Below are 51,231 nucleotides of genomic sequence, written 5' to 3'. Positions count from 1 at the left end.
CCCCCAAACCGATCACAATTCCACTCATTGGCACACGTATCGGCCACACCCTTCGGCGGCGGACCGAATCGCTGCTGGTCCTGCCGTGAATCTACGTCTTGTCACGCATGGTCAGCCATTACTCGGACAGGCTCCTAGCCCCGATATCTGCAGAAGCCAGGATCGATAGGCGACGCAACACCAACCGAATGACGCCCGAAATCACGAAGCCTGCACGCGACTCCCGGAAGGCGCAAGCGCAGACCACAGCGATCCCAATTGTTGCGTGACCTCTGGATCGATGGCCACAAAAGCCACACCGAATTCGCAATCCCTTGCCCAACAGACTGTGGCCAATTGAATGGCCAGACCTCCGCTGGTGTCGTCCGGATAGATACAGAGCTCAACCTCTGAACCAGGGGGCGGAGACGCGAAACTCCGAATGCGGCATCCACCTGGAGAGAAATTGCGGATCATGCCCTCCCCGACGACAATCCCCTGGTCCGTGGTGAAACACGTCCGAAACTGAGCGCGGAATCGTTGGTGCTGACGCAAATCCACGGGAAACATGTACCTTTCTCCAAAAGCACGTGCGAAGGGGATAGGACTACTGAATTCCAATAGCCCTATCCCCGTGAATCGCGGCTACGGTCCGAAGGAGTTGTAGCGCTGCCGTCCTTCGCTGGCCGACGCCTTCTTGCTATGCGACGCACGCACGCGCATCACACCCCTCGGCTTGGGCGAAGCAACCCTCGGCAAGATCCAGACACTCCGCTAGGACTGTCTCCCGAGAGTCACATACCCACCATGAGCACCGACGAGCCGCCACGCTTACCGCCAAAACCGCACTGCTTGATTGCAACACGACCCCCATACGTACGCTTGCACCTACCCAATCTCCCTTGACTCCGTCTGTATCTGAATCTATGATGCAGTCTCACTTGAAACTACAGAAAAGGGACCTATGAAATTCACAAATGTTCGCGAACTCAAAGCCAAGACATCCGAGATGCTCAGAACCGTTGAGCGAGGGAACACTGTGCTGGTGACCACTCACGGGCGACCGACTGCGATGCTGGTGCCGGTGACAGAAGACAATATCGAGGACGCCTTGTTGGCGTATAGTCCGACCCTTCGCAAAAAAATCGAAGAAGGCCTCAATGATGTCCGCGCTGGTCGAACGATGCGGCTATCTGAATACAAAGCGACACGCGTCAAGAAGAAAGCGCGCACGAAGTGACCTATCAGGTCTTTCTGTCAGCGAAGGCACAGCGAGATCTCGATGGACTTTCAGATAAAATCACCAATCAGGTTCTCGCCGATTGCGCTCGCCTTGCCGACGATCCCATCCCGGACGGAAAGCGCATCAAGAAGCTGCAAGGGTTTAAAGCCGCCCTGTACCGTCTGAGAGCAGGCGACTACCGAGTCGTGTTCCAGCGCTCAGGGACCCGGATTGACGTCGTGCGCGTCCTCAGCAAGCCGGACTTTCAAAAGACCTACTGATCAACCAGGAATCAGCGAGGACGTGTCGTTGTGTCTCGCCGTTCCGTGCAGGGCGGGCACTGGTCATGCGACGAGCCATGGACCATGCGGTGGCAGATCGAGTCATCAACTCCCACCTTGCTGGCTCAATTTTCTGATTCAACGTGTCAAGTCAAGCAACGACCCCGTAGGGCTGAACTGATCAACGGTGGAACTGACCTGAAGATCGACTCCTGCACATCGCAATATTTGAGAGCAAGATCAGGCTCTATATATTCACGGCACGTGCAAGCAGTCGCTGGAATCGTGGAGGAGTACTCGAGTTACGCGACTTAGGCGACGCCAATCTGTTTACGTCGCCGGCTCCCAGCCCCCAGACCAATCAAGGCCGTGAGGCCCGTGCCGAACAACAGAACGGCGGCGGGAACTGGAACGGCGGTGAGTGAAGTGAGATGGCCTGTAGCCTCAAGGTAAGTAGTGCCATTGAAGAATAGAAAGAAGGCATTTCTGGTCGCAAACGAACTCAAGCTAGGGGCATGTGTTGGCAGGGAATCGTTGTCAAAGGTTAAGGGAGAAGCGTCACGGAGATAAACGCCAAATGATCCTACACGCCAACCAGTGATTGCTCCAGCCGTATTAACGGTGGCGCCCATGGCATAGTTACTGAGCCGACCATCAAATAGTGCGTAGCGTGTGTTCAATAATCGCTTGTTTTCCCGTAGAAATGCCACTTTCTAGAAAGTTGTACGCGCACACTTTGACGGTCTCATCAGTATCAACATAAAGCCCCAAGTGGTTCTGAACGTTGTTCTGAACGGAGATACTACCATATGATGGTTGCTGCGGCATGACGACGATGTGCGTTCCAATCTTGCCACTCACATTTATGAGTGCTGTGTCGTATAAGCCTTGCTGGGGATCAGCTGCAAACACGGGATGGTCTGGAGCGGTAGACTCAAACGTATAAAAAACCTTCGAAGGTGTGGCCTGTATTGAATCCTGTGGCTGTCGTGATCGTAGGATCGACCGCAGTCAAGTGTCCTGCAAACTGAAACGTCACTGGGGCGGCTGTTGCGGGTGTGCCCAAGCCGCCCAGGGATAGCAGTCCCCACACCATCACGCTAAGTCCGACTGAAATGCCTCTGTGTCTCATCGTTGATACCACCCCTTCTCTACTCTGAAGATTGAGGATGCGTGGTCCGAACGTCTGATGCTTTTCCAAGATGCAGGACAGACCCCAGACACGTTCTTGACTCAGCCAACAAGCAAAGTAGCTGAACAAGAGAGCTGAACACCCTGTGGAGCGTTACCGTCAGCCACCTTGCAGCGATTCGCTGGAAACTTATAGCACGGCTAGGGATACGCAGTACATTGAATTTTAACCTAGGGGCAATACAGTCACGCAGAAACAGACGGATTGCCCGATCGACCTTCTTTTGCAATAGACCTCCTGCGAGACACTCGTCATTCTCGACGACATGTTTTGGTTGCCACCTGACCTCCCCGACCCTATATACGCGTTACCGATCCACGCATCTAAATCCTTTTCTTTGGCGAGATTATGATTGTGTTGGTATATCTATCAATCCACGCACGCGTACTCCCTTCTCAGGTTCATATCAGAGGTGTATCTCATAGTTCCATATTTGCACGCACCATATTCCCACGATGTGGGCTTGCCTCCCCCCCAAACGCTCAGGGGAGTCCTAGTACCTGAGGCCACTTTGCCCGTCCTTTGTGTGTACCCCTCTCGCTGACAATGATTGGGCTTCTCCTGAGAATTTGTGCAGGATAAAATTTCCACAGGAAACCCACAGTTATTCTGAAAGTCGAATGAAAAAAGGCCTGTACCTTTCTTAACTACAAGGCACCGGGAAGCGTCATTGGCAGGATTGTGTCGGTACTGCGACGCCGCATTGCTGCCCGAAGAATTTCCACCACTCTCTTGACTCGGTGAACTACCCCCGCCCATGTCAGGAGTGTTCGCCAAGGCTCCGGCCATTTGCGACAGGGACTGCAGCGCAGCTGACGGAGGTGGAACAGTCCTCGGGGTGGGGACCGACGGCCGGCTTGCCATTGAATTCTGCTGCTGAGCCGCCGCAATCTGTCCGAGCAGGCCGATGCCTTGCATCATGAGCGCCATATTGGCATCGGACTCCGCTCGTTCTTCTGCTCGCCGCTCTCGTTCTGCCTCTTTCTCCCGCCGTTCTTGTTCTCGCCGGGCCACAGCCTCCCTTTTTTGCTGCGCTTCACGTTCGCGCTTGGCAATGGCCTCTCGCTCTTCTTGTGCCTTCCGCTCTCGTTCCTGCCGAGCAAGCTCCACCTGCCGCTCTTGCTCTCGCCGCGCAAATTCAGCCTCTTTTGCTGGCCACGCTAGCATAGTGGCAACCGTCACATTCACCTGCGCTTCCACCTCGCTTCCTCCGTCCTTTGCAGTGATAGTGAGATGAAGGTCATTATTGGGATGGACGAGATCGATTGGAAGCCGCTTCAGATCTATCGCTACAAGGCCTTGTGCATTTTGAAACACACGCAGAGGCTCATGGTTCCCCGTAGTGATAGTTAGCGATCCATCCACCCAAGGAATTTCCTGCATCCCCGCACCCCCGAAAGTCTTGTCGATCCGTGATTCACCGTATCGATCCTTCACATGGAAGTATGAACCCGGCGGCGCATTGAATCCGGTGGCTGCAAGAAACGAATTCACGACTGCCATTACCCCTTCCCCAGGCGCACCATAGATCGTGTAGTTGATGAGAGCAATTGGAGAGAATGGAAGGAGAAGCCATCCCGAAAGGACATTCCCTAGCGAGGTACCCCATATCGTGTGGATTACCTCATGCTGTTGTTCCTGCACTTCAAGCGTACCCACTAAGCGCTTACTCAGCTTTACGATCACTTCAGGCTTATCCTCCGGGTACTGTGTAATGGATAAGAGGGGCACAACCGTCGATGCAGTTTTCTCGGAGATAACCTCTTTACGTGAATCCGTCACCCAGCGTGAGGTCGTACAGCCTGAAATCACGACACAACAAACAACCACCACCACAGATTGCCATCGGTTCATCTTCATCCAAGCACCTCCTGCATGTGCCGTGAATACCCAGCTTGATGAACGCTTTCCCCTACCGCCACACATACACCGCGCCGCTGTTCGGAGCGCTGAGATCATCCGGATTGAAATCGATCACGCCGGTGTGACTCGCGCTTTCGCCGGTTGATCCCACCGCCAAAGTGTCACCAGACAGCGCCACGCTCGAGCCAAACTGGTAGTTCGCCGTTGTGTTACTCGCCTTCACATACGCCTGCTGGCTCCACAGCCCATTCGACCGCATGAATACGTACACCGCGCCGCTACTCGAGGCGCTGTTACTCCCCTCCGCAGCGGACCCAGGATTGACGCCATAACCCAAACCGTCTTCAAATGCCGCACTCACGGCCAGCATATCGCCATCGAGCGCCACTCTAGACCCAAATTGATCGCCGGCTTCCGTGTTGGACGCCTTCAAATAGGCTTGCTGGCTCCACACACCACCGGCCTTCGTAAACACATAGACTGCGCCGCTGGCAGGAGCTCCGTTGTCAGCTTGATTCCCATTTACACCAACAGCCGCGCTGTCTTCCTCAGAGGCTCCAACAGCTAACGTGTCGCCGGAGAGGCCCACGCTGTAGCCAAATTGATCCCCGACATTGGTATTCGAGGCTTTGAGATAGGCTTCCTGCGCCCAAATCGCGCCCGTGCGTGTAAAGACATAGACCGCCCCGCTGGCGGAGGCACTGTTGTCCGTCTGATCGCCATTGATACCCATCGCAGCACTTCGCTCATGAATGGCGCCAACCGCCAGCATGTCACCGGACAACGCCACGCTGTAGCCAAACTGGTCGCTCAGTCCAGGATTGGAAGCTTTTACATAGGCCTGCTGACTCCACACCCCGCCCGCTCGCGTAAACACGTAGACCGCGCCACTCTCAAGCGCTGTATTATCGCTCTGGTTTCCATTGACCCCGGTCGCATTGCTGCTTTCCTTTATTGCACCAATGGCTAAGGTCTCACCCGACAGCGCCACGCTGTAGCCAAAGAAATCGCTCGCCCCGGTATTCGACGCCTTCAGATAGGCTTGCTGACTCCACTCGCTGTTCACGCGCGTAAACACATAGACGGCCCCGCTATAGAAGGCGCCGTTGTCTGCCTGGTTGCCATTGATCCCTGTCGCAGCGCTGGACTCCCCGATTGCGCCCACGGCCAAAGTGTCGCCGGACAAGACCACACTCCAGCCGAACAAATCTCCGGCACCAGTGTTCGACGCCTTGAGATACGCCTGCTGCCGCCACACCCCATTTGTTCTGGCAAACACATACACCGCACCGCTTTGGGGTAAGCTATTATCCAACTGATCGCCATCGCCCGTCCCCACCACGGCGCTCGATTCCTTTGGCGCGCCCACCACCAGGGTGTCGCCCGAGAGCGCAATGCTATATCCAAATTGATCATCGGCCCCGGTATTCGAGGCTTTGATATAGCTCTCGCGCGTGAGCTGGTGCGCGGAAAGGTTGTACGTCTTCGTCGTCTTCCCATCCTGCGCGCGCACGATAATCGTGATCGTCGAGTTCCCAAATGGAAGCGTGATCGCCGGCGAGGCTTGTCCGCTCACGACAGCTGTCCCGTTCACCGTAATGGTGGCGTGGCTCTCAGCCGCCGTCGGCGTCACGACGACACTCGACGTTCCAATAAACATCGAGGTGTAGTCGGTAGTCCCACTGGCAAAGCCAGGATTAAGCGTCCCGCTCGACAGCGTGAGACTACTTAACTCAGCCTGGTTACTAGGACCGATATTGAGCGGGGAAAGTGTCGGCGTGGCATTCGTGCAACTAACAACAAGCGCCACGAAACACAAGCGCAACAGCAACGAGGCACATGATTGAATCGTCTTTATCGAAGCGTCCATCACTACCATCTCCTAGCCTTTCTCTTTGCCCAGTCCTACATCGAATCCAGGCACTCGTACGAGGCACCCATCACACGAGATCACGAGATGATGGAATCGTTGCCGAGACCAGCCACCTCTCCTCAGTCCCGCACATTACTCAGGCACATAGAATTGAATATTGGCCGCTCCGCCAGCCCACGACCCCGTATCGTTTACATACACAAGAAAGTAGTTGTCCGGCGGCAGTTTCAACTCACACTCAATTTCCGTCGCGGGGCCGCCACTTTGCCCTCCACACGCATAGGTGTAGGCATAGGACCCGCCGTCATAGCCGTTTCTGAGATACGCGGCCGCGAACGCCTGATGCTGGCTGGCGGTCATAATGATAAATTTTCCACCAGACCCTTCGGTCTCGAGATAGGCCCGCGCGTCGCCCGAGGGAAACGAGAAGCCAACTGATTCCCACCCACCAGGATTGCGCCCGGTCGCATGGGGAATGTTGGTGGACTCTTGCCATGCCGGCAATGCCCGATCGAAGGCAACCTCATGGAACACACGATTGACATAGCCCTGAGGAAGAGACGCCTGGCCCGGCAGTGTTCCGATGTAGTACGTCCCTGGCGGCAAGGTTGGGAAAAACATACCTGTCTCAAAATTCTGCCCGCCTAACACATAGCCCTGAAAGGCTTGTCCATTGAGAAAGAGTTGCGCATTCGCCGCATCCAAGGCGTAAATCTTGGTGGAATACTGAGACGCCGTGAACGCCCAGATCTGCTGCGATTGGGTGAGCGTGAAATGATCGTTGGGGTCGAGGTGCCGCGGGCTGGCATTCGTCAAAACGAACGAGGCCTCAGACGTTTCATTACCGACAAACGACGTACCATAATTCGCAATACCTCCACCGCCATTGGGAGGCGAGGCCACACTCGTCGACTCGCTTGAGCCTCCACTCCCGCACCCATGCAGCAGAAACGCAAGCCCGGTAATTATGAGCGCACACATGAGGGATCGCGCACTTCCCACTACCCCTGCCATAAATCTCCTTTGCGATGCCCAAAAAGCTTCGCGGCACCAAACTAAGTCATGCCGGAGGTCACAGAATCCACATCGCAGAACTGGTCATCCCCCCGGCTACCTACTGCAGCACCCCGCTGACCACAATACTCCCGACACCGCTGACAGGAGGAAGGTCGACAAAGGTACCGGCTGCGGACAACGCCCCCGTCGTGCTATTGACCGCATAGGTCGAGACTGTGCTGAGGCCAGTGCCTGCCACATAGGCAAACTGTCCATTGGGGTCCACGGCGACGGAGTCAGCCACCCCATTGGCAAATGGACTGCTCGCAGTAAGAGCCCCCGTCGTGCCGTTGATCGTAAAGGTCGAGACAGAGCCTCCGCGCGAGTTGGCCACGTAGGCAAACCGCCCGGTCGGATCCACCGTAATCGTTGAAGGACTTAGTCCCCCAGTTGTAAATGGACTACCAGGTATAGCCGTCAGCCCCCCCGTCCTACTGTCGATCGTATAAGCTGAAACGGTGTCGAAGGTTGCTACGTAGACAAACCGCCCGCTAGGGTCCACCGCCACAGAGTTAGGAGACGTCCCATTGCCTGTGGCAAACGGACTGCCCACCACTGGCGTCAATGCGCCTGTTGTCTTGTCGATTGCATAAGCCAAGACGCCTTCAGGAGTAGCAACGCCACCGCCGTTGGCCACATAGGCAAACCGCCCGGTCGGATCTACCGTGACGGAGATAGGTCTTCCCTCAGCAGCAAATGGGCTTCCAGCCACCGTAGTCAGCGCCCCTGTGGTGCGATTGATCGTGTAAGCTGTGACGGTTCCGGAGCCACTATTGGCCACATAAACAAAACGCTCGCTCGGATCCACTGTGACGGAGCGTGGATTTACTCCCGCGGCAAACGGACCACCCACCACGGGGAGCAGCAACCCTGACGTGCCATTAATCGTATAGGCGGAGACCGTATTGGAGTCTCTGTTCGCCACATAGGCAAACCGCCCGCTCCGGTCCACCGTAACAGAGCGTGGATTTGTCCCCGTGGCAAACGGACCGCCGGCCACAGCGACTACTGTCCCCGTGGTGCTATTGATCGTATAGGCCGAGACGGTATTGGATGTGATGGGAGTGACCGCGTAGGCAAACTTCGCTGCGAAGACCACAGGCGCTGTGCCATGAACCATGGCTAGCGACACGGGCCCTTGTCGGACCGCGACGCTGGCACCAGTTGCGAACGCACTAAGCTCCCCTGTCGCCCTGTTGATCGTATAAAGCGAGATGGTATCGGAGCCACTGTTAGCCACATATGCAAACCGCCCGCTCAGATCCACTGTAATAGAGCGAGGTTGTGCCCCCGTGGTAAACGGGCTGCTAGCCACTGCTGTCAGCGCCCCCGTCGTGCGGTTGATTGTATAGGCCGAGACGGTGGCCAAGTCCCAGTTCGCCACGTAAGCAAACTGTCCACTCGGGTCCACTGTGACGGAACCGAGCAATGTTCCACCCACCCTATAAGGGCTGCCGGCCACTGGGGTCAGTGCTCCTGTCGTGGTATTGATCGTATATGCCGAGACGGTGGCGGAGACAGGGGCCGTAGGCATGCCTGAGCCACCGCTGGTCAAATAGGCAAATCTCCCACTCGGATCTACTGTGACGGAGAAAGGATGTGTCCCAGTGCCCGTGATAAACGGACTGCCAACCACAGAACTCAGCGCCCCCGTCGTGCTGTTGATCGTATAGGCTGAGATGGTGTTGGAACCGCTATTCGCAACATAGGCAAATTTCTCACTCGGGTCTACCGTGACGGAGGTGGGATTCGTTCCCGCGGTCACGTATCCCAGCGATCTCAGCTGGCCGCTGGCCGCGTTGACGGCATACATAGAGACCGTATCGTCACCATAGTTGGTCACATAGGCAAACCGCGGCACAGTTGAGGTTGTCGGCACAATCGCCCCGCTGCTACCGCCTCCATCCCCTCCACTGCTGCACGCAGCCAGCAACACCACCGCCCCAATAGCCAGCACCGCTTTCGCCATTGCTAATTTCATGTCGCATCCCTCTGTGTGTTAAATCGACAAACTATTTCAAGCCTTCAGTTGCATCAGTCTGAGCAGGCGGAGTTCTGACCTTCCTCAAACTCTCTAGCGCCTCACTGTTTATCTACAAACATCACAGATGCCGGATAGCTGGCGGAAGGAGCCTCACGCTCCCTCCGCCCTGTGGAGAGTCGGTCGCACAGGAGGGCACGATCGGCTCTGCTAGTGAAAGAACACCGACACACATCCTGTTTATAGACAGCGCCTTCCCCTACCGCCCGAAATGAAACGTCACGCCGAACATGGCCAAATTGGCCCGGTATTTGGCATCGAATTGATTGTCGATAAAGCTGAGTTTCGACTGGTTCTGTTTAAACTCCCCAAAGAGCGCCACCGTCTCCGTCACGAACACGCGCAGGCCCGCGAGCAGATTGAGACTGGTGGAAATCGAACCATCCTGCACTGAGAAGTTGGACGCCCCCAGAAAGCCCAGGTTCTGGCCGACGCCGATCCCGACATAGGGCTGAAACGTAGAACCGGGATACCGCACCAACACATTGGCGTTCAGATGCACCATCGTGAGGGAGGAGCGAGAGACCGACGTGACTCCGGCCAGCGCCGGGAAGGTCCCGCTAATCGCCTGCGCCTTGACGGACGGCTGCGACCCGTAGAGATCGATTTCCGCGCCAAGCCACTTGAACCAATCCGGGAGAAAGAACCCCACCTTCGCCCCGAACGCCATACTCTCGGATAGCTTGAGGTTACTGGCCGTACTGCCTTCATTGTCCTTCACACCCCGAAGGCCGCTCAGTTCCTTCGGCATGGAATAACCCGCTTGCCCACCGATATAAATCTCCGAACGTGCGTTCGTTGCGGTCAGCAATCCAAGCACAAGAGTGGCCAACAAGAACATGCTTGGCTTCATCATCCTTCCTTTCCTCACATCCGCCGCGACAGTCTCACGGATATTGTTCTCTTCGCCATTGCTCTTCTGGTGTCCGCCAAATGGCGTACATGGTTCGCATAAGAAATAGTTAGATTCGTACTTCTACCCACTGTGATTCCGAGCCATATCCAGGTACACTCGCGTCACCAATTCGGCACGAGAGCGGACACCGAGCTTTCTAAACATCCGCTCCATGTGCTTTTGAACTGTTCGGGAACTGATCTCTAACTGCGATGCAATGGCCTTGTTGGTTAACCCTTTCGCCACCCATCCGACGACCTCTGCCTCCCGCGCCGTCACACCCAGAAAAGCACGCCGAAGCGGCTCTCTCGCCAGAAGATCCGGAGCTGACCCAGCCCCTTGCACGTACGCCTCTGGAACTGCCTCCGGTCGCTGCATCGGCTTCCTCCACATCGCCCTGTGTCGCCGCTCTTCTAACAGAACACCGGCTGCCCGCGAAATACGCCACCTGGCGTACAGACTTACACCTAGGCATAGACTTCCGATTGTTTCGGGATCAATAGGCGCACCGATGGAACGACTAACCGGGAAAGATCTGCGGCGGATATCCGAGTTTTTGCGCGAGCTCTATCAGCTGCGCACGCATGAGGAGTTCACAAACCATCTGATCGTGGCGCTGCCAACGATCATGGAGGGTGAGTTTACGTCCTATAACGAGATCAACCATCGCCAGGGTACAGGCTCATTCAAGACGGACCACCCCGGTTTCCTTGAAAATCCTGCACACTATGGCCAGGCGCTCGCACGACAGGCCCACAGCCATCCGATCCTGCAGTATTTCGAAACGACCCACGACAGATCGGCCACTACCATTTCAGACTGTGTATCCCAACGGGAGTTTCGAGACACCGGGCTATACAAAGAATTCTTCGAGCCGCTGCGGATACCCTACACGATTGGCTTTGCACTCGAGATCGACTCACACCACAGCATCACCCTTGCCCAGCATAAGGGTGGACGAGAGTTCAGCGAACGTACAAGAGCCGCCCTGAATGCCATTCGCCCGCATGTGCTGCAAGGATTCCAGAACGCCCTCGCCGTGACGCAGATGCAGGAGCAGCTGACCGCGCTCGATCAAGTCATGGAAGCAGGCCACCAGGCGGTACTGTCCGTTACCACAGAGGGTCGTATCCGTTTTTCGACACCCCATGCCCAACAGCTCTTTACCCAGTACGGCCTCCGAATCAAGCGAGGTTCCGAGTGGCTGCCTTCGTCGCTTCGAGCGTGGCTACGCGGCCAGATTGCTCACCTACAATCGCCCGATGATGTGGCGCCAACTATTGCTCCGCTGACCATCGCCGGCACGACAGGCACACTCCACATCCACATAGTGCCCAAAGCCCCGTACGTTCTCTTAATGCTGCAGGAGAATAGGCCAACGTCAACGACGAACCTCGCTCATCTCGGATTGAGCGCACGAGAAACGGAGATTCTGACCTGGGTCATCCAAGGCAAGACAAATCCTGAGATTGGCATGATCCTCAGTATTAGTTCACGAACCGTCCAGAAGCATTTAGAGAGAGTCTACTCACGTCTTGGGGTCGAGAACCGCCATGCTGCTATCAGTCACGTGCTCAACGTCAACCAATCTGGCCAATAGCGCAGCGGTCATGGAACAATTATCGACTCACGACATTCGCCGGATGCTGGGTTTCCTTCAGGCGTTGTACGTGCTTAGACCGCAACAGGAGTTCAGCGGGTATCTCGTCGCCGCGATTCCAACAATCATCTCGACGGATGCCAGCAGTTATAACGAAATCAACTCCCGGATGGGCACCGCCTCCTATCAGGGATGGCCGCCTGATCATCCAGACATCCCTGACTCACGAGAAATCCTGGGACGCTACGCTCATCAAAGCCCACTTATCATCCATGCGGAACGATCTCCGTCAGCCACTGCTGCCAAAATGAGCGACTTTGTGTCGCATCGAACATTCAAGACCAGCACTTTATTTAACGAGTTTTACCGGCCACTCCGGCTCCACTTTAACATGGGAGCCAGACTGACCCATGAGCCAGGTCCCTTGGTTGCTGTCGGTCTCCTTCGCGCGAGGCGAGACTTCACCTCCCACGACGTGATGCTGCTCAATGTGATGAGTCCGCATCTTATTCAGGCCTACCACAATGCCGCGGCCATCACACGGATGCAGGAGCAGGTAACGGCCAGCTCCGAGACTCTTGAAGAGAGGCACCAAGGTCTCATCTCCGTCACGGAAGATGGAAGCATCCGCTTCTCAACTCCTCTCGCAGATCAGCTGATGCTGCGCTACGACAGAACGGCCAAACGCAATCCTGGCTGCCTTCCACCGTAGCTCCGCAGCTGGCTGCGGCATGAGTATGCCCGTCAATGCTCCGAGAGCCTCCTACATACTCCAAGTCGCCCATTGCGTATCGACGGGGCACGAGGCACCCTCACGGCGCGGCTGCTCCGCCAAGACCAACATGCGCTGCTTCTCCTGGAAGAAGCCCCGCTGCACAATAGACCTCTCAAGCTTAGTCACTTTGGGCTCAGCCGTCGTGAAACAGAGATTCTCGGGTGGGTTGTCCAGGGCAAGACGAATCCAGAAGTCGCCATGATTCTGGGGATCAGCGCTCGCACGGTGCAAAAGCACCTCGAACATATCTACGGTCGGCTGGGAGTGGAAAATCGCCATGCGGCCATCAGCCTGGCGCTCACCGCGAGTCGAATGGCGAGAACGTCGGAAGGGCTAGACTAATCCACATGGAACATCTCGCCACCCACGATATTCGTCGGCTATTCGAGTTTCTCCGAGATCTCTATCTACTGCGGGATCACAATGTGTTTAAGCAGGCGCTGGTCAAAGGCATCGCAGACCTCGTCTCTGCCGATCTCTACGCCTACAACGAAATCAGCACGACCAAGAAGATCGTCACCGGTTATGCATTCTGGCCGGAAAGTTTTCCGCTGGGAGACGGACCGGCCATCATCGGCCAATACCAGCACCAACACCCCGCCGTGGTCCACTTTCTGTCCACCGGCAAGGGAGACGTGACGAAGATCTCTGATTTCATGACCTATCGACAATTTCGTCGCACAGACCTCTACAATGAATATTATCGACCCAAAGGCATTCCGTATGGCATCGCATTCGGCATTTCGCTCGCCCAAGACGGCTTGATCGGGATTGGGCTCCACCGAAGCGGTAGGGACTACAGCGAACGAGATCGGCGGGTTCTGTCGGAACTACATCCACATATCGTACAGGCTTTCGAGAATGCTCAGGCCGTGACCCGGATGCAGCATGGAACCACGGCAATTCACGGTGTGCTGGATGCGCTCGATTCCGCCGTTGTCTGCCTATCGCCGAATTCGACCATCCGATGGGCAACGCCTCGCGCAGAACGAATACTGTTGGAATACCAACTGGTCGGGCATCGAACCCGCGACCGTCTGCCTCGCCGAATCACCGACTGGCTCCAGGCCCAAGAGTCAGAGCTCTCATGCCCAAGCGGGCTACCCAATGCGCTCAGCCCGCTTGTTGTTTCAGGCCCAGGGGGAACTGTCACAATCCGGCTTATGCGACAAGGCCAGACCCGTCTGCTGATGTTGGAGGAAGCGAGACCGCTTGTATCTCAAACGGCCCTTGGCCACCTCGGCTTAAGTCCGCGCGAAACCGTCATTCTCGGCTGGGTCGCTCAAGGCAAGACCAATCCGGAGATCGGCATAATTCTGGGGATCAGCCCGCGCACGGTGCAAAAGCACCTAGAGCATATCTACAGTCATCTGGGAATTGAAAACCGCCACGCCGCGATGAGGATGGCGCTGGATGCTATAAGACAAAGACAACCCACGAATGGCGGGCTATGACCGGAACTGACCGGCAAGTTCGCCCGGCTTGAACACGCCGCGTTCGGTGATGATGCCGGTGATTAATTCAGCCGGGGTGACATCACGGGCAGGAATCAGATTGGAGAAACGCTATGGCGTCGCCATTCGACGCCGGAATTGATCCCACTCTTCCGACAAACCTGCCTGCTTCGCCAACGTCTCAACAGACGCCAGCGCCCTGGTATCTGGCGCCTGCGCCGCGCAAATCTGTTTGGCATCGAGCAGATCGCGCGGCCCTCCGGCATAGAGTTTGAGCAACACCAATGGCTCCCATGCCACAACCGGAACCACGCACCCCAACACGTTCACATCGTGCATCCGTTCAAACACCACAGCGGATAGCGGCCGGGGCAGAAAGATCAACTGAACGGGGATCGTCCGTTCATCCATGCCGCTAGAAGCCGTAATCACTCCGCGCAGCGGATCACCCGGATCTCCCGCTCGATAGGTCCCATGAAGAAAATCCGCCAGCGATTGCGGCGATCCGGCCTGCAGCGCGACGGCAAAGTCGAGGTCCCGCGTCGCCCGCGGCTCTGCCCACAGCGATACGGCTAATCCGCCGATCAAGGCAAAGTGTTCCAGCAAGCCCCTCGTTCGGGCCGCGGCCAATCGTGACACTATGTCCTGAAGGGCTTCTTGGAACATGCTTCACGCAGCAGCCAGCAGGTATCGGACAGCTCGATGGCCAAGGCGAGGCGTTCTCCAGACGACAGCTTGAGAACAGCCGCTTGCCGCTCCGACTCCAGCTGCTCGCCTAGGGAACTGTTCCGCCTGGCTTGTTCCAGGACTTCATAGGATGGAGTCTGCTTCATGATGGGATTATTCTACACGGACTGGCGGCAGAGGCCAACCCTGCTCTCGTTTATCGGAACTGCTTACTGATCTCTGCCGGCTTAAACACGCCGCGTTCGGTGATGATGCTCCTCATAGGCCAGAAAACGCTTAATTCTTCATTCGACGTGTCAACTCCGCCTGCGCCTCGCGGATGATGCGAAGATAGGCAGGAAGATGGGAATAAATCGTCTCGGCCGTCACTTCGTTATAGGTATGACTGGTGAGATTCCGATCTTCTAGCATCTGGAGCCACGGCCTGTCTTCAGAAAGAAGGCCCAACTGAAACGCCGTGCGAAACGTGTCTCTGGGTGAGTAGGCTTCGACTCCTGACTCTTCGGCATACGCCTTCAAACTTTTCCACAACAACTCGAAGGTAAATTCGAACCGTTGTATGGCAGAGTCTCGGACGAATTCGTTGACAGGCTGGTTCAAGGCATTTTCCAGCCGCGCACATGCGGCATCGAGCAATCGCACTAGATTACGCAGCTTGTCGCTCATAGAGCCCCTTCGTGTGCTGAAGAGCGATGGCCTTAAATCGTTCGTCGACTGCAGAAAAATCAACGACGTCGACTTTCTGCAGAATCGGCAACTCGTCAAAGGCGTCACGCAAAGCAGACAGTGCCTCAGGAGCGATGACATGCCCGAGATCGACTCCGATATCGATATCTGACCGCGATCCGGCCCGTCCACTGGCCCTAGAACCGAACACAAACACATTGACCTGAGACTCGGATCCCAAGAGCGTTCGTGCCAATTCTTCTACTTTTGAACGCACCAGCGACAGGAGGTCGTCGTTATTCATGCCACGCTGCCTTCAAGCTCAGATTATCGATGCACGATTAGGCTACATAGCTATATAAATAAAGACGAAAATGCAAGATAGCCAGCCCCAGTCGAGAACACCGCTAGACCCGGAACTGCTTCGACAGCTCACCCGGCTTAAACACACCGCGTTCGGTGATGATGCCGGTGATTAATTCAGCCGGCGTCACGTCAAAAGCAGGATTGTAGACGGCCACGCCGGCGGGCGCGATCGGGTGGCTGCCGTGGATGGTGGTGACTTCTAACGGGTTCCGTTGCTCGATGGGGATGTCCGCGCCAGTCTTCGTCTTCAAATCGATCGTCGAGTACGGCGCTGCGACATAGAACGGAATGCCGTGAGCTTTGGCTAGCACCGCCACGGAATAGGTGCCGATCTTATTCGCCACATCGCCGTTGGCCGCGATCCGATCGGCGCCGACGACGCAGAGCTGAATCTTCCCTTGACGCATGAGCGATCCGGCCATGTTGTCGGTGATGAGCGTCACCGGGATCTTGTCCTGCATCAGCTCCCAGGCCGTGAGCCGGGCGCCTTGCAAGACCGGGCGCGTTTCATCCGCAATGACTTGGATTTTCTTTCCCTGCTCCCAGGCTGCGCGAATCACACCGAGCGCCGTGCCATAACCCGCCGTCGCCAAAGCCCCGGCATTGCAATGCGTCAGGACGGTCTGCCCGCTTGAGATCAGCTCCGCGCCGTGCTTCCCCATGGCTTTGCAGAGCGCAATATCCTCATCAAGAATGGCTTGTGCCTCGGCCAGCAGCGCGGCTTTCACGGCAGGCACCGATTGCGCGCTCAAGGACGCGAGTTTCTTTTTCATGCGATCGATCGCCCAGAACAGATTGACGGCCGTCGGCCTGGTAGCCGCGAGATGCTCGCAGATCGGCACAAGCGCCTGGGCAAATGCAGGGAACTCCGTCGCGGAGACCGCCTGCGCACCCAATGCCACACCCAACGCGGCCGTCACACCGATCGCAGGAGCCCCGCGGACTTTTAATTCACGAATCGCATCGGCCACCGCCCGATAATCCCGGCAGTCGAGAAACTCGACATGCTCGGGCAACCGACTCTGATCGAGCAGTCGCACGAAACCATTTTTCCATTCGACGGTGGGAACCATGGAGGGATCTTCTAGCGGGAATGGAGAGAGAGTGCAAGCCCTAGCGACGGCGGCCGCTCAATTCCAGGATGGTCACCATGCCGACAATAAGGCCGGCTTGCACGAGCAACAGCACGGCCTCCTGAAGACCGGCGTGGCGGAGCGCCATGGCGGAAAGACCGAGGCAAACCGTGAGCAGGAAAATCATGGCGACGCTGGCCTGCCGGGATCCCAATGCCCGCTCTAATCGATGATGCAGATGGTCCTTGCCCACATAGTCCAGCCACTCTTTCACGGAATGCACTTTCCCGGTGACCACACGCTCCACGGTAATATGGATCATGTCGTAGATCAGCACGCCGAAAATCAACAGCGGATTGCTGAACGACACGATCGGACTATGGTTGGCCCAATTCCCTTTGACCGCCAGACAGGCCAGCGTAAACCCGAGGAACGTCGACCCGCCGTCGCCAAGAAATATTTTCGCCTGCTGAGCACCCCGAAAATTGTACGGAAAGAATCCGGCACAGGCGCCGATGACGGCCATCGCCAACCATCCTACGCCGGGCTGGTCGGTTTCAAACGCCACTACCCCCATGAAGCCCGCCATAAGAATGGCGAGACCGCTGGCCAAACCGTCCATGCCGTCAAAGAAGTTAAAGGCATTCGTAATCCCGACGATCCAGAGCAGGGTTAACAGCACATTCGCTACTTCACCGATCCCCCCTGCCGGAAAAAGGGTGAGCACCTTGCCCGACGCGATCACGATCCCGGCCGCCACGAACTGCGCCACGAGTTTCGATGAGGCGGGCAACTCCCGGATATCGTCGATCACTCCGACGATCAACAGCAGCGATCCGGCCAACACAATCGCCGTCATCCAGTCCGGCAGGATTGAATTCATCAGCACGGATCCGACAAAACCCGCATAGACGGCGACGCCACCGAGCCGGGGCGTCGGCTGCACATGAATCTTCCGTTCCGTCGGAATGTCGACGAGATTCCAGTGGTGACTGATCTGAACCATCACCGGCGTGAGGGCGACGCTTCCCAGAAACGCAAATAAGAGCACATAGAGCCAACGCAGCCCCTCCAGCTGAAACAGGTCGCGAACAGCGGGCAACGCCAGCGCAAGCACCCCAATCAACGCCACTGCCATTGCAGGCGTCAGCCATCTCCACGAGCGAGGGCTCACCGCCATCGACAGGTCGTTCTCGATTACTCGCGTCGCCATTCATCCCTCATCGCCATACATATCTGAGCCACTTCTTCATCCGCCAACGACGGATAGAGCGGAAGAGAAAGCGCGTCGTGTTCGGCCGCCTCGCTGGCAGGAAATCCGTCGAGATCGAGATAGCGATGCAGCGACCTGAACACCGGTTTCCGGCATTGTACGCCGGCGCGCTCCAATCGACCGATACAGGCTCTCAATTCATCCGCACCTGATCCCCTCTTGGACGTTCGTACAACGAACCGATAATAGATATGCGATCGTCCGGCCGGCACCGCCGGCACGATTGCCGACGTCCCTGCCAGCGCCACGCGATATTCCCGGGCAAGACTCACACGGCGCTCCAACAATTCCGGGAGGCGGTCCAACTGCGCCAGGCCGACGGCAGCCTGCAGGTCCGTCATCTTGAGATTCGTCGCCTGGGGGATCAACGACGGCGCCCCGTCATACTCTCGCAGCGCTCGGGCTCGCTCAAACAACACGGAATCGTTCGAGAGCACCATCCCGCCTTCCCCCGCACACAGTAACTTGTTCGCATAGAATGAACAGACCGTCAGCGTTCCCACGGAGCCGACCGCCCGCCCCTGCTCAGTCGCCCCCAAAGTCTGCGCGCAATCCTCAATGAGCGGCACGCCGAGACGGGCGAGCGCGGTCAAATCGGCCGGCAATCCGAACAGATGCGGCACAATGATCGCGCGAGTCTTGGAGGTGATCGCCGCCCGGGCCAGGTCGGCGTCGATCTGGAAGGTTTCCGGCTCGATATCCACCAGACGCGCCTGCGCCCCGACGCGCTGAACCGCCTGCCAGGGCGCCGCACACACATAACTCGGCAGAATCACCTCGTCGCCGGGTCCTATGCCCAGGACTCGCAGCGCGACTTCCAGTGCCATCGTTCCCGAATTGACCGCGACGCCGCCGGCCAGGCCGAGGTAGGCAGCCATCCCCCGCTCGAACCGCTCGACGACCGCACCTTGCGCGAGATGGCCGGACTGCAACACCTCGGTGACGGCTCGGATCTCCTGCTGGTCGATCGACGGACGGGAATGCGGAATCATGGTCGTACTCGTCATCATGTTCCAATATTAATAAACAATCGCAAGGGAAGAAACCCTTCTGCGTTTTTCACCCGACCCTGAATCCCGCGAAAATGCGCCGAGGACCGGATCACGTCCACGATACTGAGGGCTTCAATGTTCGTCTTCCTGACTTGCGACGCATGGGCCTCGATGGCCGCAATCTTTTCGTCGAGCACTTGATCGATATCGACAAACACCGTCGGCGCAAAGTTTTGTGTCGTCGGACCTTCGTAGAATAAGACATTCTTCGTGTAACGCGTCGCCGAAATCGCCGCCATGGCCAGATGACGGTGGTCCTGGTGCGTGTCGTCGTGATAATGCACAAAGATAAAATGCGGATCGACTTCCTTGACGACCGCTTCAATCGACTGGATCAGCTCACGTCCCATCGGCACGGCGGTATCCTGATAGCCGCCCCAAAAAATCCGCTCGGCACAGAGCTGCTTGGCCGCCTGCTCCTGCTCGAACTTCCGGAGTTCACCGGCGCCGCCCTGCTCCCCCTCCGTCATCACCATCAAAAACACCCGATGTCCATTTTGCGCATACTTGACCAGCGCCCCGCCGCAGCCGGCTTCGATGTCGTCCGGATGAGCCCCGATCGCCAGAATCCGCATCGCTTCTGTGCCGTCGAATGTCATACCTGCCTCCTCGTCATGGTCGCGATGACACGGTCGCCCGGACTGGTCGAACCCGGCGACTGCGCAGTTGCTTCAATGCGTCAGGCCCCACGCAGAGCAAAAGATCGATGGCCGATAGATTCGGCTCAAATGGCCCGTACATCTGCCCGTACTCGGGATGGAGAAACTCCTGAATTTCCAACTCCACCCCGCTCGCCTCAAACCGCGACTGATCCATATACCCTTCCGCCCCGGGTCCCGCGAGATACTGTGTCGCGCCGACCGCCCGACAGAGATCGACGAGGCGGTCGGTCGGCTCTTCGCGCGCGGCCATCTCAGATGCACAGCGCAAGGGGGTCGTGATGCCATAGGCCTCTAGCAGCCAGCGGATCACCGCCAGATTCAGCTCGGATAGCTTCGTCCAGGGTTCGGCATAGATCGCCCGCAACTCCGGCAGATACCGGTCGCGGAACGGCGACCGCGCGTAGTGCATCCCCAGCGCCCGCAGATGTTGATCGCGCCAGGCCGCCGTCGGGTTGATCGTCACCTCTTGCACGCGTTGACCGAAATGATGCAGCACCGGCACCGTCAGCCATTGCCACCCGTCCGCCGTTTTGATCCGGTTCCGATTCTGCCATTCGTTCTTCTTGAACTGGACCGTGTCCAACACGATAAAACAATCAGCTCGATCGATCTTGTCGAGATAGCCCAGCCACGGCAGAAACTGCGGTTGATGAATCGTGACGCGCATGGGCTACCCGCGTTCCTTCGTCTGAACATCCACGTAAACGGGATTGGTCAACAGCTCGCCGCTCTGGCCGATAACTTCCAGACGGTAATACGTGCCACCGTCCGGCACTGGCTGCGCATCCGCCAATTGGTAATGCACGGGGGTCTCGGCCTTCGTCATGCCGACAATCTCTCCTGACCGGATCAAGCGCAGGGTGACGGGATGAGGCTTGCCGTCACGCGCAGAGAGCCGCACCGTTGCGATCGCGTGCGAGCCGGACGGCAGAGCCACGCGCTCTCCGATGCCGACGGTCGCCCGATCGCAGTCACAAGCAAGGCTGAACTCGTCCAACGTCAACATCACCCGATGATCCCCTTCGGCAACCGCATAGGCATGGCCGGACCTGATCGCCTCCAACACCGCGGCAACCGATCGTTCCTTAGCAAAGACCGTCGTCACCACACGGTCGAGATCCTTCCCCTTATCGGCCAACCCGTGAAAGGCGATCTCCCCGATCATCGTCGGCACAGCAGACTGTGCCGTACCCTTGTGCGCCTGAATCACCTGATCCCAGAGCCCGCCTGCGGCCGTCACCGTTCTCGTATCCTGGTAGAGGCCGCCGAACCCGGCATACCCGCCGGTCAAGACCAGCGCTTCTGGATGGGCATCGGTCCTCACCGTCACTGTTCCCAAGGGACCGAAGGCATGCGACTGTAGATCGCGCGCCTCCGTCATCGACCAGAGCACGACCGCACCGCGTTGATTCGCGACATTCAGTAACACCTGATAAGGTCGATAGCCCAGCTGTGATTCGTATGAACTGAACGGAGGCGTTCCCAGCGGCCAGGCATTCACCAGCGTGGCCACGGCCAACACCAGACAGCATACGGCGACCGTTCGACGCGCCGCACCGATCGGCTCGCGCCAGCCTTCCACCATTTGGCGGCGGGGCTTCCATAAGAACAGCGCGGGAATGACCAAGAGCAGGGGCGCGGCATTCACGAGACTGGCTCCATCCACCGTAAAGGATGCCGGATTCCCGCGTGCCGGGAGCGCCCGATAGTCCTCCGCCCTCGTCAGCCCCACCACCAAGAGATTGCGCTGCGCATCGTGCATCGTCAGATCCCCACGCCAGAGGGAGCCGGTCCAATAGTAGTAGGGAGCGACCTCCACTCCCGGCACGATCACCATCTGCGGGTGGCGCGCTTGCACCGATTGGATTTCTTCGAGATAGCGCTCGACACCATAAGAGAGAACCGAGGGATACCTGACCGTCTTTTTCAGCAGTCCCGGAAGTGGCTGGAGGCCATACTCGTACTCCAGAGAGAAATTGTCGGAGAGTACGATCCCATCTAGGCCCTGTTGCTCAGCCCGGGCCGCTAACGCCTCCAGACTCAAGGTCCCGGTACTGGCCGTGCTGTGGACATGGATGGCGACACGCAGCGGCACCCGCTGCTCCGCGGCCGACACCATCGGCGACCAGACCAGCCCCGACAGCGTGAGACCAATCCAGGATGCGACACCTACCCCGGTTTGCCATACGAAATTATGCATGGGCCTGCAAGGCTCTCCGATATACCAACTCAACGGCATCAACCATGGCCTGCACTCCGAATGCGTGCCCAATCGTGCGCGAGGCGTTCCGGCCGAGCCTATCGGCCAACTGCGGATCGCTCAGGATGCGACGCAACGCGTCGCTCAGCGCCCGACTATCCCCCGCCGCGACCAGCAACCCGTTCTCCTCATGTCGCACGATCGCAGGAATCCCGCCGACCCGGCTCGCCACGACCGGCAGACCCGCTGCCATTGCTTCGATCAACGCGCGCCCCATGCCCTCGTTCAACGAGGGAAAGACAAAGCAGTCCATCCCGGCCAGGCACCGCTCGACATCGTCTCGATGCCCGACCAAATGAATACGATCACGGACGCCCAAGGAGTCAGCCTGTGCGAGCAAGACGTCATGCTGCCCGCCGCTTCCCACGATCACTGCATGGAGCTGCGGAAACTCGTCCTTGAGGTAACTCACGGTTTCGACCAAAACCCGATGACCTTTGATATCCGTCAACCATCCGATCGATCCGACAATGGTCGCGTCCGAAGGACAGTTAAACCACGATGGAATCCGCCTCCCCTCGACGCGCGCACGGCGAAACCGCTCGACATCGATGCCGCTGGGGATCACGGCAAACCGATCGGCCTGGCCGACCGCTCTCGCAAGATGGTCGTCCCGCTCTGCGCTCGTCAACGCCATCAGCCTGCTCGTCACGCGACACAGGATGCGTTCAATCTGTACAAAGATCCGGGATTTCCAGAGACCGAAGTGTCCGTAAAACACATGTCCGTGCGGCGTATGCACGATCACCGGAACCCGCGCGAACCAGGCGGCCACTCGACCGACGACACCGGCTTTCGACGTGTGGGTATGGACGATCGCCGGCCGTTTCGCCCGCAGGATACCGACCACTGTCCATAACGCGCAGAGATCCTTCCAGGGGCTGATCTGGCGAACGAGCGACGGCACGATGACGCAGGAGATCCCCTCCTTCTCCAGGCGACGACACTGTTCCTCTGTCGCCGCCATGCCACCCTGCGCGTCCCACGATCCGGGATGACCGGCGATCACCACCGGCTCATACTGCGTCCGGTCATGCCCTAACACAGTCAACATGGTGTTTTGTGCCGAGCCTCCCCGATCGAGCCTGGTAATAATGTGAATGACCGTGCGCGCTGCCATAGAAATCTCTAAGCCGCCTTTCGTTCCGACACCGGTTTGGCGGAGAGCCGGATGAGATCCGCACAATGCTGCACCCAGTTATACCGGTGCTCAACCAGACTGCGCCCTTTCCTCGACAACCGCTCCAGCTCTACCGGCTCCTCGATGCGACTCAAAACCCGCCCGAGCGCATCGGCAAAAGAAGGACTATCCGTCCCGCTCGCGATCAGAATGGGATCGATCTGGTTCAACACTTCCGGAATCGCGCCGACCGGCGTGCCCACGACCGGCGCGCCACAGGCCAGCGCCTCCACCGTCACCAGCCCGAACCCTTCGAGTTGAGCGGTCGGCATCAAAACCAGATCGGCGGCCTGGTAATACGACACCAGCTGTTCCTCGGGAATAAACCCGACCAGCCGAACGATCTGCTCCAATCGTCGCTCCCTGATACCGGCCTCCAAACAGGCCCTGAGCGGTCCTTCGCCTCCGATCACCAACAGACAGCGCTGACCGGCGTGCTCCAGGGAAGCGACGGCTTCCAGCAGCATCTCCAACCCCATCCGGGGGACCAGATTGCGGACAGTGAAGAGAATCGTCCGATCCTCCGGCAACCCCAACGTTCGGCGCAGCTCTCGTCGAGTGCCAACCGGACGAAAGACGGCAGGATCCGCCGCTCCCGGCACCAGGACTATCCGCTCGGGCGCGATCCCATGCGTCGCCATCACCCGCTGCCGCATGAACTCACTCAGGACGACAATCCGATGACACCGCCACATCACCAGCCACTCGATGCCTCGGCGCGCCAGGGCATTCACATGGCGGCGCAGTTTCGACCACGGCGAGGTGGCTGCCACGGCGCGCGTGAGATACTCCTCGTGCGCCAGAGAATGACAGACATAGAGCCACTCGGCCGCCGCACTCCGCCTGAGATAGAGAGGACCAAGCCCCGAGAGGGCTTGATGGATAATCGCCAGGTCATAGGAAGCTGTCTGAGTCAGACGATCGAACAACTGCATCGCCCCCTGTACAGTCGATCGCACAAAGCTCCACTCATTCTTCCTCGATACAGGAAACCGCCACTCCTTCGCGCCGCCGATCGCGACCTCCATCGACACAGCCTCATCCGCGGCCCGCGTAAGGAGATCCACCTGATGCCCCGCTGCGACAAGACCGACAGCCTGCTGCCGCAAGACACGCTCCGCTCCGCCGATGACCCGTTCGGCCGAGACTTCCGCTAAAAGCACAACCTTCACAATGCCTCCACGGCCATAGCCTGTTCAGAGGCAGGCTGAGCGGCTCGTTCATGCCACAGCTCCAACACCATTAAGGCGTACAGCGGATCCGCGCAATTTCTTCGCCCGCTCTGATGTTCTACCATCAGCCACCGGACATACTCAGGCGCGACATAACCCCGGCGACGGACGGCGGTCTCCGACAACAGGTCCTGCGCCATCTCACGTAGATCTTCGCGCAACCAGCGAGCCAACGGAATCATGAACCCCTGCTTGGGACCGTCAAGAATCGCCTCGGGCACAAGCCCGTGCAGGGCCGATCGCATGAATCCCTTCAGGTGCCCACCCGACAGTCGCAGCGATGGCGCCACTCTCAACGCACAGGCGAGTAGGAGGTGGTCGCAAAACGGAACGCGGAGTTCAAGCGAATGCGCCATACTCATCCGGTCGCCCATACGCAGCAGATCATCGGGAAGATAGGTCTGTAGATCGAGGCCCATCGCGCGATCAACCGGGTTACCTGATGGCCATTCGTCAAAGAGCGGCGAGGGCCGGCTCGGAGAAAACCCGTGGGGCAACGCGCTCCTCATCGCTCCGCTCCAGATGCCGGCCTCCCACTCAGCGGGAATGAACGTCGTCCACCGGCGATATTGCTCGGCCAATGAGCGATGGCCATGCTCCAGAAACCGCTTCACCCTGCCCGCGTGGTCACGACCGGACCCATTTTCACGGCAAGCCCATGCGGCAGAAACAGACAACCACGATCGCATCGTGCGAGGAAGCCTGTGATAGTACGAGGCGAGGCGCATGCCGAGATACCGGGGATAGCCGCCGAACAGTTCATCGCCGCCGATCCCGGACAAGGCCACCGTGACTGAGCGTCGCGCGACTTCAGACACGAGATACGTTGGAATCGCCGACGAGTCCGCAAACGGCTCCCCCATTCCCGCGACCACTCGGGGAAGGAGCGTACGGATATCAGGCTGTAAGATGGCTTCCGTGTGATCGGTTCCAAAATGTGTCGCGAGGAGCCGCGCGTTGGCCAGCTCATTGTAGGACTGATCCTGGGGATGCTCGTAGCCGATCGTAAAGGTCTTGACCGGTCCCCGTTCCTGCATCATGGCCAAGACGGCGGCCGAATCCACGCCTCCGGAGAGAAACAGTCCCACCGGCACATCGCTCACCAGATGCGCATGAACCGTGTCGCGAAAGATCTCGACGAACTGTTCCTTCGCCTCGTCAACCGTTGTCCACTGAGACGATGACCGCGATTGTTCCGGTCGATAGTAGCGGACGGCCTCAACGCGCCCCTGACCGACTCGTAACGCTTCGCCGGGCCTGAGTTGGTACACGCCTTCGTAGACCGTGTCGGGTCCGGGAACGTACAGCGAGGTCAGATAGTCGGCAATGGCTTGCGGACGGATGCGCGCATCGGGTAACGCTTCCAGCAAGGATGGCAGTTCGGACGAAAACAACACGTCGGTACCGGTTATTCCCGTTCCCGGACGAGTGGCATAGTAGAGCGGCTTGATCCCCAATCGATCCCGGACCAACAGCGCTTCCTGGCGCTCCCGATCCCAGATCGCGAACGCATACATTCCTCTCAGGCGCGCGAGACCATCGATTCCCTCCTGCTCATAGAGATGCACCAGCACTTCGGTGTCGCAGCGGGACGTCAACCGGTGACCGCGATCCAGTAACTCCTGACGCAAGGCACGATAGTTATAGATTTCCCCGTTCAACACCGCCCAGACCGAGCCGTTTTCATTCTGCACCGGCTGCCGGCCCCCGGCGGGATCGATCACGCGCAGACGGCGAGCCCCGAGCGTGACCCCGCCCTCACGGTGAAGCCCCTGTTCATCCGGACCCCGATGGACCAGCCGCCGGAGCATCCGGGAGACCAAGGCCTCCTCACTCGAACCGATGATGCCGCAGATCCCACACATCTGGTTACTTGTCTTTCCCTTCGGTCACCGTCCGCTCACGCCGCTCCAGTTCTTCCCGCTCCCGCTCATGCCGGGGTGAAACGGTCTGCGGCGGCACATCGACCGGCTCATACCGCAGATGCTTGGCCGACCCGACTGAGGTCAACAACATGCGCACGCCGAGTGCGGCCACTGCGCCGAGCAGACAGACGATCAACACGCTGCCCCAAAATCCGATCCGCCGCTTCCATCGGCGGCGGCTCTGCCGGCTGATCGCGCTCACGAGACTCCATCCTTCCGCCGGGCGATCAATTCAAACGATGGTGCCCAAACCAGGCGACCGGCGCTCAGCCGATAGGCCAGATCCGCCACCATCGACAATCCCCCTCCAACGAGCCTCCACTTCAGCCGGCGCCCCCAGGAATTGGCGCTCGTGACCGGACCCAGACTCGGTACGGAATTGCGCAGAGAAAGCACCTCAAAGCCGCTGGTCTCCATGAGCGTCTTCAACGCGCTCGGCGAATAACTGAACAGGTGAAAGGCCTGGTCGTACTGGGCTCCGCACCAACGGACAGGCGTTCGCATTCGCTGATGAAACAGCCCATTCGACACTCGCACTGCAATAATCCCTTGAGCGTTGACCTGATGCGTCATAGCTCTCACGATGGCCGCAGGATCCGTCACCGTTTCCAGGACATTCACCAGCGTCACCACATCGAACGGGCCTCCCGTCGATTGCCCGAGCTCTGCCGGCGACAGGACTCGTAACCCTTTCCCCCTGGCTCGCTCGGCGGCTCCTTGGGACACTTCGACACCGGTGCAGTCCCATCCCGCCTCGCGACAGAGCATCAGGAACGCGCCATCGCCGCAGCCGATATCGAGCAACCGTCCCGGAGGTCTTCGCCACTCCAGCAGATGCGCCAAGACGCTGGCAAACACCGGCTGCCGATCGGCGGAACTTTCCGCGGCGCCGTAGGACCCGTCATAACTCTCCCGATAATATTCCTCCACGATAGAGGAAGAAGGCCGAGGACTCAGAAACACCAGGCCGCACGCCGGACAGGCGACATACCGTCTTGTCGAGGTCTGAAACACCTCAGACGGACTCCCGCCGCCCCCGCAGGGGCACACCACAGTTTCCATCTCCAGCGGCACCGCGAGGCTCATGCGACCTTCCTGCTCCATGAGGGCGCGTCGATTCCTTCTGCCCGTAAGGCTTCATCAAACACCGCCACCGTCTTTTCGACCATCCGGTCGACCGTAAACCGCGCCTGCACCACCGCACGCCCGGCTACTCCCAATTGCATCGCCCGTTCAGGATGCTCCAAGAGAGATTCAATCGCACATGCCAATCCACCCACGTCACGAGCGTTTACCAAGAGGCCCGTCTTCATGTGATCGATCACTTCAGGCACCCCATTTACCCTCGTCGCAATCACCGGCTTCCCCATGGCCAACGCTTCGAGAATGACAAACGGGAACCCCTCGGAATGCGAGGGCAGCACCACCACATCTGCCGCTGCATAAAACTCCATCACATCGTCGCGAGATCCGACAAACCGGCACATCGACGAGAGCCCCCGAGCACCGGCAAGCGCCTCCAGCGGCTGCTTCAATTCCCCGTCACCCACGCACACACAGTGCAACTGCGGCCATCGCTCCCGCAGCAGAGCCAAGGCTTCAATCAAGTCGCCGTGCCCTTTGGGTTGGCTCAGCCGAGCCACCATGACCAGCAGCGGACCATCGGTGAGGCCAAACTCACGACGCACCCTGGTTCGATCAACCGCATTCTGAAACAAGCGGCGGTCGATCCCGTTGTGCACGGTCTCCGCCAGGTTAGCAGCCGCCGGATCGTCTTGAATCACATCGCGCCGGATGGCGTCTGACACACAGATAATCCGCTTCGACCATGGCAGGGTCGCCCGAAGCGCCGTGGAATACATCCAGCGTTTCAATCGGCTCACCTCGTAGTCAGCGATCGAATTGTGCGCCGTGGAAATCACCACGGGAACTCCCGCCAGCCATCCGGCCACCCGGCCATAAAAATTCGCCCGGGCGCCGTGCGTTTGAAGAATGGTCACATGCTCTTGAGAAAGCACTTGCACTAATCGCATCAGAGCAAAGGGGTTGAAGAGAGGCTCCAAATGCACCACGCGCACATCCGCACCCCGGGCCTGCATGCGCCCGACGAACGAACCCTCCTCCGGACAAATCAGAATCGGCCGGAAGCGTGAGGGATCGAGGTGCTCGCAGAGCAATTCCAGATAGCGCTCACCGCCGCCATAGGAGGCCGACCCGGCCAGCTCTGCGACTACGATCATGCCGACGCCCTCTCTCTCTTCATCCCGACAATCATTGACCCGTTTCCCCGCTTCGGCACGAACAGCATCTCCAGCGCCACCGTCAGAAGTACCGCCGGCAACAGCAACAATCCGATCCCGCTGACCCTGCGTCCCTCGCCATACGAAAATGTTTCCTTGAGGAGTCCCACCCATCGACCGAACGTGGGGCGCGCGTCGAGTACCGTCACAGACCGCCGCTCCAGAGCCTCGGTCAACTGTGACAGACTGAAACCCTCATGCACATGGTCGTCTCCTGACCGATGAGCTCGGAAACGATCCGGCGCCTCTTCCTCTCCGGATCCGAACCAGAATCGCTGTTCCAAACTCGGCACATGAATGAAGAGCAGCCCCCCGGAGCGCAACGCTGAGACCAATCGATCGAGCGTCCCTTCGAAATCATCGATATGTTCAAGCACGTCGATGGAATAGACCAGATCGTACTCACCGATACTTGCCAGCCGCGCGAGGTCCGACTCGATCACCGACACATTCGTGCGCGGCAGCGCATCTCTTACCTCACGGTCCACATGCAAATCCCATCCGACGAAGGAGCAGGTCGGATAGCGCCCCGCCAGCATCGCTGTCAACTGCGCCTCAGGACCACAACCGGCATCCATAACTCTCCGCCCCCCCTGCCGCAGGAAGGCAGCCACCTTCCATTGCAGATAGAGACCCTTAATGACCAGACCGGCATGAAATCCGCCCAGCCACCGTTCAGATAGAGGACTGGCCACTGTTCTATAGACCTTATCGAAGACGGAGATCATCGTGTGTGCTGTGCCTCCGCCGTCATTGTTTGGGTTCGACATCTCATCGCTTCCGCCCCACGATCAGGAGACTTCCCCGCAAATGCGGGACGGCATAGAACGGCCACTTGGCCCAATCGATCGCCTGTTGCTGTGCCGTCAGTCTGCAATCCTGCGTATCCTCCCCCAGAAAATGCTGCGACTCGACAATCTCAAACCCTGAAGTCCTGAGCATGTCAGCCAGCTCATGCATCGCATATTCGCGGGCATGAGGACGCCATTCATCGTTTGGATCGTCATATCCGGGAGGGGCCAAGCGATCATTGAGTGTCCGGCCGGCCAGGAGCTTCATCACATTTCCGATACGGGTGACGTTCGGCGTCGTGATCACGATGCACCCGCCCGGCTGGAGAATACGATGGGCCTCCGCCAGCAGATGAAAAGGCGAGGTCAAATGCTCAATGATCTCCAGTGCGAATATCAACCTGGCAGCCCCCCCCATCGGCACGGCGGTCGGATAGCCCTTCAGCTCAAACTGCTTCCCCGCCGGATCCAGATTGACCGTCAGGATGTCAACATTTACGTCCTGCTTCATCAACTGCACAAATTCAGGACTGGCCATCAGACCGGCCCCCACGAGCCGGGCCGATCTCGTCGGTTCGGTCAGGCGCAAGAGCCTCAACAGGCTGCCGGGAAACGGACCAAAATCCACGATGGCCTGCGGTCCCTGCGGCAACCAGCGCAGTCCGCTCCGCAACGCGACGTACAACCGATCCCGACACTTCAGCGCATGATGCATCGGGGTGGTAAAACGAGGATCCTCGCTTCCGAACACCTCATAGCGTGAGGGACGAAACTCCCGCATCACGCCATCAAAGCCTGATCTGGTCAATTCATAACTCATCAGCTCAGGATCTCCGACCGATCAGAAGCAACGTGTCGCACAACCAGGTGAACCCTATGGCAGCCAACGACTCATAGCGCTGCCGGAGTCCGGTGACGGTCACGAGCTCAAATCCACCACGAACCACGAGCGCCGCCAGCAAGGCCGCGTTGAACGAATGCAGATGGCGCTCATCCGCCGTCACCGATGGGACGCCTCCCCGCAAAGCCTCCAACCGAAATCGCCAAAAGGCGACGTTCGGCACCGTGATCACAACATACCCGCGAGGACTAAGGACCCGGTGAAATTCAGCCACCGCCCGACCCGGCTCCACGAGATGCTCAATCACCTCGCTGGCGACCACCAGATCGAGACTGCCGTCTGGTTCAGGAAGGCGCTCAACATTAAGATCGACCGCATACTTTCGATCCAGCCCTTCGGCGCGATCGAGTGCCGCGGCCGATAGATCGCAACCATGTACTACGACACCAGGCAACACCTGCTTGATTGCTCTGGCAAGCCGGCCATCGCCACACCCCACATCGAGCATGCGCTCAGGCGCCAGTGCGGCCACCCTCCGACTGATCTGGCCGTACCGCCGGACTCCTTCAAACGCACCGGCCGCGGCCTTCCAGCCGTTCCACTCGAGATCATACTGCTCACGTTGGCTCATAGCTTGTGGCATCACTCGTTATCCTCGTAGTCCTGCCGGAGACATGACTGCCGAATCAGCCTCGTCATGCCCCAGCCAGACCCGTCGCAACGTTGTCCACATGGCTTGAATCTCCTGCCGTCGATCGGAGGCATGCGAGCAGGCGGTCACCATCAACTTGCGCATCACTCCAACGGCAATCCAGCCCTTCATCAGAAATCGTCGGGGTTGCGCAAAATGCTTTTCCACATAGCGGATGCGGCTGAGTTCCCATTGCTTATTGAGGCCTGGCCGGTTCGTGCGGCTGCTCCGTCCGAGCAGATGCACCACCTCCCCCTCCGCCACATATCGAATGCGATAGCCCAACTGCTGAACCCGACGACACAGATCGACATCTTCGAAATACATGAAGAACCGTTCATCCAATCCGCCCAGCCGGTCGAACAACGCTTTGCGAATCATGAGGCAGGCGCCGTTGGCCCAATCGACATCCTGCGATTGCGTGAAGTCCATCGGGGGCACAGTCCCGACTAATCGCCTGACGACCAGAGGCAGCGTCTCCGAATACCGTACATGGTCACGAATAGAAGGAAAGGGGAAACACGACTGCAGCACCTGTCCCTGCTCGTCACGCTGGAGGCAACTCACAGCTCCGATGTCCAGATGCTGTTCCAGACCGGTCACCATCGTGCGGAGCGTGTGCCGCTGCATCACCGTGTCGCTGTTCAGCAACAAGAGATACCGCCCCGAGCTGACGGATGCCGCCTGGTTGCACGCTTTGGCAAAGCCGCAATTCTCGGCATTGGCAATCACCGTGAGGTGCGGGAACCGAGTCTGTACCGCATCCACACTTCCGTCGTGGGAGGCGTTATCCACCACGATCACTTCATAATCCACCCCCGTCGTTCTGTCCTGAACCGATTGCAGACAGGCGAGGAGCAGGTCGCGAGTATTGTAACTGATGACGGCGATCGACAGATCCACGTGGCCTTACTCCTCTTGTTTCACGGCGCTGAGCATCAATTCATTGCCCGCCCATCGCCAGAAGGGCAACAACCCTTGCTCCAGCCGATGGAGCCCGCGCGCCATCGGGCCGGCATCGCTGGGCCGTAAATTTCCCCGTGCATGTCCCTGGCGCCGGATGAGCAGGCTCTTTTCGTAATTCACCTGCGAGAGGAACGGACGAGTCAACATCCGTTCGACACGAAATCCCGCCCGCTCCACACAGGCTTTCAAGGTTTCAGGCGTAAAGAGCCATAGATGCCGGGGCGGCTCGAGCGCCATCCAGTGATCTGCAAAGAGTCGGCTCATCAGGCCCGAAAAATTCGGTGTCGTCAGGACCAATCGTCCTCCGTCCTGCAACACCCGATGGCACTGTCGCAAATGACTGATCGGATCGGGGACATGCTCGATCGCATGCACCATCGTAATCACCGCCATACTGCGGTCCGCCACACCAACCGACTCCAAGGTTCCCACCTTCACCGGGACCCCGTAGCTCTCCCGCGCAATCCGTGCGGCCTGCGGAGAGAGATCGATACCCAGCACCTTCCATCCCAACGCTTTCATCGCCGACAGATAGCCGCCTGCCCCGCATCCGATATCCAGCAACGTCCCGCCCTCGACAAAGGGAGGACACAGCTCATCGCGGCCATACCGCGCCCGATCTTGTAGAGCGGACACATGACCGAGCACCCGCCCGGTCACCGGAGCCCACCACTCCTGCCGCTTGAACTGGGTATAGCCGAAGACCTCGCTCAAAATCATGGCCCGCAAGGCATCGCGCATTCCGGCCGCCGGGCGAATCAGGTCTGCGCCCTGCGTGGCTCCCTCGTGGGGCTCGTAATCGTCCGGATAACACTTCGGAATGTCCTCCATGATCGGTCTCGGGCTCTGCCAGACCAATCCACAGGCGGCGCAGCGGGCAAAGCCGAATTCGCCTTCGACGGAATAGAGCCGGTCACGCAACCCCTGAAACAGTGTCTCACCGGGTGCACCGCACAAGACGCACTGGCTAACAATCTCCGTCGTTAGTGCCGGCATACCACCGCCTCGGCCAGCACTTCAGCCCGCATGTTCGTCGGATAGTGAAAGGCTTCCTGCCCCACAGCCAGTCGTACCCGTTTCGCCAGTTCCACATTCCACCACTGCAAGGAGCGACGCCCCCCCAAGACTTTCACCAGCCCCCCGATGAGAACGAGCGCGGAATTCAAGGTCAATACCAGCCACAAGACTCCGGCACTGAGAAGTCCTGCATGCTTGCGGTAGTACCGGATCAGTCCGATCAAGCTATCGGCCACGCCCTGGTCCGGCATAGCTCCGACTCCCCCGGCTCCGCCGTGATGCATCACTTCGGCTTCCGGCAAGAGAAACAGGCGATGCCCTGCGTCCCGCAACCGTCGGCACAAATCCACGTCGTTGTAGAAAATGGGAAACCGCTCGTCGAAGAGCGTCTCGGCCTCAATCGTTGACCGGCGCAGCATCAAGCAGGCGGCCGGCGGCTGTTCGACTTCCGTTACCACATCGAAGGGCTCGTCCAGCATGTAGAAGTCGCGCATCCACCGGTTGCGCGGAGCCACATTCCGGAGCAGCGTTTCGGACCACAGGATGGATGACCATCGCGGCAACCGCTTGTGATACCGCTGCAGCGTGCCATCCGGATTGCGCAACACCGCCGTCGCACCGGCTCGCCGCGGATCTGCATCGAGAAAATGCACCAGCTGTTTCACAGCACCGCTCCGCAGCTCCGTATCGGGGTTCAACAGCAGCACATAACGGCCCTGCGCGCGTTCAAACGCTTGATTGTTGGCTCTGGCGAAGCCGGCATTCTCCAGATTGCGCAGGAGTTCGACCGATGGAAACTTGGCTGCCACCAATTCAGCGCTCCCATCGATAGACCCGTTCTCGACCACCAGCACCTGCGCCGCGAGGCCAGCGACACCCGTCTCAATGGAAGCCAGACAGCGCTCCAGGAGCGACCGCGTATTCCAATTCACGATGATAATCGAGACATCTATCGGGCCTTTGGCATCAACCCTGGTCATCATCTTATGAGCCCCACAGCATGCGCAGGCGGAGAGACTCGCGTGACCACACGTGCCAGCCATAGACACTGATCCCGGCCAGACCACACAACGCGCCCAGCCACTGCGCGATCCACATCGACGGCACGGCCTGACTCAGGGCCACCCCGCTCCCCACCAGAGCCACCAGGCCGCCGGCCCATCGCAGCGGTGCAAATGCCGATACAGCTTCTACGCCCAGGATTTCCACTGTGGCCTTAAGATGCAGGCCGAGCCCCACGAGAAATGTCAGCGCCAAGGCCCACGCGGCTCCTGCCAGCCCCCAGGCAATCGTGAAGGGAATCACCATCGGAACGTAACAGGCACACATCACCGCCCAAATCTTTGTTTGGAGGTCCGGTCGGTTCACGCCACAATGGAAAGCCGCCATGACGCTGCAAAAGGCCGCCGCAATCGCAAACAGGCACAACACCCGCAACGGCTCGATCGCCGCCGACCAGGATGGGCCGAACACAAACGGAACCAGATACGGGGCCAAAATCGCCACGGCCATCGCACTCGGCACGACGATCATTCCGGTCAGGCTCATTTGCAGGCTCAGAGCCCGCAACGCTCCGGCACGGTCTTTTTGCATGAGCGCGTAGGTCGGCAGACTGATCTGAGAAATCACACTCATCGCCCGGATCCCGATCATGGTCGGGATCGCCATCGCCAACTGATATTGGCCAAGGCCCCCGACCCCCTGTAATCGGCCGACCACAAAATCTCCACCGCTCATCACGGTAAACAGAAACCACGCCGTGACGTTCTGATACCGGCCGTAACTCCAGAGACTCTGCAAGGCCGTGCGATCAAGCGACCAACGGATGCGGCAGGGCGCAATCCAGAAGGAGAGGAGCGAGCCAAAGAGAAACGCGATCAACTGGCCCCCCAGCAACGCCCAAGCACTCTGCCACCACCAGGCCAATCCTATCGTGACGGCGGACTCGACCAGGCGACGACTGAGATCGAACGACACCCGCCGCCGAAGATCCAGATGTTTGAGCAGAACGAACAACGCCGGGCTGTGCAGCGACTGTAAGAGGACGCCCACTGCATGGACCCGAAGAAAGAAGCCCAATTCTGGAATCCGCAGGCTGCCGGCAATGACGTCCGCCAGTCCCCAGAGACCGACGGTCAGGACAACCCCTCGAATCACCGACAAGGTCCAGGCTACGCGCAGATCGGCGTCGGTCACATTCGGCTTGGCGATCACCGCCGGCTCAAGCCCTAACTCCGAGAACGTCTGAATCGCCAGAAGAACAGCCGCAGAAGCCGCCATCAATCCAAAGTCACCAGGCAACAGCAACCGCGTCAGGACGATGAGTTGGAGAAACCCCATCCCTTTCTCAAGGACAAACCCGGCCATGGCCCACCCGCCGGCTTCCAAGACCCGATGACGAATGCGCACCGCATCGGGGACAGCCGTGTCAGATTCGCCCGAGGTGACCGGCTCATGATTTGATGACATCGTCATCAGGCACACACCCGTTCACGCAGTGGTTCAACGGGACACACTCCCAAGACTCGCTCCAATTCCACCGCTCTCGCCTCCCAGGTATGGGCTCCCAAGACAGCGCGACGACCGGATTGTCCCATCTTGCTTGCCGCCGACGGATTTTGGATCAGACCGCACAGTCCTTTCGCCAGGGTACGCACATCGTCAGCTTTCACCGATACACCGGCGCCCAGCGCTTCCACGAGATCCCCGTAGCCTTCTCCTGCCGTCGCCACCACCGGTCTCGCACAAGCCAGATATTCCCAGAGTTTCATGGAATCGCCCGGATAGAAGCGAACAGGACGATGGAGCACGACGCAGAGATCACTCGCTCCGATCCACCAGGACACTTCGTCAAATGGCACGCGCCCGACGAACGACACGGCCTCCTCCAGTCCCTGTCGGCGCACCAACGCTTCCAGTGCCGGTTTGGTTTGTCCATCGCCGACCAAGAGCAGCGTGGCGTCCGGGTGTTCGAGACGGACCAGCGCCATCGCCTCCACGAGCGTATCCAGCCCATGCCACGGAAAGAAACCTCCGACAAATCCGATGTACGGCCGATCCGGGCTCAGGCCCAGGCGACGGCGGGCCTCCGCCTTGTCGCGCGGCACACAGACCAAAGGATCTACTCCGTTTCGAATCACGCGGCACCGGGCCGGCTCGACTCCCCATTCGCGCTGCATCCATTGCGGGATCTCCCGACAGACGCTGACAACGGCCTGCGCCTGCTGTGCCGACACACGCAACGCCCGTTGCACCAGACCGCGGATCGGAGCCCAGCCCCATAGGCCGGTCAATTCTTCCGCCGGCAATCCATTCACAAACAGCACATAGGGACACCGCATCACCCGGGCGCACCAGAGGGGAGCCATCTGGCCCGGCGAGTCGAACCAGAGAAGGATCTCCGGTTTCTCTCGCCACATCGCCAGACACAGAGCGACCGCCGAGGCCACGAGATACAGCAATGGTCGAAGCACAGGAAGCCGGAGCACCGTCACCCAGACCGGGTGCGCATCACCTAACCGAATCGCCTTCTCCGTTCCAGCCCGGGGTTTCGGAGCGACGACACGCACCGCATGCCCTCGAGCTGCCAGGGAGCGCACAAACTCCACCACCTGACGGCTTCCGCCACCGGCGACCCCCAACTCCTCATCGCAATAGACCAGAATATTCATGTCACCCTAGGAAACAGCGCTAAGCGATGGCGACTCGCGCCTGACCGTCATCGCCACAGGATTGGCCGCAGACCGTTGCCAGAAGGCCCCGGTCCAGTCGATGAGCTGAATCGGATCGGTAATGCCCTGTGCCTGACGGAAATCTTCAATCGCCGCACGACAGGTCGGTAACCCATAATCATCGACAATCACATATCCCCCGACCGAGACCTTGGAATACAGAGCGACTAACGCCTCTATCGTGGACTCATACAAATCTCCGTCGAGCCGCAACACCGCTATTCTTTCCACCGGCGCCCTCGGCAGCGTGTCGCGAAACCATCCCGGCAAAAATGCCACCTGCTCGTCCAGAAGGCCGTAGCGCGAAAAGTTCGCCTTCACCTGTTCCAGCGGAATGGCCAACTCGGAGTACTTCCAGAGCGTGTCGCCCGCATCGACCGGATAACGAGTCGGATCCGGTGGCGGCAAACCCCGGAATGAATCGGCCAGCCAGACTTTCCTCGACGTATCGCCGTAGGCCTTGAGAATGGCGCGCATAAAGATCGAGGAGCCGCCCCGCCAGACGCCGGTTTCAATAAGGTCGCCGGCAACACCGTTTCGAATGACGGATGTGACACACTGTTGAAGATTCTCCAGCCGCTTCAGGCCCACCATCGTTTCTGCTTCCAGCGGCCAATCGCGTCCTTCCTGACGGGCATCGGCTCGATCCGGCTCGACGTGGACCAGCTCCATCTGTGCCTGACGGGCAAGATGCTGCAGCGGTTTCAGGATAAGTCCCCGCCATCCGTTAAGAGACGCCGCCATCGGGCGGTATTTTTCCCTCCAGAGCATTCTGGTCAGACATTGCTTCATCAGGTGCAGATATAACTCCTGGGGCGTCGTACCACTGACCGGTTCCGGCATAGGCTGATTCATGCTCTCTCACCTGCATTGTTAATAAGCGCTCGCTGTTGACTCTGTTGGTGGGGGACCATCTTCTCGACGAGGTCGCGCAGCCTCTGTACGATCGCCTCCCATCCGCATCGTTCTTCGACAAAGGTACGGCCATCCTGGCCCAACCGCTGGGACTCCTTGGGCCGATCGAGCAATGCGAATACGGCGTCGGCCAGAATCTCAGCGCGATCCGGCTCGACCAGGACAACGCCATTCGACAGGGCAAACAACGCGGCAACTGAGGGGATCGCGCTCGCCACCACGGGTTTTCCGCAGGCCAGATAGTCGAATATTTTGACCGGCGAGGTCTCTCCCCGACCCCCGCAGAACGGCGCGACACACACATCCATGGCTCCGATCAACAGCGGAACGTGCGCATACGGGACTCGACCGGTCCAGGTGATCCAACGAGTAAGGCCTCGCTGAGCGGCCTGCTCGCGAAGGGCCGCGGCTTCCTCGCCGTCCCCTACCATCAAGAGCCGCACAGCCGGACGTCTCGCATGCAGCCGTTCAAACGCCTCCAGCAATGTTCCCAATCCCTGATACCGATAGAAGCTCCCGACAAACCCGATATACTCACAGGCTGGATCCAACCCCGCCTCTTGCACGCAGCGGTTCGTCTCCATTGGATGGAACAACGACGTATCCGTCCCGCTCGGGAACAGCGCCACGCGATCAGCCAGCACCCCGTACTCCGTTTGCACGAGCCGGCTCAATCCTTCCGTCAACGCGACCACGCGATCACAACGTCGCAACGCAAACGAAGCCAGCGCGTGCGTCATGCGCCCACGCCATCCGCGGGCACCCCACGGGGGAACCGGCTCTCCGTTTATTTCACAAATACAGACTGCGCCAAAGATCCGTGCGAGCAGGAGCGGATGAAGACTTTCCATCCAACGGTAGTAGACCACCGTCGGCCGCTTGCGGAAGCCTCGCCAGAGCCCAGAGATGAATGCCCCTACTGCGTAGCTGATCGGACGAATGACCGATCCCGGCAGCATGGGAATCGGCGCCACCTGCGATCGCCTCGGCATCAACGCCGACCGATACCTCGGAGCAAACACGGTGACCTCGTCGCCGACGGACACTAACGCATCGGCTACCGCCCAGATCCGCACCAACCCAACCGGGTCGGTCGGCGCATCCGGTTCATGCCAATAACAACAGACCCACCAGTTCATACGAACCTCGCTTCACCGGCGACCGGCTCTTCGGCCTTCGAGAGCCGCGGCAGAATCATCACCAGCCCCGCGCACAACCAGAACGGTTCCATGATCCGTATGATGATAAAGGTGTTGGCCCCCACGGCATGAGCCAGCATCGCAATAAGGCCGAGCCAGACGCCTAAGGCCAGTCCCTTCGCAAACGGATCGTCCTCCGATGCATAAATCATTCGAGTGCTCAGCCATAGCCGCACGGTAATCACCATGAACGCAAGGAGGCCGGCCAGACCGGTCTCACCGATAATCTTGACGTACTGCGCATCGGCCCAGGCATAGCCGGTAATCCCTCGGCCAAGAATCGGATTATGGACCCAATCCTGCAGCACATAGGCCCAGGACCGAAGACGCTCCGATGTCGACAAATCCAAACCGACTTTCCCGACTTGAATCTCGCCGCCGTACTGGCGGCCGAAGAAGGTTTCGTTGATGCGAGTCTTCACATTGTCGGGAGCAAAGAGCGGCAAGAGTGCCATGGCGAGCAACAGCAGGACCACGACCCGCGGTTTTCTCCACTGAGACGCTCCGACGGCCACGATCAATACCGCTCCGGCCAGATACGAAGAGCGTGAGAGTGTGGCCATCAAGGCCAGCAGCCCGCATCCGCCCAAGACCAACAGCGCGATGCGGATCGGACCGGTTTTCATGTGAATCAATAATCCCGTCACAATAGCGAGGAGAAACACAAGGTAGCCGCCCAGCGTATTGGGCTCGCCGACTTCGCCCTCAAACGGCGCGGTCGCCCGTTGCCCGCTCGGAATCTGATAAATAGCATAGAGGCTGATCATGAAGCCAGTGATGAGCAGTGCGGTCACCAATCCGACAACCTGCTGTTTGGAGGTCACATGATTCACCACCATGAAATATACGAAGAAATATTCGAAATACTTCAACACGAAGAAGAACCCGGTGACCGGTTGCACCCGACCGGCCATCACCCCCATGAGCGTCGCCACCACGCAGACGATCATATACGCCGCAATGGGGCGATTGAGGGGGGTCTCCCGAAACAGGCCGAGCTCCCGGTACACGACGGTCTTGACCAGCCATCCGAAACCGATGATGACCAAAAATACATCGTCCAGTCTGAAAGACAATTCGCGAACCCCGACGCCACGCCCCTCTACTCGGCCAACGGCGATTTCCGGCGAGAGGAGCATGGAAAAGATGAGCAGATACAGCGCGGCCGGCACCGACGTAAAAGCGATGACGACGATAAAGAAGCCTAAGGTGGCCTGCAATCCGACGATCGGAGTGGTCAGCGTCAAGCCAAGCGCGAGGATCACGGCTAATGCCGTGACGACGATCACATCGTTCGGTTTAACAGCGGCGTAATACACAGGATCCGGACTCCCATCTCGCTCACCGATATTCGTAACGGTACAGCCCGTACTCAGGAGTCACTTCCGACTTCACATTGGTGAGCACCACCCCCATGATGTTCGCCTGCGCATGATCCAACAGGAACTTGGCGCGTTTCAGTGCGTTCCGTCCGATTCTCCCGACTTGATACACGAGAATCGTGCCATCGACGCGCGAGCTGAAGGCGACCGCATCCGTGACCGGCAGGATCGGAGGCGTATCGAAGAGCACCATGTCATAATCCTGCTGCATTTCATCAACCAGCAGTTTGATCTTATTCAGGTTCAAGAATTCATTCGGGTTGCCCGACTCAGATCCGCTCGTCAGAACATGCAGATTATCCAGTCCGGGCGTGTTCATCATACGGTCTGCGCCGATAGGCCCCAACATCAGATCCGAGGCCGACCGCACGTAGGATCGCCACGACGTGGTTCCGATTAAGGCATCGACCAATCCCGGCTCGCGATCCAGGCCCAACCGTTGATGGACGATGGGCTTCCGAAGATCTGCGTCGACCAGCAGTACTCGCTGTCCTTCCTGCGCCATGGTGATCGCCAGATTGATGACCGACGTACTTTTCCCTTCGCCGAGTCCTGCGCTCGTAAAGAGTATCGACTTCACTTTTCGATCCATGCTGGCGAACTGAATATTCGTGCGGAGCGACCGGAGACTCTCCGACAGCACCGATTTGGGATCGACCAGGCAGATCAACCGCGACAAACTTTCCACAGTGGCCGGTGGCGTCGAGGCAGGCAGCGCCGCCTTCGCCTGTTCCACCAACTCACGATGATCGAATTGCGGAATAATTCCCAGCACAGGAACCTTGAGAAATTCCTCTACCCCTTCGATGGTGCCGATCGATGTATCGAACGATTCCCGGGCAAACGCCAGCACCACCCCCATAAACAGTCCCATCAGCGAACTGACCATGATGTTCAAGAGCATATTGGAAGCGTTGACTGCCGCTATTGGCGTAATCGCTGGTGCGATGATGGTCACTTCCTCGATCTGTCCTGCGCTCTTGATCAAGAGTTCCTGATGTTTGACTTTCAGCGATTCGAGAAGATCCGCGTTGACCTTCACGTCGCGCTCCAGCCGGCTCATCTGAATGGCGGCTTTGGGAAACGCCATGTACCGTTCCCGATACAGGCGAATCTGCTGGCCCAGAGCAATGCCCCGCTCATCCAGGGTTTTTTGCTTCGAGCGTAACTCCCGCACCATTTCAGCCTTCACACCCGCAATCTTCTGCGAGAGCTCCTTCACCACCGGATGACTCTCCGTATAGTTAATCAACAAGGCCGTTCGCTCCTGCCCGAGGTCCAGGAGACGCTGATTCAGCGCCGTCAATTGCGCGTACTGCTCTTCGGTAAAGATACGAATATTGTCCTGCTCCAGCGTGCCGTCATTCCGGCTCAAGACCGCGATCTGACGTTCCGCCTCGCCCCGGTTGCGCACAACGGTATTGTGCTGATCTTCCAGCTTCGTGAAGGTCTCCAGCGCGGCTTTCGCCTCGTCGGTGAGAAAGACCTGGCCTTCCCGCTCCTTGAAGCGTCGCAGCGCTTCCTCAGCCTCGGCCAGCTGTCTCTCCAGCTCACGAAGCTGGTCCTCCACAAATCGTCGAGACTCTGTGACCAACCGATTCCTGGCCGCGATATTTTCCTGGCGATAAGACTCCGCGACGAGATTGGCCATCTGTTCGGCCATGCGCGCCTCGCCCGCCGTAGCGGTGATTCTGATGATGTTCGTATCGCCTTCCCGTTGCGTCTTGATCTGCTGGCCGAAGTCATAAATTAGATTCAAATGTTCTGCAGACCGCTTCTGCTCCGGCGTCAGATCGGATGGCACCACGCCCAACTGCATCGCTACCCGCTCCATGACTGGGAAACTTCGGATAAACTCGGACTGCGTAATCAGATCGTTGGCGTTGGAGAAAGACATCGACTCCAAGAGCTGTTGCACCACGGTCGTCGACCGGTCAAATTTCACTCGCGACGACGCTTCATACACAGGCGGCGGTTGCAGCAACTGGGAAAAGAGCACCGTAAATCCCACGACCAGCGCGGCCGCAAGCGTGATGAGGTACTTGCGTTTTTTGATGATCAGCCAGTAATCGATTACATTCAGCTCATATTGTGCCATCGGACCGTCGTCTCCTTGCTATCGTATCGTGGCGGTGGGGAAAAACGCCGGAATCAAGAACGCCGGATAGAACGGGGCAATCGCCATTTGCACAATCGGCATAATCTTCTTGGCGGCCTCCGTGGCATCGCCCATGTGTTCTCGCGGAACGAAGATCACGTCATTTTCTTCAAGCGCGACGTTTCTCGACAGATCGCCATACGTAAAAGTTCTGGCCAGATCCGCCGTTACGATGACAGGACGATCCAGCCCGCCGCGTACAATACGGATTTCCTCCAGCAGCGCCGTTTCGTTATAGTTCTCCACGGCCGCCAATGCCTGCAGCACCGTCATGCTTCTCGGCATCGGCACGGCTCCCGGTTTCCGAACATCGCCAAACACAAACACCCGCTTAATCTTGAGCGACTTCTTCCTGAGCACAACCTGGACTCTGGGATTCCGCATATACGGAATGACCTGCTCTTGAATCCTCCCCTCGGCCTGCTGGGCCGTCAGCCCGCTCACCATCACTTCCAAGAACGAGGCTCCAATCAGTCCATTTTCCCGAACGACACTCGTAAATTTCTCTTCCCCCGCCCCGCGGCGAATGACGATGTCGAGCGTGTCGCCGGGCTCAATCGGCGTCTCCGCCGTGGGTACGGCCTCGTCCGCGTAGACATCGCCCTTCGGCATCGGGGGCAGCGGTTGCGCCGCAGGACTGATGGCCGAAGGCGGCAGAGATGATTGTCCGGGATTCCGGCAACCCGGCAATAGCTGAAGTCCTACCGCAAGAGCGAGAAGGGTCCACCCGATCGATGTCTGATTGCGAATGCTCATGGCTCCTCCTGATTCCTCCTACGCGGCACGCGTCTCGGGCAACACTTCGACAATATGCATGGACGTTTCGTGACAGAGATCCACTGCCTCTGATTCCCTATTCGTCTGCCCCTCACGAATGCGCTGAACCAGCAAGATCGGCCTGAGGGGATAGCGGGGATTTACCTTCGACACAATGCCGACATGACCATCGTTCAATCGCACCGATGTCCCGATCGGATAAAGCGAGAGTTGATCCACCAACGTCTTGATAAGGCGGGGCTGGAAGGCCTGTTTGTGCTGGACCAACAGCGAGCGCAGCGCCTGATGCGGGGCAACCCGTGCGTGATAGGGCCGCGGACTCATCATGGCGTCGAGCACATCGGCCAGTCCGATGATTTGCGCAACTTCGGTAATCGCTCCGCCCTTCAGCCGACAGGGGTACCCACTGCCATCCCATCGCTCATGCTCTTGAGCGATGGCGGTGGCCAGCCAATCAAAAGACTCGCCCATCTCGGCCACCATACGGCGCCCTTGCTCGGGATGCGCATGAATGCCGGACCATTCATCCGCACTCAACGAACCGGGCTTCTCAACGATCTCTTGAGGCAGCAGCCACATGCCTAGATCGTGCAGCAGCCCCGCCATGGCCAATCGTTGCAGTGCCGCAGAGTCATAGTTGAGTCCCTGGCCGATCTTCACACTGAGAATAGCGACATGAATCGCGTTCGCCACCTGATAGGCCTTCACATCTTCCTGCATCATGCGCAGAATCAAGTCATCGCTCGTCGCGAGCACCTCGACGAGCGCTTCGGCCAGTCCGAAGCACCGCTCGGTCGTCATCCCGCGGTTTCCACGAAGATCCTCTCCGATCGCAGCCATGTCCTTGTGCGCACGCCCATACCAATCAACACGGGCATCGGCCTCTCTAAGCGACACCACGTTCTCCCCCAAAAACTTCTTCGTCTCGGATAGCGGGCTTGGCAAGCATGACCGTCGACCGGTAACGCCCTCGTGCGGGTCCGGGATTTGGTCGCGCACTAAATCTGAAAGCCGCATGTCGTCGTTCCTCGCGAGCGTGACAGGCTAGGACGATTTGCCGGATGGCCGTCGACTATTGGCCACCAGCTTCAATTCAGGTTTTTTCAACTCACGTTCTAACATCGCCCGAATAAAACCGCTGGTCGTATAGCCTTGCGATTTCAAGGCATCCAGTTGTTCCTTCAGTTCAAGCGGCAGTTGAATGACAATACGAACAAGATTAGCCATGATGGTCATACTCCTCAGGTCATAGGTTCCCAGAGCATGGGATGTGTGCACATGCTATGCCTTGATAGCATTATGACAATAGTGAGGAAACTCGCGGACTTGTGATGGGACACCCCAGCATTGTGGACAAGAATGGACATAAACAACCATTCCTACGCCATCAATGTACGGAATTGGCTAAGACCCAATCTGAGCAGAAGTGGAGGAACCATGTAGGTGGAACAGCTTACCGTCTAGAACTCATGCGCCTGCATCCACACTCGATGCCAGTTGCGCCACTCGCAATCCCAGAGACACTCTCGCGGTATCACCGGTTGCAACACGAGATCGCGCATTCTCCGCACCTGGATGCCAGAGGTCGAGAGCCGGCCTGTCACGATGATCGCCCCATCCCGATCTGTTCTGACCACTTCACTCTCAATGGCTGAATAGGCTTCAACCACGTCAGGAACAGGATGCCCGTATGAATTATGCCGCCCGACCGAAAACACGGCGTACCGCGGTCGAGCCAGCGCCATCCATTCGCGATCCAACGAACTGCGTGCTCCGTGATGGGGAACTTTAAGCACGGTCACCGGGCTTTGTCCCATGACTGTCAGACGGTGGAGCCCGTCTGTTTCGATATCAGCGGCAAACAAAACACTCTGATAACCGCAGATCAGTTGCGCGACCACAGACTCATTATTGAGGAATGTCCCGCTAAGACTCTGGATGGAGCCTCCATTGTCGCGCGTCCTGATCGGATTCAGCACCGTAAGTCGGCAGGACTCTCCCCGAACCACTTCATCCCCGCGTGTCGCAACATAGGCTTGCACGTTCCGCTCTGCCACAGCCTGGCGCAACTCTCTGAAGAGCGGCTCGGATCGCTCAATGCCCGTATGCCAGAACGCTCCCACATCAAGGTGGCGAATAATCCAGGGAAGCCCGCCGACATGATCCAGTTGCGGATGCGTGGCAATCACATGGTCCAGCCGGCGAATCCCCTGATTCAGCAGAAAAGGACCTATCACACCGCGCCCCATATCGAACCGCTCGAACCGTCTTCCCCCATCAATGAGCACGGTCTTCCCATCTGGAACTTGAATCAGCGCACTGTCTCCCTGCCCAACATCAAGAAAAGTGACGCGCCAGCGATCCCCGTCTGCGATCGGAGTCCCGGACAGGATCCACCCACCTAACGCCGTCCCCACGAGCGCCGTCCCGATGGCCCGGTGGTACGACAACCGTATCGTACCCACTATGAGGGGAAGGCCTAGATAAAACACGGCCATGCCCCAAAGAGGAGGTGCGGACACACGCCAGTCGCTCCCTGGGAGCGTCGCACACCAGTGCAAGGCATTTACGATCCACTCCAGTAGACGCTCTTGGATAAACGCAAGCGGGAGGTCTCCGGAAACATTCACAAGCGTCACCAGTGCGGACAGCAGACCGAACGGAACAAGGATCATTCCCGTGAATGGAACGGCGACCAGGTTGGTCACCAGGCCCAGCCAGGGCACCTGATTGAAATACCAGGCCACTAGCGGGGTCGTCACCAGTGTCACCGCGGCCCCCAGGATAACCGCCTCTCGAACGTGACGACCCCACACTTTCCACTTCGTGCCGGGTTGTTCTTCAGGATTATCCTGGCGAGACGGAGAGGCCACGATCCAGATGATTGCCAGGACTGATAGGAACGACAGTTGAAACGAGATATCTCCAATCGCGCGTGGATCGTGCAAGAGAATCAAGCACGCCGCCCCAGCCAGGGCATGCAAAAGATGGCGCTCCGAACCGATCCAAATAGTAGCCAGCCCCAAGCTAATCATGACCCAGGCCCGCATGGTTGCGAGTTCCGCGCCAGCAAGCAGCGCGTAGAACGTCACGATCAGCCAGGTGCAGAGGATCGCCACACGAGTCGGCGTTGCAAATCTCGACATTCCTAAGAGCATCAAGGCAGGCAGAACGGTGAGGGCTCGACGGATCGTCCCAAACACCACCACCGCGATCAGGCCTAAATGCGACCCCGAGATTGACAGCAGGTGAATGGTCCCCGTGGTCATGAACCATTCTTGCAAATCCTCCTGGACATACCCCCGCTCTCCGATCACGATCCCCAGAAACAGACCGCAGGCCGGCTGGGGTAACGATTGGAGCGCTTTCTCTCGAATGACCCCTCGCCAACGATCGATGTGCCCCCAACCTCTCCACCACCAGTTCGGCTCAGTTGCCAACGGAAGCAGGTGAACGGCTTCAGGCCCTGTGACGGTCCCCACGGCTTCGATGCCTTGCCGTTCAACATAGGCTGCATAGTCGAATCCTCTGGGATTGAGAGATCCCGTCGGAACGCGCAACCTCGCTCGAAACTCAATCTGATCGCCCGCCCGTACGGCATTCCCGGGGTCTCGCCAGGTCAGCTTAATCCGGCGCGCAAGCGGTACTCCCTCAGAGCCTGAAATGATTTCAACCAACATCGTCAGGCGAGATGGCCCATGCTGCACAAGGCCGACAACTCTCCCCGTATACTCCAAACTTGAAGCCGACAAGAGATCATCACGGGCAGAGTCAGCGATGGGCGGCGTCACCCCTGCCCAATAGACCACTCCCAGACAGAGGGCCGCAGACCACATGAAGCTTTTAGGCTGGTCGATGGCTCCGGCTCGTTCAAGAGCCGAAAGAATCAACATGAATACAAGTAAAACGAAGAGTAGAGCGATGGGAAAGAATGGAAGGAACGAACCGAGCACAAGCCCCGTGAGAAAGGCAACACAAAGGGATGGCAGCATGAGCCTTCCCGGCAACGAAACGGCTACTACGTGAGGTGCGTACGCACAAGGCGCGAGAGATCCTCGGCAACTTCTTTGATCACGCTATCCCGCTCACCTTCGACCATAATCCGGAGAAGCGGTTCCGTCCCGGAGTAGCGGACCAGAACACGACCGCTCCCGTTCAAGCGGCGTTCACTCTCGCGAATCGCACGGTCAATCTCTGGCACTGACTCCAATTTTGGCTTCTGCTTGACCTTAATATTGAGCAGAATTTGCGGAACAGCGGACATGGCCTGAGCCAATTCGGAAAGCGGTTTCCCCGTCCGCTTCATCAACGAGATCATCTGGAGCGCGGAGATGAGACCATCGCCCGTCGTATTGTGGTCCAGAAAGATGAAGTGTCCGGATTGCTCGCCGCCGAAGTTATAGCCTTCAGCAAGCATACGTTCGAGAAGATAGCGATCACCCACGGGAGTCCGAAGCAACGTGACGCCCGCTTTGGCCATGCAGAGCTCAAGCCCGAAGTTACTCATGACCGTTCCGACCAGGGTTTGCTTGGCGAGGAGTCCATTCTGATGCAAGTCCAGCCCCAATGCCGCCATGACATGATCGCCGTCGACAATGGTTCCCTGCTCACACACAAAGATCGCTCGATCGGCATCCCCGTCAAGCGCAATCCCGATGTCCGCCTTGTGACGACGCACGGCTTCCTGTAGTTGCCCAGGATGCACCGCCCCGCATCCGGCATTGATATTCATGCCGTTGGGTTCGCACCCGATTACCTCGACCTTCGCCCCAAGTTCTCGCAACACCTTTGGCGCCAACTTGTAGGCCGCTCCGTTGGCGCAATCGACCACTAACTTGATTCCCTGAAAGTCCAGCTCGCGCGGCAAGGAGCGCTTGGCAAATTCAATGTAGCGTCCCTCCGCATCATCGACACGAAACGCCTTTCCGATTAAATCCGCGGTGGGGCGGAGATGACTGATCTCGTTTGATACGATCAAGTCCTCAATGCGTGCTTCCATTTCGTCCGGCAATTTAAAGCCATCATTCGAAAAAAACTTAATGCCGTTGTCTTGATACGCATTGTGCGACGCCGATATCACGACCCCCGCATCCGCACGAAGACTCCTGGTTAAAAACGCAATCGCCGGCGTCGGCATCGGCCCCACCAGCAACACATCCACACCCATGGAACAGATGCCGGCGGTGAGCGCGGATTCCAGCATGTAGCCAGAGATGCGCGTATCCTTCCCGATCACGATCTGATGGCGTCCCGCGCGGCGCATAAACAGATGCGCGGCCGCACGCCCGAGTTGCATCGCCATTTCGCTCGTCATGGGCTCCAGATTGGCAACCCCGCGAATCCCATCCGTTCCGAATAGTTTACGCATAATCTTCCTGTTTCGAGGTAAGAGACGCCGCACGTACCGCTGCGGCAACCATCACGACATCCTTCATGCTCGCCACATCATGCACTCGAATGATCGAGGCGCCACGATCCACCGCCAGCGCGACGGCCGCAGCCGTTCCCCATTCCCGATCCTGCACCGGGCGATCCAGAATTTTTCCCAGAAAGGCTTTTCGCGACACCCCTGCCAGCACAGGACAGCCCAATTGGTCGAATGAGGACAAGTGGTTCAACAATTCCAAGTTATGTATCAGCAGCTTACCAAAACCAAACCCCGGATCAAGCACGATCTGGCTTTTCGCAATCCCGGCGCGCTCCGCAGCGGCGATTCGCTCGACAAAAAACCTACCGACATCGCTGACTACACTATCATACCTAGGAGATTCCTGCATTGTCATCGGCAAGCCCTGCATGTGCATCATCACAACTCCGGCGCCAGACTGGGCCACCACGGCGGCCATGTCAGGGTCGAAACGCAGGGCCGTCACGTCGTTGATGATTGAGGCACCCGCGTTAAGCGCTTCCCGTGCCACCCGGGACTTCATCGTATCCACAGAAATCGGCACGGCCGTCCGCTTCATCACCTCAAGTAAGACCGGCAGTACGCGATCCAGCTCCTCCTGCTCACCGACCGGCATCGCCCCAGGCCTCGTCGATTCTGCGCCCAGATCGAGAATATCCGCGCCCTGTGCGACGAGTGCCATCGCCCGTTCGACAGCCTGATCCACCGTCACATAGCGTCCCCCGTCGGAAAAAGAGTCCGGAGTGACATTCACGATACCCATCAGGAGCGGACAGTCCAGGATTGGAATCAGCCGCCCCTTGGCAAATACGGTATAGCTTTTCACCAAAGTCCTCCGGACATACACCGTTCTCACAACGCTGAGCCCTGATAGATATCAGAGGCCAGCGCTCCGACCGCGATAAAAGAATAGGCCGCAATCGGTTGTCGCGTCTATCGGCGTCTATAGAATGACTGATGCCGCGCTTCCGGTGCCCAAACTGGAAGCGCGGCAGAAATTTGGAGCAGACTAGGCAGGTACGGTCTGCGAGGATGACTGCAACAGAATCGCATCGATTTCCGGTGCATCGAGTACTTCTTTTTCAAGCAACGCTTCAGCCAGGGCCTTCAAGCTGACCATGTTCTCGGTCAGAATCCGCTTGGCACGGTCATAATTCTCCGTCACAAGACGTCGGACCTCAAGATCAATATCCAGTGCAACTTGATCGCTAAAATCCCGCTTCGTGGCGATTTCACGACCCAGGAAAATCTCTTCTTCTTTCCGTCCGAACGTCAGCGGACCTAGCTTTTCGCTCATTCCCCACTCACAGACCATCTTTCTCGCCAGATCCGTCGCCCGTTCAATATCGTTCCCAGCCCCGGTCGTGACATGGTGGAGCACCAACTCTTCAGCGACTCGTCCTCCCATCAAGATGGCGAGGTTGTTGTACAGGAAGTCCTTTGAGTAATTGTGCCGGTCATCGGTCGGCAACTGCATCGTGACGCCCAACGCGCGTCCGCGTGGGATGATGGTGACCTTGTGAACAGGATCCGTTCCTGGCAGGAGCTTGGCCATCAACGCATGGCCCGCCTCATGATAGGCCGTCGTGCGCTTTTCTTCGTCGGTAAGCATCATGCTCTTCCGTTCGGCCCCCATGAGGACCTTGTCTTTGGCCATTTCAAAATCAACGACCTCGACTTCTTTTTTATTCTGACGGGCAGCCCAGAGCGCAGCCTCGTTCACCAGATTTTCCAGATCCGCTCCGGAGAAACCGGGTGTCCCACGAGCAATCTTTTCCAATTCGACGTTGGCCGCTACCGGCACCTTCTTCGTGTGCACCTTCAAAATTTCAGAACGGCCTCTCAAATCAGGCCGATTCACCACGACCTGCCGATCGAACCGGCCAGGCCGCAACAACGCCGGATCCAGCACGTCAGGCCGGTTCGTGGCGGCAATTAAAATTACGCCTTCCGTCGTATCGAAGCCGTCCATCTCAACCAGCAATTGATTGAGCGTCTGCTCCCGTTCATCGTGCCCGCCGCCTAAACCCGCGCCACGCAACCGTCCCACCGCATCGATTTCATCGATAAAAATAATACAGGGCGCGTGTTTTTTCCCCTGCTCGAATAAGTCGCGCACGCGTGAGGCACCGACCCCCACAAACATTTCAACGAAATCAGAACCGCTGATGCTGAAGAACGGCACTCCGGCTTCGCCGGCAATCGCCTTGGCAAGCAACGTCTTGCCGGTTCCCGGAGGGCCAACGATCAGAACGCCTTTGGGAATCCTGCCACCAAGCTTTTGGAACTTGCGCGGATCCCTCAAAAACTCGATGATTTCAAGAACTTCTTCTTTCGCCTCTTCAATCCCCGCCACATCTGAAAACGTGACCTTCTTGCGGTCTTCCGTCAACATCCGCGCTCGACTCTTCCCGAACGACAAGGCTTTATTGCCCCCGACTTGCATCTG

General features: G+C 58.4%; 48 protein-coding genes (1 of these 48 only partly in view). 6 read left to right on the top strand and 42 right to left on the bottom strand.

Annotated features, from left to right (window positions below; genetic code table 11):
- Nucleotides 1–201: 201 nt before the first annotated feature.
- The gene (locus Q8N04_08925) at nt 202–549 is read right to left on the bottom strand and encodes a PilZ domain-containing protein (GenBank protein ID MDP3090786.1); all 348 of its coding nucleotides are present in this window, start codon (nt 547–549) and stop codon (nt 202–204) included.
- 394 nt (nt 550–943) lie between these two features.
- Here Q8N04_08925 and Q8N04_08920 point away from each other — a divergent pair, with 394 nt between their 5' ends.
- Together Q8N04_08920 and Q8N04_08915 are read left to right on the top strand one after the other, a co-directional pair.
- Nucleotides 944–1,219, top strand: a complete 276-nt coding sequence (locus Q8N04_08920; protein MDP3090785.1) for a type II toxin-antitoxin system prevent-host-death family antitoxin — start codon at nt 944–946, stop codon at nt 1,217–1,219.
- The gene (locus Q8N04_08915; GenBank protein MDP3090784.1) at nt 1,216–1,482 is read left to right on the top strand and encodes a type II toxin-antitoxin system RelE/ParE family toxin; all 267 of its coding nucleotides are present in this window, start codon (nt 1,216–1,218) and stop codon (nt 1,480–1,482) included. The genes Q8N04_08920 and Q8N04_08915 overlap by 4 nt, the downstream gene beginning before the upstream one ends.
- Before the next feature lie 1,561 nt (nt 1,483–3,043).
- Here the strand turns inward: Q8N04_08915 and Q8N04_08910 are convergent.
- The 6 genes from Q8N04_08910 to Q8N04_08885 form a co-directional block, all read right to left on the bottom strand.
- Nucleotides 3,044–4,534, bottom strand: coding sequence for a cell envelope integrity protein TolA (locus Q8N04_08910; protein MDP3090783.1), 1,491 nt, complete (start codon nt 4,532–4,534; stop codon nt 3,044–3,046).
- A gap of 52 nt (nt 4,535–4,586) precedes the next feature.
- A complete protein-coding gene (locus Q8N04_08905; GenBank protein MDP3090782.1) occupies nt 4,587–6,407 on the bottom strand; it encodes a cadherin-like beta sandwich domain-containing protein in 1,821 nt (606 codons plus the stop codon).
- Nucleotides 6,408–6,542: 135 nt separating this feature from the next.
- Complete coding sequence (locus Q8N04_08900; GenBank protein MDP3090781.1) at nt 6,543–7,424, bottom strand: hypothetical protein; 882 nt, start codon at nt 7,422–7,424, stop codon at nt 6,543–6,545.
- Between the two features lie 100 nt (nt 7,425–7,524).
- Nucleotides 7,525–9,447, bottom strand: a complete 1,923-nt coding sequence (locus tag Q8N04_08895; GenBank protein MDP3090780.1) for a beta-propeller fold lactonase family protein — start codon at nt 9,445–9,447, stop codon at nt 7,525–7,527.
- A 259-nt stretch (nt 9,448–9,706) separates the two neighbouring features.
- The gene (locus Q8N04_08890; GenBank protein ID MDP3090779.1) at nt 9,707–10,363 is read right to left on the bottom strand and encodes an outer membrane beta-barrel protein; all 657 of its coding nucleotides are present in this window, start codon (nt 10,361–10,363) and stop codon (nt 9,707–9,709) included.
- A 120-nt stretch (nt 10,364–10,483) separates the two neighbouring features.
- Nucleotides 10,484–10,780, bottom strand: coding sequence for a helix-turn-helix transcriptional regulator (locus Q8N04_08885; GenBank protein ID MDP3090778.1), 297 nt, complete (start codon nt 10,778–10,780; stop codon nt 10,484–10,486).
- Between the two features lie 133 nt (nt 10,781–10,913).
- On the opposite strand from Q8N04_08885, the gene Q8N04_08880 reads away from it, so the two are divergent.
- From Q8N04_08880 to Q8N04_08865, 4 genes are all read left to right on the top strand, one after another.
- The gene (locus tag Q8N04_08880; protein ID MDP3090777.1) at nt 10,914–12,002 is read left to right on the top strand and encodes a helix-turn-helix transcriptional regulator; all 1,089 of its coding nucleotides are present in this window, start codon (nt 10,914–10,916) and stop codon (nt 12,000–12,002) included.
- A gap of 10 nt (nt 12,003–12,012) precedes the next feature.
- A complete protein-coding gene (locus Q8N04_08875) occupies nt 12,013–12,714 on the top strand; it encodes a hypothetical protein (GenBank protein MDP3090776.1) in 702 nt (233 codons plus the stop codon).
- Between the two features lie 72 nt (nt 12,715–12,786).
- Entirely contained in the window at nt 12,787–13,119 is a 333-nt protein-coding gene (locus Q8N04_08870; protein MDP3090775.1) for a helix-turn-helix transcriptional regulator, read from the top strand.
- A 5-nt stretch (nt 13,120–13,124) separates the two neighbouring features.
- Nucleotides 13,125–14,231, top strand: coding sequence for a helix-turn-helix transcriptional regulator (locus Q8N04_08865; GenBank protein MDP3090774.1), 1,107 nt, complete (start codon nt 13,125–13,127; stop codon nt 14,229–14,231).
- 111 nt (nt 14,232–14,342) lie between these two features.
- On the opposite strand, the gene Q8N04_08860 is transcribed toward Q8N04_08865, so the two are convergent.
- The 35 genes from Q8N04_08860 to ftsH form a co-directional block, all read right to left on the bottom strand.
- Nucleotides 14,343–14,897 carry a nucleotidyl transferase AbiEii/AbiGii toxin family protein gene (locus Q8N04_08860; GenBank protein ID MDP3090773.1) on the bottom strand — a complete coding sequence of 185 codons (555 nt, stop codon included), beginning with the start codon at nt 14,895–14,897 and terminating at the stop codon, nt 14,343–14,345.
- Nucleotides 14,870–15,064: a hypothetical protein gene (locus Q8N04_08855; protein MDP3090772.1), complete on the bottom strand. Its 195-nt coding sequence runs from the start codon at nt 15,062–15,064 to the stop codon at nt 14,870–14,872. Before Q8N04_08855 ends, Q8N04_08860 begins: the two co-directional genes overlap by 28 nt.
- A 130-nt stretch (nt 15,065–15,194) precedes the next feature.
- Complete coding sequence (locus tag Q8N04_08850) at nt 15,195–15,584, bottom strand: nucleotidyltransferase substrate binding protein (protein MDP3090771.1); 390 nt, start codon at nt 15,582–15,584, stop codon at nt 15,195–15,197.
- Nucleotides 15,565–15,888, bottom strand: a complete 324-nt coding sequence (locus tag Q8N04_08845) for a nucleotidyltransferase domain-containing protein (protein MDP3090770.1) — start codon at nt 15,886–15,888, stop codon at nt 15,565–15,567. Before Q8N04_08845 ends, Q8N04_08850 begins: the two co-directional genes overlap by 20 nt.
- A 103-nt stretch (nt 15,889–15,991) precedes the next feature.
- Nucleotides 15,992–17,023: an S-methyl-5-thioribose-1-phosphate isomerase gene (mtnA, locus tag Q8N04_08840; protein ID MDP3090769.1), complete on the bottom strand. Its 1,032-nt coding sequence runs from the start codon at nt 17,021–17,023 to the stop codon at nt 15,992–15,994.
- A gap of 40 nt (nt 17,024–17,063) precedes the next feature.
- The gene (locus Q8N04_08835; protein MDP3090768.1) at nt 17,064–18,236 is read right to left on the bottom strand and encodes an MraY family glycosyltransferase; all 1,173 of its coding nucleotides are present in this window, start codon (nt 18,234–18,236) and stop codon (nt 17,064–17,066) included.
- Nucleotides 18,221–19,288: a DegT/DnrJ/EryC1/StrS aminotransferase family protein gene (locus Q8N04_08830; GenBank protein ID MDP3090767.1), complete on the bottom strand. Its 1,068-nt coding sequence runs from the start codon at nt 19,286–19,288 to the stop codon at nt 18,221–18,223. Before Q8N04_08830 ends, Q8N04_08835 begins: the two co-directional genes overlap by 16 nt.
- Before the next feature lie 14 nt (nt 19,289–19,302).
- Nucleotides 19,303–19,947 (bottom strand): PIG-L deacetylase family protein, encoded by a 645-nt coding sequence (locus Q8N04_08825; protein MDP3090766.1) that lies wholly within the window; start codon nt 19,945–19,947, stop codon nt 19,303–19,305.
- 13 nt (nt 19,948–19,960) lie between these two features.
- Complete coding sequence (locus Q8N04_08820) at nt 19,961–20,677, bottom strand: WbqC family protein (GenBank protein MDP3090765.1); 717 nt, start codon at nt 20,675–20,677, stop codon at nt 19,961–19,963.
- 3 nt (nt 20,678–20,680) lie between these two features.
- Nucleotides 20,681–22,210, bottom strand: coding sequence for a hypothetical protein (locus Q8N04_08815; protein ID MDP3090764.1), 1,530 nt, complete (start codon nt 22,208–22,210; stop codon nt 20,681–20,683).
- Nucleotides 22,203–23,390, bottom strand: coding sequence for a glycosyltransferase family 4 protein (locus Q8N04_08810; GenBank protein ID MDP3090763.1), 1,188 nt, complete (start codon nt 23,388–23,390; stop codon nt 22,203–22,205). The genes Q8N04_08815 and Q8N04_08810 overlap by 8 nt, the downstream gene beginning before the upstream one ends.
- 8 nt (nt 23,391–23,398) lie before the next feature.
- Nucleotides 23,399–24,622 carry a glycosyltransferase family 4 protein gene (locus Q8N04_08805; GenBank protein ID MDP3090762.1) on the bottom strand — a complete coding sequence of 408 codons (1,224 nt, stop codon included), beginning with the start codon at nt 24,620–24,622 and terminating at the stop codon, nt 23,399–23,401.
- Complete coding sequence (gene asnB, locus Q8N04_08800; protein ID MDP3090761.1) at nt 24,619–26,547, bottom strand: asparagine synthase (glutamine-hydrolyzing); 1,929 nt, start codon at nt 26,545–26,547, stop codon at nt 24,619–24,621. Before asnB ends, Q8N04_08805 begins: the two co-directional genes overlap by 4 nt.
- Nucleotides 26,548–26,551: 4 nt before the next feature.
- Complete coding sequence (locus tag Q8N04_08795; protein ID MDP3090760.1) at nt 26,552–26,809, bottom strand: hypothetical protein; 258 nt, start codon at nt 26,807–26,809, stop codon at nt 26,552–26,554.
- The gene (locus Q8N04_08790; protein MDP3090759.1) at nt 26,806–27,693 is read right to left on the bottom strand and encodes a class I SAM-dependent methyltransferase; all 888 of its coding nucleotides are present in this window, start codon (nt 27,691–27,693) and stop codon (nt 26,806–26,808) included. Before Q8N04_08790 ends, Q8N04_08795 begins: the two co-directional genes overlap by 4 nt.
- Nucleotides 27,690–28,847, bottom strand: coding sequence for a glycosyltransferase (locus tag Q8N04_08785; protein ID MDP3090758.1), 1,158 nt, complete (start codon nt 28,845–28,847; stop codon nt 27,690–27,692). The genes Q8N04_08790 and Q8N04_08785 overlap by 4 nt, the downstream gene beginning before the upstream one ends.
- On the bottom strand, nt 28,844–29,677 hold the full coding sequence (locus Q8N04_08780; protein ID MDP3090757.1) for a methyltransferase domain-containing protein: 834 nt from the start codon (nt 29,675–29,677) through the stop codon (nt 28,844–28,846). The genes Q8N04_08785 and Q8N04_08780 overlap by 4 nt, the downstream gene beginning before the upstream one ends.
- A 1-nt stretch (nt 29,678) precedes the next feature.
- Nucleotides 29,679–30,518 carry a methyltransferase domain-containing protein gene (locus tag Q8N04_08775; protein MDP3090756.1) on the bottom strand — a complete coding sequence of 280 codons (840 nt, stop codon included), beginning with the start codon at nt 30,516–30,518 and terminating at the stop codon, nt 29,679–29,681.
- A gap of 4 nt (nt 30,519–30,522) precedes the next feature.
- Nucleotides 30,523–31,182, bottom strand: a complete 660-nt coding sequence (locus Q8N04_08770; GenBank protein MDP3090755.1) for a methyltransferase domain-containing protein — start codon at nt 31,180–31,182, stop codon at nt 30,523–30,525.
- Nucleotides 31,183–31,188: 6 nt separating this feature from the next.
- A complete protein-coding gene (locus Q8N04_08765) occupies nt 31,189–32,133 on the bottom strand; it encodes a glycosyltransferase family 2 protein (protein MDP3090754.1) in 945 nt (314 codons plus the stop codon).
- A 6-nt stretch (nt 32,134–32,139) separates the two neighbouring features.
- Nucleotides 32,140–33,192, bottom strand: a complete 1,053-nt coding sequence (locus tag Q8N04_08760; protein ID MDP3090753.1) for a class I SAM-dependent methyltransferase — start codon at nt 33,190–33,192, stop codon at nt 32,140–32,142.
- The gene (locus Q8N04_08755) at nt 33,180–34,196 is read right to left on the bottom strand and encodes a glycosyltransferase family 2 protein (protein ID MDP3090752.1); all 1,017 of its coding nucleotides are present in this window, start codon (nt 34,194–34,196) and stop codon (nt 33,180–33,182) included. Before Q8N04_08755 ends, Q8N04_08760 begins: the two co-directional genes overlap by 13 nt.
- 1 nt (nt 34,197) lies before the next feature.
- Nucleotides 34,198–35,688 carry an oligosaccharide flippase family protein gene (locus Q8N04_08750; GenBank protein MDP3090751.1) on the bottom strand — a complete coding sequence of 497 codons (1,491 nt, stop codon included), beginning with the start codon at nt 35,686–35,688 and terminating at the stop codon, nt 34,198–34,200.
- Nucleotides 35,688–36,884 carry a glycosyltransferase family 4 protein gene (locus tag Q8N04_08745; GenBank protein ID MDP3090750.1) on the bottom strand — a complete coding sequence of 399 codons (1,197 nt, stop codon included), beginning with the start codon at nt 36,882–36,884 and terminating at the stop codon, nt 35,688–35,690. The genes Q8N04_08750 and Q8N04_08745 overlap by 1 nt, the downstream gene beginning before the upstream one ends.
- Nucleotides 36,885–36,890: 6 nt before the next feature.
- Nucleotides 36,891–37,799: a TylF/MycF family methyltransferase gene (locus tag Q8N04_08740; GenBank protein ID MDP3090749.1), complete on the bottom strand. Its 909-nt coding sequence runs from the start codon at nt 37,797–37,799 to the stop codon at nt 36,891–36,893.
- Nucleotides 37,796–38,998, bottom strand: a complete 1,203-nt coding sequence (locus Q8N04_08735; GenBank protein MDP3090748.1) for a glycosyltransferase family 4 protein — start codon at nt 38,996–38,998, stop codon at nt 37,796–37,798. Before Q8N04_08735 ends, Q8N04_08740 begins: the two co-directional genes overlap by 4 nt.
- The gene (locus tag Q8N04_08730) at nt 38,995–40,377 is read right to left on the bottom strand and encodes an O-antigen ligase family protein (protein ID MDP3090747.1); all 1,383 of its coding nucleotides are present in this window, start codon (nt 40,375–40,377) and stop codon (nt 38,995–38,997) included. The genes Q8N04_08735 and Q8N04_08730 overlap by 4 nt, the downstream gene beginning before the upstream one ends.
- A gap of 22 nt (nt 40,378–40,399) precedes the next feature.
- Entirely contained in the window at nt 40,400–42,538 is a 2,139-nt protein-coding gene (locus Q8N04_08725; protein MDP3090746.1) for a polysaccharide biosynthesis tyrosine autokinase, read from the bottom strand.
- Between the two features lie 18 nt (nt 42,539–42,556).
- Complete coding sequence (locus Q8N04_08720; protein ID MDP3090745.1) at nt 42,557–43,354, bottom strand: polysaccharide biosynthesis/export family protein; 798 nt, start codon at nt 43,352–43,354, stop codon at nt 42,557–42,559.
- 18 nt (nt 43,355–43,372) lie between these two features.
- A complete protein-coding gene (locus Q8N04_08715; protein ID MDP3090744.1) occupies nt 43,373–44,392 on the bottom strand; it encodes an HD domain-containing protein in 1,020 nt (339 codons plus the stop codon).
- 27 nt (nt 44,393–44,419) lie between these two features.
- Nucleotides 44,420–44,602, bottom strand: a complete 183-nt coding sequence (locus Q8N04_08710) for a hypothetical protein (protein MDP3090743.1) — start codon at nt 44,600–44,602, stop codon at nt 44,420–44,422.
- A gap of 233 nt (nt 44,603–44,835) precedes the next feature.
- Nucleotides 44,836–47,367, bottom strand: coding sequence for a DNA internalization-related competence protein ComEC/Rec2 (locus Q8N04_08705; GenBank protein MDP3090742.1), 2,532 nt, complete (start codon nt 47,365–47,367; stop codon nt 44,836–44,838).
- A 26-nt stretch (nt 47,368–47,393) separates the two neighbouring features.
- Nucleotides 47,394–48,743: a phosphoglucosamine mutase gene (glmM, locus tag Q8N04_08700; protein ID MDP3090741.1), complete on the bottom strand. Its 1,350-nt coding sequence runs from the start codon at nt 48,741–48,743 to the stop codon at nt 47,394–47,396.
- On the bottom strand, nt 48,736–49,608 hold the full coding sequence (gene folP / locus Q8N04_08695) for a dihydropteroate synthase (GenBank protein MDP3090740.1): 873 nt from the start codon (nt 49,606–49,608) through the stop codon (nt 48,736–48,738). The genes glmM and folP overlap by 8 nt, the downstream gene beginning before the upstream one ends.
- Nucleotides 49,609–49,791: 183 nt before the next feature.
- On the bottom strand, nt 49,792–51,231 hold the 3' portion of the coding sequence (gene ftsH, locus Q8N04_08690) for an ATP-dependent zinc metalloprotease FtsH (GenBank protein ID MDP3090739.1). The gene runs 372 nt beyond the window's last position; 1,440 of the gene's 1,812 nt are visible here — the last part of the coding sequence; its start codon lies off the right edge, out of view; it ends in the stop codon at nt 49,792–49,794.

This window comes from Nitrospira sp., from assembly GCA_030692565.1.
In the GTDB taxonomy this organism is placed as follows: domain Bacteria; phylum Nitrospirota; class Nitrospiria; order Nitrospirales; family Nitrospiraceae; genus Nitrospira_D.
The sequence above is the reverse complement of the archived record's forward strand: the minus strand, read 5'-3'. Positions and strand labels throughout refer to the sequence as shown.

What these genes read in the sequence shown, in the direction of transcription:
- Q8N04_08910 (MDP3090783.1), bottom strand. Translation starts at nt 4,534, where the DNA reads ATGAAGATGAACCGATGGCAATCTGTGGTGGTGGTTGTTTGTTGTGTC.
- Q8N04_08905 (MDP3090782.1), bottom strand. Translation starts at nt 6,407, where the DNA reads ATGGACGCTTCGATAAAGACGATTCAATCATGTGCCTCGTTGCTGTTG.
- Q8N04_08820 (MDP3090765.1), bottom strand. Translation starts at nt 20,677, where the DNA reads ATGCGCGTCACGATTCATCAACCGCAGTTTCTGCCGTGGCTGGGCTAT.
- Q8N04_08745 (MDP3090750.1), bottom strand. Translation starts at nt 36,884, where the DNA reads ATGAATATTCTGGTCTATTGCGATGAGGAGTTGGGGGTCGCCGGTGGC.
- Q8N04_08750 (MDP3090751.1), bottom strand. Translation starts at nt 35,688, where the DNA reads ATGACGATGTCATCAAATCATGAGCCGGTCACCTCGGGCGAATCTGAC.
- Q8N04_08760 (MDP3090753.1), bottom strand. Translation starts at nt 33,192, where the DNA reads ATGCCGGCACTAACGACGGAGATTGTTAGCCAGTGCGTCTTGTGCGGT.
- Q8N04_08785 (MDP3090758.1), bottom strand. Translation starts at nt 28,847, where the DNA reads ATGATCGTAGTCGCAGAGCTGGCCGGGTCGGCCTCCTATGGCGGCGGT.
- Q8N04_08825 (MDP3090766.1), bottom strand. Translation starts at nt 19,947, where the DNA reads ATGACATTCGACGGCACAGAAGCGATGCGGATTCTGGCGATCGGGGCT.
- Q8N04_08715 (MDP3090744.1), bottom strand. Translation starts at nt 44,392, where the DNA reads ATGCGGCTTTCAGATTTAGTGCGCGACCAAATCCCGGACCCGCACGAG.
- Q8N04_08710 (MDP3090743.1), bottom strand. Translation starts at nt 44,602, where the DNA reads ATGGCTAATCTTGTTCGTATTGTCATTCAACTGCCGCTTGAACTGAAG.
- Q8N04_08720 (MDP3090745.1), bottom strand. Translation starts at nt 43,354, where the DNA reads ATGAGCATTCGCAATCAGACATCGATCGGGTGGACCCTTCTCGCTCTT.
- Q8N04_08780 (MDP3090757.1), bottom strand. Translation starts at nt 29,677, where the DNA reads ATGTCGAACCCAAACAATGACGGCGGAGGCACAGCACACACGATGATC.
- Q8N04_08865 (MDP3090774.1), top strand. Translation starts at nt 13,125, where the DNA reads ATGGAACATCTCGCCACCCACGATATTCGTCGGCTATTCGAGTTTCTC.
- Q8N04_08770 (MDP3090755.1), bottom strand. Translation starts at nt 31,182, where the DNA reads ATGCCACAAGCTATGAGCCAACGTGAGCAGTATGATCTCGAGTGGAAC.
- Q8N04_08900 (MDP3090781.1), bottom strand. Translation starts at nt 7,424, where the DNA reads ATGGCAGGGGTAGTGGGAAGTGCGCGATCCCTCATGTGTGCGCTCATA.
- Q8N04_08735 (MDP3090748.1), bottom strand. Translation starts at nt 38,998, where the DNA reads ATGAACTGGTGGGTCTGTTGTTATTGGCATGAACCGGATGCGCCGACC.
- mtnA (MDP3090769.1), bottom strand. Translation starts at nt 17,023, where the DNA reads ATGGTTCCCACCGTCGAATGGAAAAATGGTTTCGTGCGACTGCTCGAT.
- Q8N04_08775 (MDP3090756.1), bottom strand. Translation starts at nt 30,518, where the DNA reads ATGAGTTATGAATTGACCAGATCAGGCTTTGATGGCGTGATGCGGGAG.
- Q8N04_08890 (MDP3090779.1), bottom strand. Translation starts at nt 10,363, where the DNA reads ATGATGAAGCCAAGCATGTTCTTGTTGGCCACTCTTGTGCTTGGATTG.
- Q8N04_08755 (MDP3090752.1), bottom strand. Translation starts at nt 34,196, where the DNA reads ATGATGACCAGGGTTGATGCCAAAGGCCCGATAGATGTCTCGATTATC.
- Q8N04_08855 (MDP3090772.1), bottom strand. Translation starts at nt 15,064, where the DNA reads ATGAAGCAGACTCCATCCTATGAAGTCCTGGAACAAGCCAGGCGGAAC.
- Q8N04_08850 (MDP3090771.1), bottom strand. Translation starts at nt 15,584, where the DNA reads ATGAGCGACAAGCTGCGTAATCTAGTGCGATTGCTCGATGCCGCATGT.
- asnB (MDP3090761.1), bottom strand. Translation starts at nt 26,547, where the DNA reads ATGTGTGGGATCTGCGGCATCATCGGTTCGAGTGAGGAGGCCTTGGTC.
- Q8N04_08725 (MDP3090746.1), bottom strand. Translation starts at nt 42,538, where the DNA reads ATGGCACAATATGAGCTGAATGTAATCGATTACTGGCTGATCATCAAA.
- Q8N04_08810 (MDP3090763.1), bottom strand. Translation starts at nt 23,390, where the DNA reads ATGGCAGCGCGCACGGTCATTCACATTATTACCAGGCTCGATCGGGGA.
- glmM (MDP3090741.1), bottom strand. Translation starts at nt 48,743, where the DNA reads ATGCGTAAACTATTCGGAACGGATGGGATTCGCGGGGTTGCCAATCTG.
- Q8N04_08895 (MDP3090780.1), bottom strand. Translation starts at nt 9,447, where the DNA reads ATGAAATTAGCAATGGCGAAAGCGGTGCTGGCTATTGGGGCGGTGGTG.
- Q8N04_08885 (MDP3090778.1), bottom strand. Translation starts at nt 10,780, where the DNA reads ATGCAGCGACCGGAGGCAGTTCCAGAGGCGTACGTGCAAGGGGCTGGG.
- Q8N04_08815 (MDP3090764.1), bottom strand. Translation starts at nt 22,210, where the DNA reads ATGCATAATTTCGTATGGCAAACCGGGGTAGGTGTCGCATCCTGGATT.
- Q8N04_08875 (MDP3090776.1), top strand. Translation starts at nt 12,013, where the DNA reads ATGGAACAATTATCGACTCACGACATTCGCCGGATGCTGGGTTTCCTT.
- Q8N04_08925 (MDP3090786.1), bottom strand. Translation starts at nt 549, where the DNA reads ATGTTTCCCGTGGATTTGCGTCAGCACCAACGATTCCGCGCTCAGTTT.
- Q8N04_08835 (MDP3090768.1), bottom strand. Translation starts at nt 18,236, where the DNA reads ATGGCGACGCGAGTAATCGAGAACGACCTGTCGATGGCGGTGAGCCCT.
- Q8N04_08880 (MDP3090777.1), top strand. Translation starts at nt 10,914, where the DNA reads ATGGAACGACTAACCGGGAAAGATCTGCGGCGGATATCCGAGTTTTTG.
- Q8N04_08790 (MDP3090759.1), bottom strand. Translation starts at nt 27,693, where the DNA reads ATGAGCCTCGCGGTGCCGCTGGAGATGGAAACTGTGGTGTGCCCCTGC.
- Q8N04_08920 (MDP3090785.1), top strand. Translation starts at nt 944, where the DNA reads ATGAAATTCACAAATGTTCGCGAACTCAAAGCCAAGACATCCGAGATG.
- Q8N04_08845 (MDP3090770.1), bottom strand. Translation starts at nt 15,888, where the DNA reads ATGAATAACGACGACCTCCTGTCGCTGGTGCGTTCAAAAGTAGAAGAA.
- Q8N04_08740 (MDP3090749.1), bottom strand. Translation starts at nt 37,799, where the DNA reads ATGAATCAGCCTATGCCGGAACCGGTCAGTGGTACGACGCCCCAGGAG.
- Q8N04_08860 (MDP3090773.1), bottom strand. Translation starts at nt 14,897, where the DNA reads ATGTTCCAAGAAGCCCTTCAGGACATAGTGTCACGATTGGCCGCGGCC.
- Q8N04_08830 (MDP3090767.1), bottom strand. Translation starts at nt 19,288, where the DNA reads ATGATTCCGCATTCCCGTCCGTCGATCGACCAGCAGGAGATCCGAGCC.
- Q8N04_08705 (MDP3090742.1), bottom strand. Translation starts at nt 47,367, where the DNA reads ATGCTGCCATCCCTTTGTGTTGCCTTTCTCACGGGGCTTGTGCTCGGT.